General features: G+C 47.2%; 60 protein-coding genes, 5 tRNA genes, 2 other RNA genes and 2 pseudogenes. 24 read left to right on the top strand and 45 right to left on the bottom strand.

Annotated features, from left to right (window positions below; translation table 11 throughout):
- Positions 1-120: 120 nt before the first annotated feature.
- From HYX70_03460 to HYX70_03450, 3 genes are all read right to left on the bottom strand, one after another.
- On the bottom strand, positions 121-501 hold the full coding sequence (locus HYX70_03460) for a hypothetical protein (GenBank protein MBI2798324.1): 381 nt from the start codon (positions 499-501) through the stop codon (positions 121-123).
- 271 nt (positions 502-772) lie between these two features.
- The gene (locus HYX70_03455; GenBank protein ID MBI2798323.1) at positions 773-1,099 is read right to left on the bottom strand and encodes a hypothetical protein; all 327 of its coding nucleotides are present in this window, start codon (positions 1,097-1,099) and stop codon (positions 773-775) included.
- Positions 1,100-1,110: 11 nt separating this feature from the next.
- Complete coding sequence (locus HYX70_03450; GenBank protein ID MBI2798322.1) at positions 1,111-1,347, bottom strand: hypothetical protein; 237 nt, start codon at positions 1,345-1,347, stop codon at positions 1,111-1,113.
- Positions 1,348-1,695: 348 nt separating this feature from the next.
- On the opposite strand from HYX70_03450, the gene HYX70_03445 reads away from it, so the two are divergent.
- The 3 genes from HYX70_03445 (at position 1,696) to HYX70_03435 (ending at position 4,559) form a co-directional block, all read left to right on the top strand.
- Positions 1,696-2,784: a Fic family protein gene (locus HYX70_03445; protein ID MBI2798321.1), complete on the top strand. Its 1,089-nt coding sequence runs from the start codon at positions 1,696-1,698 to the stop codon at positions 2,782-2,784.
- A 301-nt stretch (positions 2,785-3,085) separates the two neighbouring features.
- On the top strand, positions 3,086-3,541 hold the full coding sequence (locus HYX70_03440; protein MBI2798320.1) for a hypothetical protein: 456 nt from the start codon (positions 3,086-3,088) through the stop codon (positions 3,539-3,541).
- A gap of 118 nt (positions 3,542-3,659) precedes the next feature.
- Positions 3,660-4,559, top strand: a complete 900-nt coding sequence (locus tag HYX70_03435) for a hypothetical protein (GenBank protein ID MBI2798319.1) — start codon at positions 3,660-3,662, stop codon at positions 4,557-4,559.
- A 233-nt stretch (positions 4,560-4,792) separates the two neighbouring features.
- Here the strand turns inward: HYX70_03435 and HYX70_03430 are convergent, their stop codons facing one another.
- From HYX70_03430 to HYX70_03420, 3 genes are all read right to left on the bottom strand, one after another.
- The gene (locus HYX70_03430) at positions 4,793-6,673 is read right to left on the bottom strand and encodes a cation-translocating P-type ATPase (protein ID MBI2798318.1); all 1,881 of its coding nucleotides are present in this window, start codon (positions 6,671-6,673) and stop codon (positions 4,793-4,795) included.
- 19 nt (positions 6,674-6,692) lie between these two features.
- Positions 6,693-7,334, bottom strand: a complete 642-nt coding sequence (locus HYX70_03425; protein ID MBI2798317.1) for a hypothetical protein — start codon at positions 7,332-7,334, stop codon at positions 6,693-6,695.
- A gap of 152 nt (positions 7,335-7,486) precedes the next feature.
- Positions 7,487-7,690 (bottom strand): helix-turn-helix transcriptional regulator, encoded by a 204-nt coding sequence (locus HYX70_03420; GenBank protein MBI2798316.1) that lies wholly within the window; start codon positions 7,688-7,690, stop codon positions 7,487-7,489.
- Between the two features lie 455 nt (positions 7,691-8,145).
- Here HYX70_03420 and HYX70_03415 point away from each other — a divergent pair.
- Together HYX70_03415 and HYX70_03410 are read left to right on the top strand one after the other, a co-directional pair.
- Positions 8,146-8,610: pseudogene (locus HYX70_03415) on the top strand (recombinase family protein).
- A gap of 204 nt (positions 8,611-8,814) precedes the next feature.
- Positions 8,815-9,147 (top strand): annotated as a pseudogene (locus tag HYX70_03410) (recombinase zinc beta ribbon domain-containing protein).
- A 528-nt stretch (positions 9,148-9,675) separates the two neighbouring features.
- Here the strand turns inward: HYX70_03410 and ssrA are convergent.
- Positions 9,676-10,068, bottom strand: a transfer-messenger RNA (tmRNA) gene (ssrA, locus tag HYX70_03405).
- 110 nt (positions 10,069-10,178) lie between these two features.
- Between ssrA and HYX70_03400 the strand changes: the two genes are divergently transcribed.
- The 5 genes from HYX70_03400 to HYX70_03380 all read left to right on the top strand — a co-directional run bounded on the left by HYX70_03400 (position 10,179) and on the right by HYX70_03380 (position 16,615).
- Positions 10,179-11,345 carry a glycosyltransferase gene (locus HYX70_03400; protein MBI2798315.1) on the top strand — a complete coding sequence of 389 codons (1,167 nt, stop codon included), beginning with the start codon at positions 10,179-10,181 and terminating at the stop codon, positions 11,343-11,345.
- Entirely contained in the window at positions 11,342-12,577 is a 1,236-nt protein-coding gene (locus tag HYX70_03395) for a glycosyltransferase (GenBank protein MBI2798314.1), read from the top strand. Before HYX70_03400 ends, HYX70_03395 begins: the two co-directional genes overlap by 4 nt.
- A 51-nt stretch (positions 12,578-12,628) precedes the next feature.
- A complete protein-coding gene (gene galT / locus HYX70_03390) occupies positions 12,629-13,690 on the top strand; it encodes a galactose-1-phosphate uridylyltransferase (GenBank protein MBI2798313.1) in 1,062 nt (353 codons plus the stop codon).
- Positions 13,691-13,795: 105 nt separating this feature from the next.
- A complete protein-coding gene (locus HYX70_03385; GenBank protein ID MBI2798312.1) occupies positions 13,796-14,842 on the top strand; it encodes a 3-deoxy-7-phosphoheptulonate synthase in 1,047 nt (348 codons plus the stop codon).
- Positions 14,843-15,118: 276 nt separating this feature from the next.
- Positions 15,119-16,615: a YifB family Mg chelatase-like AAA ATPase gene (locus HYX70_03380; protein MBI2798311.1), complete on the top strand. Its 1,497-nt coding sequence runs from the start codon at positions 15,119-15,121 to the stop codon at positions 16,613-16,615.
- Here HYX70_03380 and HYX70_03375 read toward each other — a convergent pair whose 3' ends face one another.
- Positions 16,616-16,960, bottom strand: a complete 345-nt coding sequence (locus HYX70_03375) for a hypothetical protein (GenBank protein ID MBI2798310.1) — start codon at positions 16,958-16,960, stop codon at positions 16,616-16,618.
- Positions 16,961-17,053: 93 nt separating this feature from the next.
- On the opposite strand from HYX70_03375, the gene HYX70_03370 reads away from it, so the two are divergent.
- From HYX70_03370 to rplT, 6 genes are all read left to right on the top strand, one after another.
- Positions 17,054-17,509 (top strand): DUF4446 family protein, encoded by a 456-nt coding sequence (locus HYX70_03370; protein MBI2798309.1) that lies wholly within the window; start codon positions 17,054-17,056, stop codon positions 17,507-17,509.
- Positions 17,510-17,520: 11 nt separating this feature from the next.
- Entirely contained in the window at positions 17,521-17,877 is a 357-nt protein-coding gene (locus HYX70_03365; protein MBI2798308.1) for a polymer-forming cytoskeletal protein, read from the top strand.
- Positions 17,877-18,680 carry a hypothetical protein gene (locus HYX70_03360; GenBank protein ID MBI2798307.1) on the top strand — a complete coding sequence of 268 codons (804 nt, stop codon included), beginning with the start codon at positions 17,877-17,879 and terminating at the stop codon, positions 18,678-18,680. The genes HYX70_03365 and HYX70_03360 overlap by 1 nt, the downstream gene beginning before the upstream one ends.
- 76 nt (positions 18,681-18,756) lie before the next feature.
- Positions 18,757-19,332 carry a translation initiation factor IF-3 gene (locus HYX70_03355; GenBank protein MBI2798306.1) on the top strand — a complete coding sequence of 192 codons (576 nt, stop codon included), beginning with the start codon at positions 18,757-18,759 and terminating at the stop codon, positions 19,330-19,332.
- Entirely contained in the window at positions 19,298-19,492 is a 195-nt protein-coding gene (gene rpmI, locus HYX70_03350; protein MBI2798305.1) for a 50S ribosomal protein L35, read from the top strand. Before HYX70_03355 ends, rpmI begins: the two co-directional genes overlap by 35 nt.
- 2 nt (positions 19,493-19,494) lie before the next feature.
- Positions 19,495-19,836 (top strand): 50S ribosomal protein L20, encoded by a 342-nt coding sequence (gene rplT / locus HYX70_03345; protein MBI2798304.1) that lies wholly within the window; start codon positions 19,495-19,497, stop codon positions 19,834-19,836.
- A gap of 44 nt (positions 19,837-19,880) precedes the next feature.
- On the opposite strand, the gene HYX70_03340 is transcribed toward rplT, so the two are convergent.
- The 11 genes from HYX70_03340 to HYX70_03290 all read right to left on the bottom strand — a co-directional run bounded on the left by HYX70_03340 (position 19,881) and on the right by HYX70_03290 (position 28,933).
- The gene (locus HYX70_03340) at positions 19,881-20,564 is read right to left on the bottom strand and encodes a DUF4440 domain-containing protein (GenBank protein ID MBI2798303.1); all 684 of its coding nucleotides are present in this window, start codon (positions 20,562-20,564) and stop codon (positions 19,881-19,883) included.
- 2 nt (positions 20,565-20,566) lie between these two features.
- On the bottom strand, positions 20,567-21,811 hold the full coding sequence (locus HYX70_03335; GenBank protein ID MBI2798302.1) for an ABC transporter permease: 1,245 nt from the start codon (positions 21,809-21,811) through the stop codon (positions 20,567-20,569).
- Positions 21,808-22,506 (bottom strand): ABC transporter ATP-binding protein, encoded by a 699-nt coding sequence (locus tag HYX70_03330; protein MBI2798301.1) that lies wholly within the window; start codon positions 22,504-22,506, stop codon positions 21,808-21,810. The genes HYX70_03335 and HYX70_03330 overlap by 4 nt, the downstream gene beginning before the upstream one ends.
- Positions 22,493-23,929, bottom strand: a complete 1,437-nt coding sequence (locus HYX70_03325; protein ID MBI2798300.1) for a DUF4012 domain-containing protein — start codon at positions 23,927-23,929, stop codon at positions 22,493-22,495. Before HYX70_03325 ends, HYX70_03330 begins: the two co-directional genes overlap by 14 nt.
- The gene (locus HYX70_03320) at positions 23,904-25,037 is read right to left on the bottom strand and encodes a glycosyltransferase (protein MBI2798299.1); all 1,134 of its coding nucleotides are present in this window, start codon (positions 25,035-25,037) and stop codon (positions 23,904-23,906) included. Before HYX70_03320 ends, HYX70_03325 begins: the two co-directional genes overlap by 26 nt.
- Entirely contained in the window at positions 25,027-26,442 is a 1,416-nt protein-coding gene (locus HYX70_03315) for a sugar transferase (protein MBI2798298.1), read from the bottom strand. The genes HYX70_03320 and HYX70_03315 overlap by 11 nt, the downstream gene beginning before the upstream one ends.
- A gap of 58 nt (positions 26,443-26,500) precedes the next feature.
- Positions 26,501-26,969: RNase P RNA component class A (gene rnpB / locus HYX70_03310), an RNA gene on the bottom strand.
- Positions 26,970-27,114: 145 nt separating this feature from the next.
- Positions 27,115-27,546 (bottom strand): ribonuclease HI family protein, encoded by a 432-nt coding sequence (locus tag HYX70_03305; GenBank protein MBI2798297.1) that lies wholly within the window; start codon positions 27,544-27,546, stop codon positions 27,115-27,117.
- Positions 27,543-28,334 carry an undecaprenyl-diphosphate phosphatase gene (locus HYX70_03300; protein ID MBI2798296.1) on the bottom strand — a complete coding sequence of 264 codons (792 nt, stop codon included), beginning with the start codon at positions 28,332-28,334 and terminating at the stop codon, positions 27,543-27,545. Before HYX70_03300 ends, HYX70_03305 begins: the two co-directional genes overlap by 4 nt.
- Entirely contained in the window at positions 28,331-28,747 is a 417-nt protein-coding gene (locus HYX70_03295; protein MBI2798295.1) for an HIT family protein, read from the bottom strand. The genes HYX70_03300 and HYX70_03295 overlap by 4 nt, the downstream gene beginning before the upstream one ends.
- A 30-nt stretch (positions 28,748-28,777) precedes the next feature.
- Entirely contained in the window at positions 28,778-28,933 is a 156-nt protein-coding gene (locus HYX70_03290) for a hypothetical protein (GenBank protein MBI2798294.1), read from the bottom strand.
- Between the two features lie 194 nt (positions 28,934-29,127).
- Here HYX70_03290 and HYX70_03285 point away from each other — a divergent pair.
- Positions 29,128-29,203, top strand: a tRNA-Pro gene (locus HYX70_03285).
- A gap of 131 nt (positions 29,204-29,334) precedes the next feature.
- Here HYX70_03285 and HYX70_03280 read toward each other — a convergent pair.
- Positions 29,335-30,066: a hypothetical protein gene (locus HYX70_03280; protein ID MBI2798293.1), complete on the bottom strand. Its 732-nt coding sequence runs from the start codon at positions 30,064-30,066 to the stop codon at positions 29,335-29,337.
- A gap of 136 nt (positions 30,067-30,202) precedes the next feature.
- On the opposite strand from HYX70_03280, the gene HYX70_03275 reads away from it, so the two are divergent.
- Positions 30,203-30,742 (top strand): hypothetical protein, encoded by a 540-nt coding sequence (locus HYX70_03275; GenBank protein ID MBI2798292.1) that lies wholly within the window; start codon positions 30,203-30,205, stop codon positions 30,740-30,742.
- A 206-nt stretch (positions 30,743-30,948) separates the two neighbouring features.
- On the opposite strand, the gene HYX70_03270 is transcribed toward HYX70_03275, so the two are convergent.
- The 3 genes from HYX70_03270 to HYX70_03260 all read right to left on the bottom strand — a co-directional run bounded on the left by HYX70_03270 (position 30,949) and on the right by HYX70_03260 (position 33,670).
- Positions 30,949-31,827: an asparaginase gene (locus HYX70_03270; GenBank protein ID MBI2798291.1), complete on the bottom strand. Its 879-nt coding sequence runs from the start codon at positions 31,825-31,827 to the stop codon at positions 30,949-30,951.
- Positions 31,828-32,069: 242 nt separating this feature from the next.
- Complete coding sequence (locus HYX70_03265; protein ID MBI2798290.1) at positions 32,070-32,705, bottom strand: site-2 protease family protein; 636 nt, start codon at positions 32,703-32,705, stop codon at positions 32,070-32,072.
- A gap of 32 nt (positions 32,706-32,737) precedes the next feature.
- The gene (locus HYX70_03260; protein ID MBI2798289.1) at positions 32,738-33,670 is read right to left on the bottom strand and encodes a hypothetical protein; all 933 of its coding nucleotides are present in this window, start codon (positions 33,668-33,670) and stop codon (positions 32,738-32,740) included.
- Between the two features lie 110 nt (positions 33,671-33,780).
- Between HYX70_03260 and HYX70_03255 the strand changes: the two genes are divergently transcribed.
- On the top strand, positions 33,781-34,026 hold the full coding sequence (locus tag HYX70_03255) for a 50S ribosomal protein L28 (protein MBI2798288.1): 246 nt from the start codon (positions 33,781-33,783) through the stop codon (positions 34,024-34,026).
- Between the two features lie 447 nt (positions 34,027-34,473).
- Here HYX70_03255 and HYX70_03250 read toward each other — a convergent pair whose 3' ends face one another.
- From HYX70_03250 to thrS, 7 genes are all read right to left on the bottom strand, one after another.
- Positions 34,474-35,010: an MBL fold metallo-hydrolase gene (locus tag HYX70_03250; GenBank protein ID MBI2798287.1), complete on the bottom strand. Its 537-nt coding sequence runs from the start codon at positions 35,008-35,010 to the stop codon at positions 34,474-34,476.
- A 140-nt stretch (positions 35,011-35,150) separates the two neighbouring features.
- Positions 35,151-36,200 carry an AI-2E family transporter gene (locus HYX70_03245; GenBank protein ID MBI2798286.1) on the bottom strand — a complete coding sequence of 350 codons (1,050 nt, stop codon included), beginning with the start codon at positions 36,198-36,200 and terminating at the stop codon, positions 35,151-35,153.
- Positions 36,197-36,922, bottom strand: a complete 726-nt coding sequence (locus tag HYX70_03240; protein MBI2798285.1) for a winged helix-turn-helix transcriptional regulator — start codon at positions 36,920-36,922, stop codon at positions 36,197-36,199. Before HYX70_03240 ends, HYX70_03245 begins: the two co-directional genes overlap by 4 nt.
- Positions 36,923-37,034: 112 nt before the next feature.
- The gene (locus tag HYX70_03235; protein ID MBI2798284.1) at positions 37,035-37,712 is read right to left on the bottom strand and encodes a glutamine amidotransferase; all 678 of its coding nucleotides are present in this window, start codon (positions 37,710-37,712) and stop codon (positions 37,035-37,037) included.
- A gap of 38 nt (positions 37,713-37,750) precedes the next feature.
- Positions 37,751-39,127 (bottom strand): DUF1727 domain-containing protein, encoded by a 1,377-nt coding sequence (locus HYX70_03230; protein ID MBI2798283.1) that lies wholly within the window; start codon positions 39,125-39,127, stop codon positions 37,751-37,753.
- Positions 39,128-39,144: 17 nt separating this feature from the next.
- A complete protein-coding gene (gene miaA, locus HYX70_03225; GenBank protein ID MBI2798282.1) occupies positions 39,145-39,999 on the bottom strand; it encodes a tRNA (adenosine(37)-N6)-dimethylallyltransferase MiaA in 855 nt (284 codons plus the stop codon).
- A 4-nt stretch (positions 40,000-40,003) separates the two neighbouring features.
- Positions 40,004-41,815, bottom strand: a complete 1,812-nt coding sequence (gene thrS / locus HYX70_03220) for a threonine--tRNA ligase (protein ID MBI2798281.1) — start codon at positions 41,813-41,815, stop codon at positions 40,004-40,006.
- Positions 41,816-42,105: 290 nt separating this feature from the next.
- On the opposite strand from thrS, the gene HYX70_03215 reads away from it, so the two are divergent.
- Positions 42,106-42,531 (top strand): glycine-rich domain-containing protein-like, encoded by a 426-nt coding sequence (locus HYX70_03215; GenBank protein ID MBI2798280.1) that lies wholly within the window; start codon positions 42,106-42,108, stop codon positions 42,529-42,531.
- Between the two features lie 399 nt (positions 42,532-42,930).
- Here the strand turns inward: HYX70_03215 and HYX70_03210 are convergent, their stop codons facing one another.
- A complete protein-coding gene (locus HYX70_03210) occupies positions 42,931-43,707 on the bottom strand; it encodes a laccase domain-containing protein (GenBank protein MBI2798279.1) in 777 nt (258 codons plus the stop codon).
- A 45-nt stretch (positions 43,708-43,752) separates the two neighbouring features.
- On the opposite strand from HYX70_03210, the gene HYX70_03205 reads away from it, so the two are divergent.
- A tRNA-Val gene (locus tag HYX70_03205) sits at positions 43,753-43,829 on the top strand.
- Positions 43,830-43,843: 14 nt separating this feature from the next.
- Here HYX70_03205 and HYX70_03200 read toward each other — a convergent pair.
- Positions 43,844-45,109 (bottom strand): hypothetical protein, encoded by a 1,266-nt coding sequence (locus tag HYX70_03200; GenBank protein ID MBI2798278.1) that lies wholly within the window; start codon positions 45,107-45,109, stop codon positions 43,844-43,846.
- A 423-nt stretch (positions 45,110-45,532) separates the two neighbouring features.
- Between HYX70_03200 and HYX70_03195 the strand changes: the two genes are divergently transcribed.
- Positions 45,533-45,952 carry a hypothetical protein gene (locus HYX70_03195; protein MBI2798277.1) on the top strand — a complete coding sequence of 140 codons (420 nt, stop codon included), beginning with the start codon at positions 45,533-45,535 and terminating at the stop codon, positions 45,950-45,952.
- Positions 45,953-45,956: 4 nt separating this feature from the next.
- Here the strand turns inward: HYX70_03195 and HYX70_03190 are convergent, their stop codons facing one another.
- The 11 genes from HYX70_03190 to HYX70_03140 form a co-directional block, all read right to left on the bottom strand.
- A complete protein-coding gene (locus HYX70_03190; protein MBI2798276.1) occupies positions 45,957-46,493 on the bottom strand; it encodes a GNAT family N-acetyltransferase in 537 nt (178 codons plus the stop codon).
- Positions 46,494-46,570: 77 nt separating this feature from the next.
- Complete coding sequence (locus HYX70_03185; protein ID MBI2798275.1) at positions 46,571-47,308, bottom strand: 50S ribosomal protein L25; 738 nt, start codon at positions 47,306-47,308, stop codon at positions 46,571-46,573.
- Between the two features lie 9 nt (positions 47,309-47,317).
- Positions 47,318-47,713 (bottom strand): hypothetical protein, encoded by a 396-nt coding sequence (locus HYX70_03180; GenBank protein ID MBI2798274.1) that lies wholly within the window; start codon positions 47,711-47,713, stop codon positions 47,318-47,320.
- Between the two features lie 49 nt (positions 47,714-47,762).
- Positions 47,763-48,008, bottom strand: coding sequence for a hypothetical protein (locus tag HYX70_03175; protein ID MBI2798273.1), 246 nt, complete (start codon positions 48,006-48,008; stop codon positions 47,763-47,765).
- The gene (locus HYX70_03170) at positions 47,963-48,235 is read right to left on the bottom strand and encodes a hypothetical protein (GenBank protein ID MBI2798272.1); all 273 of its coding nucleotides are present in this window, start codon (positions 48,233-48,235) and stop codon (positions 47,963-47,965) included. Before HYX70_03170 ends, HYX70_03175 begins: the two co-directional genes overlap by 46 nt.
- A 2-nt stretch (positions 48,236-48,237) precedes the next feature.
- Positions 48,238-49,293, bottom strand: coding sequence for an undecaprenyl/decaprenyl-phosphate alpha-N-acetylglucosaminyl 1-phosphate transferase (locus HYX70_03165; protein ID MBI2798271.1), 1,056 nt, complete (start codon positions 49,291-49,293; stop codon positions 48,238-48,240).
- Positions 49,290-50,984: a glycosyltransferase family 2 protein gene (locus tag HYX70_03160; protein ID MBI2798270.1), complete on the bottom strand. Its 1,695-nt coding sequence runs from the start codon at positions 50,982-50,984 to the stop codon at positions 49,290-49,292. The genes HYX70_03165 and HYX70_03160 overlap by 4 nt, the downstream gene beginning before the upstream one ends.
- Entirely contained in the window at positions 50,971-51,357 is a 387-nt protein-coding gene (locus tag HYX70_03155) for a hypothetical protein (GenBank protein MBI2798269.1), read from the bottom strand. The genes HYX70_03160 and HYX70_03155 overlap by 14 nt, the downstream gene beginning before the upstream one ends.
- Positions 51,358-51,584: 227 nt before the next feature.
- Positions 51,585-51,661 (bottom strand) — tRNA-Thr (locus HYX70_03150).
- A gap of 126 nt (positions 51,662-51,787) precedes the next feature.
- A tRNA-Gly gene (locus HYX70_03145) sits at positions 51,788-51,861 on the bottom strand.
- 60 nt (positions 51,862-51,921) lie between these two features.
- Positions 51,922-52,146 (bottom strand): hypothetical protein, encoded by a 225-nt coding sequence (locus tag HYX70_03140; GenBank protein MBI2798268.1) that lies wholly within the window; start codon positions 52,144-52,146, stop codon positions 51,922-51,924.
- Positions 52,147-52,420: 274 nt separating this feature from the next.
- Between HYX70_03140 and HYX70_03135 the strand changes: the two genes are divergently transcribed.
- The gene (locus HYX70_03135; protein MBI2798267.1) at positions 52,421-52,705 is read left to right on the top strand and encodes a hypothetical protein; all 285 of its coding nucleotides are present in this window, start codon (positions 52,421-52,423) and stop codon (positions 52,703-52,705) included.
- Between the two features lie 317 nt (positions 52,706-53,022).
- Here the strand turns inward: HYX70_03135 and HYX70_03130 are convergent.
- Positions 53,023-53,098 (bottom strand) — tRNA-Asp (locus HYX70_03130).
- A gap of 142 nt (positions 53,099-53,240) precedes the next feature.
- Between HYX70_03130 and HYX70_03125 the strand changes: the two genes are divergently transcribed.
- Positions 53,241-53,870: a hypothetical protein gene (locus HYX70_03125; GenBank protein ID MBI2798266.1), complete on the top strand. Its 630-nt coding sequence runs from the start codon at positions 53,241-53,243 to the stop codon at positions 53,868-53,870.
- A gap of 898 nt (positions 53,871-54,768) precedes the next feature.
- On the opposite strand, the gene HYX70_03120 is transcribed toward HYX70_03125, so the two are convergent.
- On the bottom strand, positions 54,769-55,647 hold the full coding sequence (locus HYX70_03120) for a peptidylprolyl isomerase (GenBank protein ID MBI2798265.1): 879 nt from the start codon (positions 55,645-55,647) through the stop codon (positions 54,769-54,771).
- Positions 55,648-56,040 lie beyond the last annotated feature (393 nt).

Here is a 56,040-nt window from a genome sequence, read left to right as displayed (position 1 = left end):
TCAGCCATTATTATAACAAATGTAACGACAAAGCCCCCGGCGGGAGCGAGGGCTCTGTCGGGGGCGTAGAGGGATGCCCCATTCGCGCGGCGAAGCGCTAGATGATCGAGATGTTGCCGATCAGACGACGACGTCGTCGGCGATGATGATGCAGTTCTTGCTGCCGACGTGCACCAGTGCGACTTGCTTGTCACGGCTGGCGTAGGCGTTGGCCTTGGCGTGCAGAGTGCCGGCCTGGGGCGCTCGTTGCCCGGGCGGCATGATCTGGTTGAGCAAAGGATGCACAGCGTTGAACTCGGCCCAGGTGTCGATCTGCACCCGGCTCTGGCCGGCTCGCAGCTTCGCGCCGATCCGGTCGATGATCGTGACGGTGAGGTTCGCGTCGTCGAGGCTGCATCCCAGTTCGTCGACGATGTCGCCGATCATGCTCTCCCTGGTTGGCACGCCGTGGCGCGAAGGCTTTGCCTTCTGCACCCGACTTTCGGTTGCTATCTTGGACATGGTCGCTAACCACCTTCCTGGAGCTACAAGTCCGCCTTTCGGACAAGTTGCTATTATTGTTGTCCTTTGTAGTTAAAAAGTCAATCTGTACAAAAAAAATGACTACTAGCTTATAGCAAGGCCTTAGTCGGTCTATTCTTTTAAAAGCAAGGCTGTGCAGATATAGAGAGGTCAGTACCACAACGGCTTGTTCTATAAACGAAAAGACCCACGGACTGGTGGACCGCGTGGTCTTTTCCGTGGGTATTCCCTCCTTGTAGTTGTGTTTGGCTCAGGTTGCTGCGAACCAGCGGCCCGAAAGTTGCACCGGACCCATGTCGTGGAAGCAGCTGTTGATGGGTCGGCCTTGCAGATCGGTCAAGATTAGCCACTGGGGGTGACCGAGCAACCGACCGAGTCCCTTGGGGCAGCTCGAACTATGCGGGTAGCCAGGTGGGCTGCCACAGTTGCAAGGTGACTGACCGCAAGAACGCACCTCAACCACCCTGAACGGCCCTGCGCTGTATGCGCGCTGGAGCTCTGCAAGCTGTTTGTTGCCATCGAGTGTCGGGTTCCAGATTACTTGCTGGCCGGCCTTGAACAATAGCGTGGTTGCCATGAGCTCCTCCTCTAGCGCCGGCGACGAAAGGTATCGATTTTGCGCGCCCGGCCTGCGATGGCGTCGAACCACTCAGCGTCTTCTGTCGGTGGCTTTTCCGCCCAACTAAGGCCAATGGCCTCTAGAAGAGCGGACATGCTCACACCAGCTTCATCGCTCGCCTCCTGCCAAGCATCGTGAGCTTTTTTGCTCAGGTAGGCGTGGAGGGGTTTCTTGGTTGGGTCGTCGGCTGCATTTCGTGCACCCATTGTAGACCTGCTTTCTTCTGAATCTGTGGTGAATGGTTCACCAGACGACAGATTCAAGAACGCCACTATTTTATAAGATTAAAGTATATTTGTCAATCAAAAAAGAGACCAGGTTTAATCTGATCTTTCTTTGGTGGAGAGGATAGCAAAAAGTTGGCAAGCTTTATCTGAAAACATAACCTACTGGAGAGAACTGCTGTACTCGGATTATGAGAGGTATAAGCTCGACAGATCTGCTCTACTCCGTTGAGGGAATGACACCCACATAGTACCTTCTCCAAGAAAAGATATATAGTGTATATACAAACATAATGTATGATGTATAATATTCATAGAAAGTTATATATCATGAATGTAAAATACGGTCAACCATCATACTTACCCTTAAAAAATCTTGATCCCAGCAAGTACTACCGGCAGTTAGCGGAAGCTTCGTATGCATTAGGTATGCTCCAAACTGCACACAGTAAAATATCTAATGCAGAACACTTGATAAAGCCCCTACTAACAAGAGAGGCTTCTCTAAGCTCCAAGATAGAAGGTACAATCACCGATTCTAAGGATGTTTTCATTCTTGACGCAACAGGCAAAGCGCCCCAACAAGATACCATCGTAGTTGCAAATTATCGTGATGCGATGCGTCTTGCTATGAAGATAAAAGATCAAAAGGGCGGCATTTCAAAATACCAGATACGTCAACTTCACTATGTTCTCTTACATAGAACCCCTCATAACGGAGCTCTTGGTAAATTTAGGTCAAAAGATGTTTGGATAGGTAAAAACAAGAGCACTTCCATACAAAAAGCTACCTATGTTCCACCTTTCTACACCGCTGTGGAAGGATATATGGATAATCTGGTTGACTATTTTAACTCCACAGATGAGACGCCCTTGATAAAAACTGCAATCTTCCACTATCAGTTTGAGGCTATCCACCCATTTGAGGATGGGAATGGAAGAATTGGTAGAATGTTAATCCCTGCCCTTCTTCAATACCAGGGTGCACTTTCTGCCCCCGTCCTTTACACCAGTGAATACTTCGAGAAAAAAGCAAAGGAATACCGTCAGATGCTTCACTATGTTGACACAACTGGCGACATCACCCCTTGGATAATATTCTTCCTGGAATCCTTAAAGGAACAGTGTGGCATATCGATCAGTCTTGTAGAAAAGATAACCAAGCTAAATGAGATATTGCTTGATAGGTACGAAGGTTCACAATCCCCCAATATGAACAGAATGGTTAACATGATATTTGAAACACCAGTATTCCAAATCTCCCATGTAATAAAGACACTGAAAATCTCTAGAATTACTGCCAGTTCCTTGGTTAACAGATTATTAGAAGATAGGGTGATCGATTCCATAAGATCTGTTAGAGGCACAAAGGGTGCCACTGTCTACTATTTTCCAAAACTACTAACTCTAATAAGCTAGAAGGTTGGGTTAGTTATCACCTACCGCCCCTACTTACAAGATAAAGGAGTCTCTTTGGATGTCTTCAAATTTGCCCGTAGTACGCTATACAGGAGTATACCGTAGGTACTATGACTAGCCCCAGTGTTATGACTAAATCGGTCTTAGATAAGCTGGATGAAGCCTTCTCCTTGGGCTGTACGGATCTAGAGACCACCCTTGATACAGTTTGGCGTCAGAGACAACAAACTAAGCTTGAGTATCTTAAACGGCTCGAGACGCGGTCTATTGAGCTTCAGGAACAGAAAGTAGGCTAATAACCTTGTTGGCAAATAGTCCCGAACTCGCTGACTATACTAAACAAGCAATCGAAAAGGTAAAACAGAGCCTTGTTGAAAACAAAAAAGAGATTAATGGGGTCAAGAACGTAGAAAAGGATCTATCGGAGTTTGTACACTTCTCCATCGGCTTTATCAACAACATGACTAAAAAGTACTGGCAGTTGAACCACACGATGATAGGCTTGAGGTGTAAACAATTGGTATTTCCACAGGATTTTGTAGTTAAAAAAGATGGAAAAGTTTACACCCAGCAAATTAGTCCACTTATCAGGTTAGCAAGTACCAAAAAAGACCCAGAAAATGACTCTGAGTCTCCCATGGTGGAGCGAATACGCAATAATTTACACCTAATACTCGAAAACGCTGCCTACTGGAGAGAAATACTAACTCCCGAATACAACAGATGGAAGCTCAACGGATCACCAGTACTCCGATAAGGGATTAACACCAGGGTATTGACAAACTAAATTACTTATGGTAACATTGTCAGCATCTCTAGTAAGTCTAGGGCCGTGAAAGCGGTCGCACCCCACACCTACAGGAAGGAGTGAAGCCATGAGCTTCCTCACCGTCAATACCACGGAATACCTGAGCGGCATCCCACTCGAAGGGATCGAGGCCGTTCGCAACGCACTCCGACTCTTCGCCTCTGGCCAGACGGCCGGGTCGAATGCCACCGAGAAGAAGCTGATCCAGGATGGTGGCGTCGGGATCGCGTTGTTGAAGCCGCTCGTCGAGGAGATGTATGGTGGAGACGATCGGTTCCTGACCGACCTCTTCACCAAGATCGACGCCGGCATCGAAGCGGTGGGCTCGTACAGCTACCACTACGACTACGACGGCGTTGGTCGGTTCTTCAAGACCACCGTCGAGGTCCAGAAGCTGGACGACACCTGGTTCTTGCTGCATCTCAGTGCCGCCTACGTCGGTGACCAGGTCGAGGTGGGGCTCGCCGAGTCCCTCCAGATCGACCGCGCAGTTCAGCACATCGACGTCACCGCACAGGTCGAGCCCGACAGCGAGCTTGTCACCTTCGACTTCGAGGTCATCAGCATCAACCTGACGACGATCGGAGCCGAGTGCACGAGTGAGCAGATCGTCGAGCAGATCATGACGGAAGAGCGCGGAGGCCCCCTGCGTCACTTCGGTCGCCCCCGATTCCAGGTCGGCGACTACGAAGTGGCGTTGAGCCTCGGCGGCATCGTCCAGCCATGGCAGCTCGAGGACGAGATGCCGGCCTGGCAGACCCACGCCTCGATGATGACCGGACTCCGGGAGAACAAGAACCGTCACGAACCTGAAAAGCCAGTCGAGTACGAGGTACCGAAGATCAACTTCAACATCGGTCTGGCAACCGAGAGCAGCTACTCGCGGTCGATCCCGATCATCACCGACGACGGCAAGCAGGCCATCCGCAACCTCGCCTCCAACCTGGCCACGGCCCTCCAATCGTGACCACCGCCCCCCTTTTGGGCTTTGCAAGCAATATCTGCGAAGCTCCGGAGGGGTATATTCTAAACTTTGCGCGAAACTATTTTGAAGGGAACTAGCCCGCCTCCGCTTCGCTCCGGCGGAACGCTCGGGCGCGGCGGAATTCCCCCCACACCCCCCTTCCGCCGCGCCCTCGCTTTGAAAGCCGCCGCCATTCAGGCCAGCGAAGCTGGCACGCCGCAAATTCATTTTGGTATTTACTTCGCATTAAACAATCGTAGGCCATTCAATATAACCACTATGGCTGCGCCCGCATCAACTGCCACAGCCACATCAAGCCGCACCAGACCAAATAAGCCGAGCAGAAGGATCACACCCTTTACTGCAAGCGAGCCATATACATTCTGCTTCACTGCGCTGAAGGTTTGGCGTCCTAATCTAAGCAGGTAAGGAATAGTGCCTAGGGCATCGTTCATCAAAGTGACATCAGCTGTCTCGATTGCAACATCCGACCCGCCTCCGCCCATCGCTATGCCTACATCAGCCCGCGCCAAAGATGGCGCATCATTTACGCCGTCTCCCACCATGGCGACTTTTCCATACCTTTGCTGCAATACTCTCACCAGTTCGGCTTTTTGATCAGGAAGCAAGGCCGCATGAACTTCGTTAATTCCTATTTGCTCCGCTATATGACGGGCGGCCCGTTCATTATCGCCCGTAAGCATAACCGGTGTGACTCCAAGCGAATTAAGCGAGGTGATAACGTTTTTAGATTCTTGGCGCAGGCGGTCAGTGATGCCTATGATCCCTATCACTTTGGGGCCTTCGCTGACAATGACCGTTGTCATGCCAAGCGATTCCATTCTCTCAACTTCCTTCAAAACATCCTTGCATACCTTGATACTTGCGCCGATATGTTGCAAATTACCAATGGCATGATCTTTTGTTGGACAAACCATGCAATTAGCCAAGCCTCCACGTCCGGGAATGTTTTTGAAATCTTCCATATCATGAACGGAGACGCCCTTGTCGGCAGCATATTTTTGAATGGTAGCCGCCAATGGATGAGATGAGAATTTTTCTAGTCCTGCGGCATCAGACAAAACTTCTTCCTCACTTGCTCCATGCATAGTTATGACTTCGGCCACTTTCAAACTCCCTTCAGTAAGCGTCTTGGTCTTATCAAATGCAAACGCTTTAACCTTGCTTAAAGACTCTAGAAATTTGCCGCCCTTTATTAATACTCCTCTGCGCGAAGCTCCGCCCATGGCGGCAGCCACTGCCACAGGAGCCGACACCACCAGCGCATCCGGGCAGGCTAAAACCAGTAAAATCAGGGCCGTGGTAAGCCAGGGACTAAACGGCTGTCCGAAAAACACGGTCGGCACAATAACCACAAGCGCCGCGAGAGCTAGAGCGGCTGGAATATAGAAGCTGGCAAACCTGTCCAGAAATTCCTGCATTTCAGGCTTGGACTTTTGCGCCTGCTGGATAAGCACAATTATTTTAGAAAGTGTGGTATTGGAAGCGGTTTTCGTAACTCTGACTTCCAGATAGCCGTTTTCGTTCATAGTGCCGGCAAATACCGTTTGTCCCGCATACTTTTCCTTCGGGACGCTTTCACCGGTAATAGCCGCTTCATCGACTGCGGAGTCGCCTCCGCTGACTATCCCGTCCAGAGGGATAAGGTCGCCGGGCAGAATTTTTATGGTTTCGCCGACGCCAACCTTTTCGACCGCGACTTCTCGGCCATCCTGCAGGCGGGCGAGTTTCGGCGATCTCTCCAGCAGTGCGGCTATAGCTTTTTGCGAACGCGCTTTGCCAAATTTTTCAAATGATTCCGCCAAAGCAAAGAAAAACATCACTGCCGCCGCCTCGGCGATTTGTCCAAGATACAGCGCTCCGATAGCTGCGATGGTTACCAGTACATTAATTGATATTTTCCGCCGGAGGAGAGTTCGTGTCGCCGCTCTTGCCACTGGCAACCCACCAGCTAGCAAGGATATATAATAAAACCAGTCTGCCAGAGGCAATTTGATTACACTGAAAAAAATTCCCGCGACGAAGGTGCCGGCGGCAATCGCCGTCAGTATCCATTCCAGGTGATTACTTTTCTTTTGGTCGTTTGCAATTTTCATAAAACGCACAACTCGCAAATCATGCCGTATGTCCTGACAATTCCTTCTCAAACTTTTTCAAGAGAAATAGGCTCACGTCGTCGAGCGTATTATCGCCCTGCCTGAACGGCTTCTCAAGAACGCGAATGAGTTGCCGGACGTAGAGGAACAGATACGATATGAATCCGAATAGCACGATAGACTCCGGCGATCCTTCCGTTTTGACAAAGAGGAGCAGGAACACCATTCCGAGCGCGAGGGATTCTGCAAGTATGTGTGCCGAAGGCAGGAATTGCGTGCGTTGGATATGATAGACACGCAGCACCTGGCGGCGTACCGAGGCCTGCTCGCCCTCGAGCCGGACGATATAGTTGGGTGGCATGCCAAGCTTTTCCATTTGTCCAAACGACTCCGAAAGCTCGTTGACTGACGCAACGCACGGATCGAGCCGGTAGTGGTCGCCCTCGTGCCCGAGGCCTTTAAAGAAATTCCGGACTATTGAGAGTAAGGTGTCATTAAGTTTTGAGAGATTGAACTCTCTTTTATCACGGCTGAAGAACTTTCCCTCCTCCCAAATATTCTCAAGAGACGAACGAAGCTCCACCGGAATTTTTTCCGCCTCCTTATAATCGGCCATAATTCCAGCAAGCAGGAAACCCATGATGAAGATCGCTCCCGCGATCGCGCTCGTAAAGAGGGCGTTAAGCGAGAAGTATTCGAGCCCCCAGGCGTGAATCAGAAATTTTGCCGCAACTAAAAGCGCCACAACAATAAACGTCCATATTCCGATCTTCAGTTTCTTCAGTTTCGTTTTCATATGCCGAGGGTAAAGCTTTATATTAAATCTTTTGCGTTCACTTTTAGCGCTTTAGCCACTTTTTGAACCGTTAAAAGAGATGGGTTGCGAATACCGCGCTCTAGGCCACTGATATAGCTCCTATGAACGCCCAAAATTCTTGCGATGTCGCCTTGCGACATTCGCTTTTTCAAGCGTATTTCTTTGACCTTTTTACCGAATTTTGTAATTTCGTTCGCCATAAAGGAAATTATCGCTCTTGCAAGAATTTTAGCAGATGTTATACAATTAGTCTATGGCGACCAATTATGCTACAGTAGTTTCGGGGAGCAAAATTGATGTCGTGTGCGCATGGGTGGGCGGGGCAAACACGACACCACTTTTCTTTTCTGAATTTTCTGCGCGGCGGCTTTCAAAGCGAGGGCGCGGCGGAAGGGGGGTGTGGGGGGAATTCCGCCGCGCCCGAGCGTTCCGCCGGAGCGAAGCGGAGGCGGGCTAGTTCCCTTCAAAATAGTTTCGCGCAAAGTTTAGAATATCCCACCAACAGGAACTTTCAGAATTTTTTGAGCCAGACGAAAGGACTGCCTCGCGGCTTCGCCGCTCGGCTAAGCCGCTTTGCGCAAGGCGCAAAGCGGCAAAATCCCACGGCTCGCCAAACGAAACGGAAACCTTTATTCGCGTCTAAAATAATTCAAATATGAATATGCTCAAACCAAAATATTTTCTCTACGCTCGGAAATCAACGGAGGATGACGACCACCAAATTATGAGTATTGAAGCTCAACTCTTTGAGCTACGAGAATATGCGCGCAGAGAAAATGTGGAAATTCTCCAAGAATTTACAGAGGCGAAAAGCGCAAAGAAACCGGGGCGAGAAATGTTTGCCGCCATGATAAGCGAGATTGAAAAAATGGACGGCGTGGGAATACTCGCATGGCACCCCGACAGGTTGGCGCGTAATTCTGTGGACGGCGGCAAAGTGATTTATCTCGTGGACACGCAAAAAATCGTTTCTTTGCGCTTTCCGACATTTTGGTTTGAGCCCACGCCGCAAGGATTGTTCATGTTGCAAGTGGCGTTCGGTCAATCCAAATATTACAGCGATAATCTCGTGGAGAATATCAATCGCGGTATCCGCCAAAAACTCCGCCGCGGAGAGTGGCTGACCAAAGCGCCCTTTGGTTATGTGAATAATCCGAAAACGCGCACCATTGAACCGCACCCGACATTATCCAAAGTAATTGTCCGTGCGTTTGAGGAATACGCCAAAGGAACGCATACATTGGAAACTATGGCGGAGTTTTTGGCTGAACTTGGTTTGGAAACTCGGCACCGAACGCCACTTGCCAAAGCGTCCATATCGCGAATGCTCACCAATCAAGCATATTTAGGTTTGGTGAAGCATAAGGGCGAATATCACGAGGGACGCTTTGAGCCAATTCTTTCCGCAACGCTTTTTGAAGCCGTGCAGAATGTCTTATTGCGCCGTGCCAAACCCCGCAAATCAAAACAACGCCACGATTTTCCATTTACCGGACTGCTTACTTGCGGAGAGTGCGGCTCGGCGATCACGGCGCAATTTTCGCGCGGCAAGTGCGGCGGAATATATCGCTACTATCGTTGCACTAAAAAGAAAGGCGTGTGTTCACAAAAATATGTGCAAGAAAGCAATCTTGCCGCGCAACTGAAGGCACAGCTCAAAAGCGTTGCTATTTGCGATGAGTGGACAGAGAAAATGCTAAAGCAAGTAGACGAATGGCAAAGAGAAGATATCCACTCATCGCAATCTTTCGTCCAAAATCTCAAATCCAAACTTTCTGATACGCAAGAGAAACTAGACAAGCTCGTTTCCGCCTACATTGACGGCGACATTCCCAAAGAAAACTATCTCGCCAAAAAAGAAGAACTTTTGAAGCAAAAAGTTTCTCTTGCGAACGATTTGGAGGATTTTGGACGAACGGGAAAGAATTGGCTCCAACCCTTGCGAGCGTGGATTTTAGACGCGAATAAAGCCGAAAAACTCTCGCAGAGCGAGAGTTTCGGGGAAATCAAGGTATTTGTCCAAAAGATCGGAACGAACCCCATGCTTTTGGACAAATCCGTTTCCGTTTCGTTTGGCGAGCCGTGGGATTCTGCCGCTTTGCGCCTTGCGCAAAGCGGCTTAGCCGAGCGGCGAAGCCGCGAGGCAGTCCTTTCGTCTGGCTCAAAAAATTCTGAAAGTTCCTGTTGGTGGAGCTGGAGGGAATCGCACCCTCGTCCATCGAGCTTTCAATATACCGTCTACAAGCGTAGTTAGCTTTGATGTGTTTTAGAAGGCTGTGCTATCTAAGAAAACCAACAAAACAAGCACATGCTTCCCCTATCTTTGGCTTGATTCCAGATATGAAGGGGCTATCCGGAAAGCAATCAGATGGTTGACGCGTCAGGTTCTATCTGATGTCGAACAATCAGCGGCTTACACGGGTTAAGCGTAAGCTGGTGCAAAGCTGTCAACGCGCAAAGCGTTTACCAGTTTGCTCATAAGTGTTTTGCCACTTAAGGTTTGGCGGAACGGCTAACGTGCATTCCAACCCGGCCTGCAGGTATATTTCAAGATTCAATGTCGAAGCTAGTCAGCCCCTAGATGTAAGACTATACTACAAAACCCTCGAAAACACAAGCTTTTTGTGGTGTATTTACAGATTGGGGCTGGCCAAACCGGCCAAAAATCGGGATAATAGAAGCCAAAGCATGAAGATTTTACTGGTAAGTGAAAGTTATTGGCCCAATGCCGATGGCGGGGCCTTGTTTGAGCGCCGATTGGTTCAGGGCCTAATCGGTCGAGGCCACCAGGTTCAGGTGTGGGCTCCTGGTAGAAAGTTTCGCAGCTACGAGCAGCACGATGGCAAGTCGCTAATCCACCGAGAGCGAGCTGTAACCTTCTTTTTTAACCCCAAGTACAAGGCTAGTTTTGTGCCCGCCACCCATACTCGCCAGGTATTTAACAGTGCTAAAGCCGATATCGTGCACATTCACAACCCCTTTATGCTGGGGCGTACTAGCATGCGCTATGCTCGGCGTCATGATGTTCCCGTAGTAGCCACCAATCACCTAATGCCTGAGAACTTTTTGCTAAACCTAAAAGGCATAAAGTTTTTATACGGCCGGCTCCACACCTTTTATTGGCATTGGCTGGTGCGATTTCACAATAAGGCCACATTTGTAACTACTCCAACCCCAACGGCTTTAAGTTTTCTAAAAAAATATGGTCTCAAAACGCCAGCCGAAGCCGTGACCAATGGTGTTGACACCGACATCTTTAAACCCCGAACCAAATCTGTAAAAACCCTGCAAAAGTACAAAATTCCTAGCGACAAACCGATTGTGCTATACGTCGGCCGGGTGGACGGCGAAAAACGACTCGACATTTTGCTAAAATCTATGCCGCATGTGTTAAAAAACACAACAGCCCACTTGGTTATATGTGGTTCTGGCATAGCTATGGACCGGCTCAAAAATTTAGCTCAAAAGCTGAACATCCAGAGCTCGGTTACATTTACAGGTTACATAGACGAGGCCGACAAGCCGCTTATCTATAACAGTGCCAATCTGTTTGCCATTAGCTCGCCAGCCGAGCTACAAAGCATAGTTACGCTCGAGGCTATGGCTAGTGGGCTACCAGTGGTGTCGGTCGATGTTGCCGCTCTGCACGAACTTGTCCATAATAATGCCAACGGCTACCTATTTACCGAGAACAACTCGGGCATGATGGCCGAAAAAATCACCGAGATCTTAAAAAGCCCCGACAGGGCCGACAAGTTTGGCAAAGCCAGTCGCGAAATTGTGGTTAAAAACCATTCCAACACCGCCATGCTCAACAAATACGAAAACATCTTTCAGAAAGTAGTAGCCAAGTGAGAATCGGCTTTTTTACTGATCGCTACTACCCGCAAGTCGATGGCGTGGCCGTGTCGGTTGAGCTGTTTGCCCGGGAGCTAAGGCGACTTGGTCATGAGGTGTTTATATTTTGCCCTGGTGCGCCCGGTAAAAACCGGCGTGAAACCAGGAATATTGTGCGCTTTCGCTCGTTCCCGAGCATTTGGTACGAGGACTATCGTGACACCATGCCGTTTACCCCGGCAATTGTGCGACGCGTGCGGTCTTACAACCTAGACCTGGTTCACATTCACACCCCGGCCCAAATGGGCATCCTGGGACTGCGTATAGCTCGAGAGGATCATTTGCCAACGGTTATCACCCACCATACCGACATCGAAAGTTACATCAAAATTTACAAACGGGCGTTGGCTGGAATAATCATTGCCGCACTCTGGGCACCGGTGTTTATAAAAAGCCGTGGCCTCTACTCGGATACCCTGAGTGCGCTTAAGCCTGGTCGCCCAATCCGCCACTGGAATCGCAAAGTGGTGCGCGAAGGGTTGACCAGTTTTTATGATATGTGCGATCAGATAATTGCACCGTCGGTCAAGATGGCCGAACAGCTCAAGAGCTATCATGTGAATTCGCCCATAGACATCTTGCCTACGGGTATTGATCCCGAAGAGGCGCGCCTGCATACCAGCTTCGAGCCGCGCCAGCAATATGGCATAGATACAGATGCGCCGGTGGTATTGTTTGTTGGCCGCTTGGGTGAAGAAAAGAACATTCAGCTGCTGTTGCGAGCTTTTGCCCACAATGTAAAGGCCATGCCGCAATCCAGATTGTTGATTGTGGGCGATGGCCCCTACTACGGCCAGCTCGAAAGCTTAAGCGAAGACTTGGGCATCGACCAGCTAACCACTTTCACCGGCTCACTCGGTCGAGCCGAGACCTTTGCCTGCTTTAGAGCTGCCAATGTATTCGCCTTTCCTTCTCTTACCGACACTCAGGGACTGGTTATAAACGAAGCGGCCTACAGCAAAAAACCGATAGTATTTTGTGATCCAGAAATATCACCATTAACTATCGATGGCAAAACTGGTTTGCTGGCCAAAGCTACGGTGCATGATTTGGCAAATAAAATCGGCAAGCTCATACACAACCCCGAGCTGGCTATTAAGTTTGGTGAACAGGCCCACACCGAAGCCAAAAAGATCACCATGAGCCAACAAGCCAAGAAGCTCGAACATATCTATGCTCAGCTGATCTAAGCAGAGCTAGCTAGCTTTCAAAGTGACTAGAAAATTGTTACCATAAGAACTATGAATAATAAGTCAGCTGTTGGGGCCAAGCATGCTCGACAAGTGCACCACCGGAGCGCTGTTTCTGTTAATTCTGATAGGCCGAATGACGGGAATTCCAACCCTCAAAAACTCAATCCGCAGCACAGCGGCATTAAGCTCGATACTGCCGGCATAGCTACCGAGATTCGTCGCGACTACTTGCACGAATACTATGTTATTATTGCCCCCAATCGTGGCAAACGGCCCTTCGACACTAGGATAGAAGAACATAAGCTAATCGAGACCGCTAATAGTCCTAAGCTCCACCTAGAAAAGAAGGTGTTCGATCTCAACGACGAGCACGGGAGCTGGCAAGTGCGGGTAGTCGAAAATAAGTTTCCGGCTCTAACCCCCATGAACCCCCAAGCCTACGGCATGCAAGAGATAGTAATCGACACACCATTGGGTAATAGGCCGCTATCGAGTTTAAGCGTTAATCAGATTACCAAGGTTATGCAGGTGTTCCAGGAGCGGATTGGGGTGCTCAAGAACCAAAAAGCCATTGAGTATGTGAGTGTTTTTCATAACGACGGGTATAGCGCCGGCGCCTCGCTGGCCCACGCCCACAGCCAGATTTTTGCTATTCCGGTTATGCCACCCAAGCTCACGATTGAAAGTCAAACCATCGAACAGTATTTTACCCAAAAGAACTCCGACCCTTTCAATGACATAATCGCTTACGAGCAAAATGCTGCCGAGCGCATAATCTGGGAGAACGACAAATTTATAGCCTTCTGCCCTTACGCCAGTCAGTGGCCGTTCGAGGCCTGGATTATGCCAAAAACGCCCGTTACCAGCTTTACTCAGTTTAGCCAAGACGACCTGCGCACCACTGCTGAGATTCTCAAAAAACTCATGGGCCGACTCTGCCCACACCTAATTAGCTTTAACTTCTATCTGGAAGAGGGCATTAGTGAGCATCACCGGTTTGTGCTCAAAGTAACCGGCCGTAGCATTATTTGGGGCGGCTTTGAAGTAGCCACGGGGATGATAATCAATACGGTGCCGCCCGAGAGCGCTGCCAAGTGGTATAAAGCCTAGTCCAATTGTCATTTTAACCCCTCCATATGCTTGCATTTTTTAGCCAAAAGTAGCATAATTGCCAAGATCTTTCCACCGCACCCACAAATCGACAGGGAGAGCAATATGCTTTACGATCTACGTATCAAAGAAACCACCCCACTCATTAGCGCCAATCAGATGGCAATCGAACTTCCGATGACCGACGCAGCGGCCGAAACCGTCGAAGCAGCTCGCCAGGCATTCCGGCGGATCATGTACCGTCAGGATCATCGGCTAGTGCTTATAGTAGGTCCGTGCTCCATCCACGACATCGAGGCGGCCATGGACTACGCCAAACGTCTGGCGCCATTAATAAAACGTTTCGGTGACCGGCTGGTGATCATCATGCGGGTCTACTTCGAGAAGCCCCGAACTCGCAAGGGTTGGCGTGGGCTGATCGTTGATCCGCACATGGACGGCTCGAACGATGGCCAAGAGGGCTTGCGACAAGCACGCAGTCTGTTGCTGGAAATCAACTCGCTGGGTGTGCCCACCTGCTCTGAGCTGATTGATCCCGTTACCCCGCAATACATTGGTGATCTGCTGTCAGTAGCGGCCATTGGCGCTAGAAGCACCGAGAGTCCTCTAGCTAGAGCACTGGCCAGCGGACTATCAATGCCACCGGGCTTCAAGAACGGCACCTCGGGCAACATCGAGATGGCCGTCGATGCCATGATCGCCACTCAAGATTCCAACAGCCTCTTCGGCCCGGATCGCGATGGTCGTAGCGCGGTTCATCACACCTCCGGCAATCCCGACACCTTCATGATCCTCAGAGGTGGCAAAAACGGCCCGAACTACAGCCCCAAGAGTGTTCGCAGCGCCTCGTCACTCCTTCGCAAGGAAAATTTGATCGATCTGGTAATGATCGACTGCAGCCACGCCCAAAGCGGCGGTGATCCTGTGAGGCAAGAGGCTGTTTGGCGGGAAGTCGTGGACTCTCTACCGGGGACTCGTGAGTATGTGATGGGTCTGATGGTCGAAAGCTTCATTGAGGCTGGAAAACAGCCTATCCAGCTACCCGTTGACCGAACTAAGCTCAAGTACGGACTCTCGGTTACCGACGCCTGCATGGACTGGAGCACAACCGAGCAAATGATCGAATACACTTACGAGCAACTCAGCAGCTAAAGCAAGGGTGGCTGCCTAGCAACCCTACTGGGTCGAAAAAACCCCTGGTGGGGTTTTTTCGTTCATAACCAAAAAAGTAAGTCGCCCATGCTTGACGTTCGTATTTTGTTTGTATATCCTCGGTTTAAGACTAACAAAACTTGGACGTTAAAATTGGAATGAAGTGCAAAGCGCTAGCGAGCAACGGACTGAGTTGTAGTAAACCTACAGCGAAGCCGTAGCACAGCTAGGCAACACAGCAGTTCGTCCAAGGTTAACGTCCTATAAGGGGTTCAAATGCTAACAAAAGTTAATACAATCGCCCACTTTGGGCTTACAAGCTACCACATTGAGGTCGAAACCGACATTTATAACGGCTTGCCAGCCTTCATAGTCGTGGGTCTAGCCAACAAAGCCGTCGACGAGGCCAAAGAAAGAGTCAGGAGCGCACTCAAGAACGCCAATCTCCACCTGCCTCCTCGGCGAATCACAGTTAATCTAGCGCCAGCCGATCTACCCAAGAACGGAAGCGGTTTTGACTTGGCTATTGCCGTTAGCCTGCTAGCTAGTAGTGGTCAAATTAAGCACATTAGCCCAGCCTCGGCTTTTTATGGCGAACTGGCTCTCGATGGTTCTACCAGAACTGTAAACGGGGCCCTAGCCACCGCCCAAGCCGCCAAAATGAGTGGCCTTAGCGAGCTATACATAGCAGCCGAGATTGCCGAGCAAGCTGCACTGGTTAAAGATATCACCATCTACCCTGTAAAAGACATTGGCCAACTCTACCAACACCTGATTGGTGAGAAAGCAATTATCCCCTTACGACACAAAGGCATATCTGGCAAAATCCACGAAAGCGAAGTCGATATGAGCAATATCTATGGCCAGGCTCAGGCTAAACGAGCGGTCGAAATAGCCGCCAGCGGTAATCACAACATTTTGCTTAGTGGCCCACCTGGGAGCGGCAAGACCTTACTAGCCAAGGCCCTGGCTGGCATATTGCCAGCACCTAGCTACGAGGAAATGCTCGAGATCACCAGCATTCACAGCTTAGCTGGGGTTCAAACCGACAACATTATTACCGCTCGCCCATTTCGTAGCCCGCACCACACCGCCAGCAACATTGCTCTAATAGGTGGCGGTCAGTCACCCAAACCTGGCGAAATCAGCTTGGCCCACCGTGGCCTGCTGTTTCTAGACGAGCTGCCAGAATTTCCACGTCATGTGCTTGAGGTGCTGCGTCAACCGCTCGAAGAAGGCCAGGTAACAGTTGCCAGAGCCAGTGCTAGCTATAAGTTTCCGGCTCGCTTTCTAATGGTAGCGGCTCAAAACCCTTGCCCTTGTGGTTTTAGCGGTGACAGCTCAACTGCCTGCACCTGTAGCCTAGCCCAAATCAATCGCTACCAGACTAAGGTCTCGGGCCCATTGCTCGATAGAATCGATCTGGTAGTGCCGGTTCAAAAACTCAAAAACGATGAACTTCTGGCAGGAGTGGCTGGAGAACCATCCAGATCGGTTAGAGGTCGAGTCGAGAAAGCTCGACAGATACAGATTAGTCGCTTCCAAGATGAGCCTTTTAGTAGCAACAACGAGATGACCAACAAGCACATTAAGCAATATTGTAGCCTAGACTCAGATGTAGAGTTGCTCGCCCGCCAAGCCTTAAATAACATGAACTTAACCGCCCGGGCCTATATACGTGTTCTAAAAGTTAGTCGCACGATTGCCGATATGAATGATTCGGAGCAAATCAAGTCCGAGCACTTTAGCGAGGCCCTACAGTACAGGGTGTAATTACAGCTTTATAATTTGATATATGAATTTACCAAAGCTAGAATATTGTAAGATTAACCACAATACTGTATAGGCTGCTACTATAACCCCTATAAGAGATAGGCTGAGCCTAACGTCGGCTTTAACATCTTGGTTTAGCCCGATGGTTTCTACTGTTGGTTTAGTCTGGGCTACAGATGATTTGGATCTGCTACTTGGCCTTGAGCTGTTGCTAAGCTCAGATGCGCCGCTTTTCTTGGCAGATTGCTTTGATTTTGCCCCATCTACTAATTGGGCGGTATTTTTTTGCTGCAGTTTGGCCGCTTTGCCTTTTGACTTTTTACGATGCTTCTTTTTCTTAGCCATAGTTTCTCCTTTGGGGCTATCATACTATTGTTGGATCTTGTTGCCAAGCAAGCTTAGTAGTAAGTATAATACGGATATAAATTAGGGGGTGCCATGGAGTGGTTCGTAACGATATTGATTATCTTGTTGATAGGCGGATTGGGCTTTACTTACTGGCAATTGTGGCAGTTGCAACAAAAATACGGGCAGTTTTTAAAGGGAGCCGAGGCAAAGCAGATTGAAGAAATGGTAAAAAATTACTCAAAAGCCGTGACAGACGCCCACCAAAAGCTCGAAGAGCTCGCGGTTTTTTGCGCCAAGTTGCACAAAAACCAAAAGTTTGCCATTTCTAACTTTGGCTTAATTCGATTCAACCCTTTTGGCGATACTGGTGGCGATCAAAGTTTTGCCTTAGCATTGCTAGATCGTAATCATGACGGTGTGGTTCTAACCGGTGTACACTCTCGCAACACAACTCGTGTATATGCTAAGCAAATCCACCAGGGTACCAGCAAAAGTAACCTGTCAGGCGAAGAAAAGCAAGCTCTAACTACGGCGCTACAAAAATAGCGGTTATAAAAATGTTGTTCCGCAAAAAGCGCTCCCTCACCCCCCTTCAGTCCGAAAACGACGTGCTGATTGCAGCTGGAGTTAGGAGCCATGGTGCCATTGATACCAACTCCGATGTACATATTGACGGCAGTTTTAGTGGCAGTATAAATTCATCTGGCCTGTTAGAAATTGGCAAGAACGGTCGGGCCAAAGCCGAAATTAACGCTAGAGCCATCATTATCGATGGGTTCTTACAGGGCAAGGCTTACGCCAAAGAAGAGATTGCCGTACATAATAGTGCCGAGGTGCAGGCTGAACTACAAAGCTCTACCCTGGTGGTCGACAAAAACGCCCTAGTTAGCGGCATGGTTCGGGTGGTGCGTTAGTGTACTGCTATATTGCCCAGGAACCCAAGGGCGACGCCCAACACGAATTACTCGCTCAAATCATAGCCAAGCTTAGCTCTGGTGGCATTGAGGGCAAACAGCTGTCTGTTTCGTCGACCAAGCAAATAACTAATCCTAAATTCCGTGGCAATATAACGGCTGAATGTAAAACTCTAATAGCCATCGGTGACGATACAACATTCGAAAGTTTATTAAGCATTAGTGGCTTTCTGCCGCCGGAGACAGCTTACGGCTATATACCAATCGAGCCGGCCAATAGTCGTTTAGCGGTGGCGCTGAAAATCAAAACTTGGCAAGAGGCTGTAACATCGACTAGATCAAGGCGGATTGAGCCTCGCCAGCTATTAAAATTCAACGGTGGCGTAGTATTGTTTGAAAAGATATTCACCATAAAAAGTAGTAATCGAGCCGACGTAAGCTGCCAATTAGATAAGCTCGAGCTTAATGGTCCAGTTCAGAGATTAAGGTTGCGCAACTTGTCGGGCGATGAATTTCAACAATCCACACCTATCGGGATTACGGCGTTTGGGCCATCCGGGCACTCCAAAGAACCCAGCGATGCCCTTTTGTTTGGACACAAATTCAAAAATAACAGCGAGGAGCCAACCCAAAACTTACTATTTAGAATACATGCCGCCAAGCTCGAGCTCAGTTCGCCTGGCGCAAAGATAACAGATCAAGACGGTATGGAATTTACTTCGCCCCTGCATGTAGAGCCAGCCAAAAAACCAATCCGTTTGATAGTCAAAAAGCTTAGTTTGCGTGAACGTAATCAATTCTAGCCCACTCCTTATAAAGGCCTTGATTTATAAGACTTGGCATGCTATCATTGGGTCTGAGCTTAAGGAGAAACCACTCATAAAAAACCGTATTCGCTTAAATCACGAGATCAAAGCCCCCACCGTAAGATTACTAGGGGTCGATTCTAAGCAGATCGGTGTTATGAGCCTCAAACAAGCACTAGAGCAGGCTGAAAGCCAAGGCTACGACCTGGCCGAAGTCTCGCCCGCCGCCGAGCCGCCCGTAGCCAAGCTAATTGACTGGGGCAAATATCAATACGAACAAGCTAAGCACGAGGCCAAAAGCCGCAAGAAGCAAAAGACCATCGAGGTTAAGCAAGTTCGTATGGGGCTCAAGATTGGCGATCACGACATTGAGGTTAAGCGGCGCGCCGCTCGCAAGTTTTTAGAGGCCGGCAACAAGGTCAAGATCACCGCCCGCTTTAAGGGTCGGGAGATGACCCACCAAGACCTTGGCAAACAGGTATTAATAAAGTTTTTTGAAGGTTTAAGCGATATCGCCAGCATTGAGCAAGAAGCCAGCATGACTGGCCGTGATATGTCAATCGTGGTCGGTCAAAGCAAAGCCTACAAGTCAAAGAAAATTAACGAGAAAAGTAATGCCCAAACTCAAGACCAACAAGACGATGAGTAAGCGCGTAAAGGTTACCGGCACCGGCAAAGTCCTACGCCGCAAAGCCACTCGCGCTCACAAACTCACCATTAAGTCGGCCGCTCGTAAGCGAGCCTATACCCGTGAGCATGCTGCTGCCGATGCCGATGTGCGCAACATTAAAACTATGTTGGGAGTTTAGCTATGCGTGTTAAAAGAGGCGTTACTGCCCGAGCGCGACACAAGAAGGTCCTAAAACTAACTAAGGGCTATTCTAAGAATCGTCGCACCAGCTATCGCAAGGCCAACGAGGCTGTACTAAAGGCCTTGAGCTATCAGTATCGCGACCGCCGCAACATTAAGCGCGATATGCGTTCACTTTGGATAACTCGCATTTCAGCCGGCGCTGTGGCCAACAACACCAACTACTCTGCCCTAATGAATGGCCTCAAGAAAGCTAACATTGCCCTTAACCGCAAAATGTTAGCAGAACTAGCGGCCACTCAACCCAAAGCTTTCGAAGCTGTTGTAAAAGCTACAAAATAACCTATTTCAAACCAAAAAAGACCCTAATTTGGAGTCTTTTTTGGTTAGCTTTTTATTAAGTGTTCCTTGGTAATCCGCCAGTTGCCATTAATTCGTTTGAGTTCACTTCTACCACGACCTTTGTAAGCACGGTGTTTGCCGTTCACTATACCGTCAGAAACGAACAGATACTCGCAAATTGCATTTCTATACCCATTCTTTAGCCAAATAACGCTAGATACCGAATACTTTTCGTTCTTTATCTTATCCCAGGTGTCCTCAAAAGCTTTTTGGATTGCGGGTTTTCCTTCAAAAGTACCATTAGTGAAAATGAAGACCGCATTGTCTGCGATCATTGGAGAAACTTTACTAAAATTACGGCTGTTTGCTGCTTTTTCATAAGCCTGCATAAAAGTTTCTAATTCGTATTTAACCTCTTCGGTGGCATTGATAGTTATCATCTCGCCCTTTTTTATATCCCGAACGGCGTAATCGCACTGTTTTTCAAAGTCTGACACTGCGGTAGGATTAGCAGAATGGTTGGTGTAGCGTGATGGTACTGGGAATAGATACATCTTTCCCCAAAAGGAATGCACAAACATATGTTCACTCTTTTGTAGTGCATCAAATTCGGCTTGTGTTAAAGCTTTTAGGTTCCAGTATTTGATGAGCTCGCCTTTCTTAAAGTCGCGTGCTGCATACACCCCCTTGCCCGCCAGTTTTCCTTTGCCAATTCTCACATCGCTCATAGCTACAGTGCCTTTAGGGCCTGTATGGGCCGCTTGCGGGCGGCTTTGACGGCCGGAGCTACTCCGAACACCACGCCGACCGCCAAACTCACACCGAGTGCCAGCAGCAGCGCTTTAAAGCTAAAGACTGGTGTAATGTTGGCCACCTTTTGCACAACTCTGCCGGCTAAGTAACTCAGGCCTAGGCCCAACAGACCGCCCAATATCGAGATTATTACTGCCTCTATTAAGAATTGACTTAGTATATTACCGCTGGTGGCACCAATGGCTTTGCGAATGCCAATCTCACGGGTTCGCTCGGTCACAGACACTAGCATAATATTCATAATTCCGATACCACCGACTAGCAAGCTGATCGAAGCTATAGCCACCACAAAGGTGGTTAGTATATCTAATATGGAGTTGAATGTCGAAAGCAGATCCTTCTGGGTAAGCACGCTAAAGTCTTGTTGGCCACCGTGGTTGCTCTTAAGCTCCTGAGTAATTGCAGCCTGAGTAGAATCAATATTCTTAGGGTCGTTTACCTCAACCAAGATTCTACTTATTTGGTTAGAATCGGTAATTTGATTGGCTGTATTGATCGGAATATCAACCACATCATCTAGATTTGGGCCAAGCGAACTACCAGCATCGCTCTTTTGCAGCACCCCAGTTACTATAAATTGCTGGCCTCGAACACCAATTGTTTTGCCCATAGCATCGGCCTCACCAAACAGATTTTGCTTGGTGTCGGCACCAATAACAGCGACTTTGGCAGCTGAACTATTATCTTGATCACTAAAAAATCCGCCGGCAGAATACTTAAGACTACGAATAGAGCCATAGTTTGCACTTGTCCCGCTAATAATTGGCGTTGAGCTTGATAGCTCCCCCTGGGTAACTATCGAAGACACGATAGAGACTGGTGCAACATTTACAACATTTGTAGTATTTTGGATGGTCCGAACGTCTTTTTCAGTCAAGGTTGAGCTACCTAGGCTGCTCGAGAAACCAAGGCCACCGCCTTTTTGCTGCTGGCCATTCTTGGCCGTTGAGGCGTTTTGGCCAATCTGGCCTGAAGTAACAGTAAGTAGGTTGGTACCCAAACTTGTAACCTGGCCGGTCACCTGAGCTTTAACGCCATCGCCAATTCCGATCATGGTAAGAACTGCAAAGACACCAATAATCACTCCAAGCATGGTTAGAAATGATCGGAGCTTGGCCGATTTAATACTTACCAAGGCCATCTTGATGTTCTGCCAAATCATAGTGACTTCCTTTTTTCGGCGACCTGACCGTCGCGCACGAGTACCGTTCGGCTAGCAAACTGGCTTACCTCAGGGTTGTGGGTCACAATAACAATTGTTACCCCTTGCTGATTGAGCTTAACAAGTAATTTCAGGATTTCTTCGCCGGTTTTAGTATCCAGATTGCCGGTTGGCTCGTCGGCCAAAATTAGACTTGGTTTATTTACTAGAGCCCTGGCTATAGCCACACGTTGCACCTGACCGCCGCTTAAGCGATTAGACTTGTTCTTGGCCTTATCGCCCAGCCCAACCTTGTTCAGCGCCTCAATTACCCGCTTACTGCGCTCTCTTGTCCTTATTTTTTGGTAGATCATGGGTAGCTCAACGTTTTGAGCTACATTCAGCCTTGGTAGCAAGTTAAAGTTCTGGAATATAAAACCCACTCGGTCTCGTCTGAGCATTGCCAAGTTTTTATCACTTAAGGTGGCCGTATCAACATCGTCTAGCAAAAATACCCCCGAAGTTGGCCGATCTAGAAGGCCGAGAATATTCATGAGCGTGGATTTGCCTGAACCCGAGGGCCCCATAATAGCCAAAAAATCGCCACTATTAATCTGTAGGTCAACACCTTTTAGAGCATCTAATACTCCGGCGTCATCATCGTAGCGCTTGCCTAGCCCTTTTATATAAACAACTTGCTGATTAGTTTTTGGCATATTTAAGTGAGATTATTTTATCAGTATCGATGGCAGTAGCATAGTCAACAACCAGGTTGTTGCCATCGCTTTTATAGCTTAGCTTGTTAACACTGGCAGCCGCCAGGCGGTATGGTGGTGGCGCTATAATCTGAAGTTCAAAATCGTAGGCTGCCCGACCAATTTGTTTTTGAACCTGGCTCACCACATCTAGGTTGTCGCCCATCTGATATTTGAACGGCAGTTGATAACTAAAGGTGTAGGTTTCACGAGTAAGAGGTAGTAGATCAGATACGAACTGATAAAACTGAAGGTCCGCTTCACTATCAGATTGAATACGTAAATTATTGGACAAGCCAAAAAGCTTTACCTGTTGAGGCAAGACCATTTTTATGACAGACTTATTTTCGCCAATCAAAAACATATTGAACTTACCCCAGGGATTGTAAAAATTACCAGCATAGTCCGATGTATGCTGTCGGGTTATTGTGACATCTACAACAGCCTTGCCGTCTTCGCCTATCTTTATCTTTTTAACCACTTTTTGCTGTATATATGGCGTGCTTTTATTGGCCACACTATTTTGTTCGGCAATAAACAGATAATCATAGTCAGCCGGTTTGACTTCGCCGCCAACTTGACTCTGCAGAACTTGTTGCTGTAAATTCTGATCGCGCGACCACAAAACAATCGACTTCTGACTAGCCAATTTTTGAATCGTCGGATACAGGCTGGTGAGTTGGATTAGGTTTTTTGACCAAAGCTTACTTATCACCGCCGTAGCAGCCTCACCTAAAATGCTTTTGGGCTCGCTGTTTTGTTGCTTATCTATGCCCGACTCGACCTCTAACTCTACCTGCTCCAAGAAGTTGGCGGCGCTTAGGGTTTTACCATACTGGCTTAGAGTGATGGGCCCAGTATAGCTCAGCAAGCTCTTGAGTACGTCTGGGGTTAGCGCAATCACCGAGTCTATACGTTTGCCGGTAGCATACTCATAACGATCAGCCATTATCTTGGCATTTGTGCTCCACTCGATGTTTTGATTGCTGTCGCGCAAGAACGGCTGTTCAACTGGCGGTTTTCGACCAGCTGCAGCATCGGCATTAAACCGAGCCACTCCCATATCATCGAAATAATAAACACTTTGAACTGGCTCAACACTAAATTTGCCACGATCTTTGGTAAGGGTTGTTACTGAGCCAGAAAAACCACCCCCGATTCTAGCTTCAGAGCTATTTAGCAGCAATACCAAAACCCGAGTATCGGTCTTTTGCACCAGCATTTGATCAATAAGCTGGACAACCGGGGGTTGTTTGGCCTGATTAGACCAAGTATCTATAGCTCTCCAAATAGCCAGTGCTGCTAGGTAGATGCCGAAAATCACCAGCGCTATGGCTACAGACCGTCGAAAATATGATCTATGTTGCAGTCTGGCCTTTTTCACGCAATTTACCCTCCACAAAGTCACGCAGTTGCCCAACAAACCGCTGGTTACCGCCAAACTTATGAGCTTGAGCCACGCAGTCTCTTGGATCGATTTTTAGCTTCTCAAAACTCTTGATGGCAGCAATCAGTGAGTTGGCATTTTGACTCAAGAAACCAACTCCAGTTTTGCCATCAATTACTGTTTCAGAGGCTCCGCCGCGGTTAAAGAATATAACTGGCTTGCCGCAGGCCATTGCTTCAAGCGGTGTGATCCCAAAGTCTTCTTCGGCCGCAAAAACAAAGGCCTTGCAACCACAAAGCAATTGTTCAGTTTGTTCATCACTCAAAAACCCCCTAAATTCAATGGTTGATCCAGCTATCTTACGAAGCCTTTTAAGCTCTGGCCCATCTCCCACTACAACCAGTCGTCGCCTTAACCGCATACAGGCTTCAACTGCTAGCTCAACCTTTTTGTATGGCACCAGCCGCGAAACAACCAGATAATAACCGTCTTCTTGTGACCGAATGTTTTCAAACCTTTCTAGATTGACCGGCGGATACAAGACTCCACTTTTACGCTTATAATACTCCTCGATTCTAACCTGAACAGTCTTGGAGTTAGCCAGCAGAATATCTGGTCGTTGAGCAGCAGCATAGTCCCAGCGTCTCATCTTGCGAACCAAGTGCTTTAAGCCAACCCGGGCTACCGGATTAAGCAGGCCGTAGCCTGGTTCAGCTAAATATTGCTCGTATCCACTCCAATAATAGCGGGTGGGTGTGTGAATGTAGCTAATGTGAAGAGTCTCGGTTGGTGTAACCACGCCCTTGGCTTCGGCGCTGCTGCTGGAAATCACAACCTCGTATTCAGAAAGGTCAAACGACTCAAAAGCCTGAGCCCGCAAAGCCGGATACAGCTGATGTTTGTGCTTTGCCAGCGGCCAGTGTTGCAAATAAGAGGTCTTTACTTTGGCGTCAGATAGTATCTTTAATTTTTCAGGATTATACACGCTGGTATATATGGGTGCTTCTGGAAAAGCTTGGTGCATAGCCTCTACCACTCGTTCGGCACCACCCAGATTAGTTAGCCAGTCATGTACGATCGCTACCTTTGGAGCACTAATAGCCACCTCGTCCTCGCAAAACCACACTAACAGTCTTGATTAGAATTATAAGATCCAACCATAGACTCCAGTTCTCAATATAATAGATATCTAGCTTTACCCTTTCCTCATAATCAATATCGCTCCGCCCTGAAACTTGCCACAAGCCTGTTAAACCCGGCTTAATCTTAAGAAATAGATTCGAAACCTTGCCATAACGCTTTAGCTCATCTTCAACTATGGGCCGGGGGCCAACCATGCTAAGTTCACCCTTGATGATATTAAATAGCTGGGGCAACTCATCGAGACTAGTTTTACGCATAAATTTACCAATCTTGCTTACTCGTGGGTCATTTCTTAATTTTTGATCTTTCTTCCATTCCTCAATAAGCCGGGGGTTGTTAAAACTGGCCAACACCTCCAGGTCGGTCTTACCGTCGAACTGGCCGCCAGTGCAGTAAGCTTGCTTCATGCTTCTGAATTTATAAACCCAGAGAGGCTTGCCAGCTCTAGTTAAGCGTTGATGCTTATAGATTATTGGGCCAGAGTCAGTCAACTTCATTATAATTACCAAAACCAACATAATGGGTGAAAGCACGATAACCGCCAAGAGGGAAAACAACAGATCAAATAGCCGCTTTACAATCCTGCCCCAACCCTCCAGGGGTGTTGGTACTACCTCCAAAAGTGTAAGATCGCGGTACTGAATACTTTGCAACCTTGAAGTATAAAGCCCGGCTATACTCGGAACAAATTTGTAGATAATGTGGTTATTTTCACAATAGTTTATAATATCTACCAGGTTTTTATCTGGTATTTGCGGATCAACCACAATTATTTCATCTAATCCTTTTGCATATAGATCTTCTAGGTGGCCATTTAGGTTAGATTTGGGGTCTATATCGTTGTTGATTATTTTATAGCCTCGGTCGGATCTTGTTAAATACTGGCTAAGTTGGCGGGCAGTTGAGCCGCCACCAAGTATTGCCACCTTGTACACGCCTACGCCATACCGAAACAAGAATCTCTGTATTAACCTTATAATCACCCTACCGGCTAGAACAAGAAGGGTACCAAAAATAAATGCATAGACTGGTATGCTCTTAGATGGGAAAACTGGATTGGGCCAAAAGAAATCAATAATGATCAAAATCATGGTACCTGCCAGAGTTGCAGCAATAATGCGACCCAGCTCGTGCCAGCGGCTTCTAACCGAGGTGAGAGCATATAAGCCCACAATAGCAAAAATCAATATCCAAATAGGAATAAGCCACAACATGTTATTTAAGTAGCTGTGACCAGATACTAAGTAAGCAAACGGCTTGTTCTGAGCCTCGCGCCAAAAAAATGCCAATACAAAGCCCACAACCAACATTAAGTAGTCTATAGGTACTAATATAAAACTAAAGAATAATTCGCTGCGCTTTTTCATGCTCTGCTATCTTATTTTACCACACAAAAAACGACCCTACTTGAAGGATCGTCTTTGGTCTCATAAGTAAGCTATAAGCCGAATTCTGTATCCCAGCTCCTATTTGTAGATATCTAGTACAAAATCAGATATGCACTCAATACTCACAAATAGGAGCTGGGCGGTAGCCATCTATCTTTCGTTGAAAAAATCCAACAAACCTTCGTAAATGAATGGTGCGACAAACCCGTAAGTTGAAGCGAGCAGCTTCTCCTGGATGAACCAGGAAGGGCCCATAGCCTTGCAGCCGGTGGGGTTTACCCTTGCCGCTAGTCACCTAGTGGCACTGTGCGCTCTTACCGCACTCTTTTCACCCTTACCTAGCTCCTATATTATTTAATAGCTTCAAATAAATAGGGCTGGGCGGTATAGTCTCTGTGGCACTTTCCCTAGAGTCGCCTCCGGTTGCCGTTAGCAACCACCGCGCTCTGCGCTGTTCGGACTTTCCTCTCTGAGCCTAAGCCCAGAGCGGCTACCCACTTACTTATGAGACTCTAATTATACTATAAAAGCACCATAAAGTCTACGCACGTTGCGTTGTGAGAGAGCTTGCAAGGATTACCCTTGCACAAGGGTAATCCTTGCAGAACTTACAACTTATTCAAAGACTGTTGACATTACTTACAGGCGTGTTTATTTGTTCCCTGCGCCCCAACCCAAATCCTGTTCGTCTAGACAAATGTTAACCTGCTCATCGGCTAATTTATTCTTGGCTCTGAGCACGTGAGTAAAACTAGCATTAACATCTTTGAGCTCAATCTGTACCCGTTCAAACAGTTCTTTCATATCAGCATGTTTTACTCTGTATTGACCGTTTAGCTGCTTGGTAACGAGTTCACTGTCGAGGTAGAAATCATACTTTTTAGCTGGGTTTTCACCTAGTTTGTCGAGAGCTAGCAAGACCGCCGAATATTCAGCAAAATTATTAGTTTTTTCACCCAAGAACAGATTATAGCTAGCTATTACTTCACCTTTTGGTGTAGTAAATACAACGCCTGCTGCAGCGGGACCGGGATTACCCCTAGAGCCGCCATCGCAGTAAACATTCAATAAATCGTACTTCATCGTCGCACCAACCAGATGACTACCACTCCCAAGCCAATAATTACCCGATAAACTACAAATACTAGCATAGAGTGTTTGCGTAGGTAATCAAGCAGCCACTTAATCACAGCTAAACCAACCATAAATGAGACTACAATACCGACTACGGTTAGGGTTATTGATTCACTCCTAGTAGCGGCTGGATCTTTGATAATACTTAGTAACGAATATGCCCCAGCTCCGAGAGAAATTGGAGTTGCTAGTAAGAAACTAAATCTGGCGGCTTCTTCACGCGAATAGCCCAACAGCAACCCAGCTGATATGGTTACGCCAGAGCGAGAGGTGCCGGGTATAAGCGCCAGAGCCTGGGCAAAGCCAATTATCAAGCTATCTGAGAGTTTCATTTTTTCTAAATTCTTTTCGAGTTTTGCGGTTTTGTCTATGACATACAGCACTAGACCAAAAAACATCAAACCAATACCCACAATCAAGGGCGCGGCCGCGCTTTTATGAAGATATTTATCAATCAGATCGCTACCAATAAAACCCAGGATTGCTGCTGGCACTGAGGCAATCAGTATGTACCACAGTAACGGCTGCTTTTCTTTGTATAGCCGCCAAAAATCTTTGTAAAAGAAGACTATCAGTGCTAGAGCTGTACCAATATGGGTGGCGGCATCAAAGGCCAGGCCCGGATCGGGCCAATTAAGCAGCCAGGGCAAGAGCAACAAGTGGGCCGAGCTGCTGATTGGCAAAAACTCCGTTACGCCCTGGGTCACCGAGAGCACAATTACAATAAGCAGATTCACAGCTTAAGACCGCCTTGTTTTGCAATTACTGCTCTTAGCTTATCGGCCTCGACAGCCATCTCTTGTGGACTGGTGTCTTTAGCAGCCGAGTGGTCGGCCTCGCCAGGTTTATAGACCGGGAAGATGTGAATATGTGCATGATCGACATCTAACCCGGCAATAGTTAGCACAACCCGTACCGGTTTATAGACTCTTGCCTGAACCTTGGCTATGGCTTGAGCCACATCGACGCAATGATTAAGCGTAGGTTTATCCAAGAGTATCCACTGTTCAACTTCTTCGGTTGGAATTACAAGCGTATGCCCCGGATTATTGGGCTGGATCGACAAAATTGCAAAACAAATCTCATCTTGATAGATAATCTCGCCTGGCAACTCGCCTTTTCTAACCTTGGTGTATACCGACTCGGCCATATTCAACTAGTATAGCATTTTGGCTTTCAACTATTTAACTGTCTGAGCGGCAATTTTGTCTATGTTGCCATATACGTTTCGCAGCTGCAATAGTTGGTTGCTAACGATCGTGTTCATAGTGCCCAAATACCAAACGTAGCCACCCAAAATAATTGCTAATATCCCAAACTTCGCCTTATTACTCATTGCTACCAACTTAGAGTCTACGTCGCCCAATGTAAAGCATGAGGGAATTGCCATGACGACAGTCGCTCTATTTGATATAATCACCAACATTACGGCCAAAAGTGGGAATGGTTTTGGCCGAAGAGGAAAACAGCTTACGGATGTTACAATGTATTTGCCTACAATACATGTCAACAGTAGTAATTGCTTGACGCCGGGGTGTGGCGCAGTTGGTAGCGCGTACGGCTGGGGGCCGTGAGGTCGCAGGTTCAAGTCCTGTCACCCCGACCAGTCGAGAGAGTCCATTGGGCTTTCTCGACTGGTTAGAGATAGTTTTAAACCTGCGAAAGAGCTGACGTAGTCAGCGGGCAGGTTAGCCCGAATGCAGTTCGAGCGCTGTCCTGTCACCAACTAGACAAAGCCTATTCAGTTCTATTTTTTTGTTTATCAAGAAAGGCTTGTTTTGCATCTCTTGCGTTTTTTAGATCCCCTTCTCGCTTGGCTTCAATTCGGTTATCATAGTCGTCTCTAACCTTCTCTAAAGTTTTTCTTGGAGGTTCGTCTAATGGTAGATCTTCCAGCTGGTCTCTAGGATCTTTGCCAATCCCCGCTACCCTGTTAAAATTCCTGAACGATAAACTACCTCTATCTAGTGCCTCTTGGCACTCTGCCTTTTTTGCCTCCAGTTTCTCAATCTCCAGCTCTATCTCTAAAATCCTCTGTTCCAACGATCTAAGCCGTCTAAGGCTCTTCATAAATTCAGCTGTTTTCATGACGGCAAATAGCTCCGGGTTGGAATCGTATAGTTCTTCGGGCAACTTAGACTGTTCATCAGCAACCTCTTGAACCCACTCTTTGGCTCCAGCTTTGATGCCGCGTCTATCAACCATTTTAGAAACTCTAAGATAAGTGTTGCTACGTTCTGGTGGACGCGGTGAATGTGGCCTCTTGTCTTCTACAGACAAAACTCCGGCAATAGTTTCGGCCTTACCAGGACTCCAAAGACCCTCTTCACCTTTTATTTGTGGCGGGGCTGTCGAAATACCATCTTTCACTTCAGATGATTGAGTAGCCGTTTCGGGTCTATCAAGCGGGCTGCCGATTTCGGCGGGTTTGGCATCGCTTGGTTTATTTACTTCGTATGGATCAGGCACTGTTTCCTCACAAAATTACTGTTATGTTTATCTTATTTTACTCGGAGGAATTCGTCAAATTTAAATGATTCTGCAAAAAAGTTAGCATAAGCTATTTACTTAATGTTGGTGCTATGACACAATAGTTAAGTAATTTATGTGTGCAAGGCAACTCAATAAAACCCGTGAGGTACTAAGGTTTATCTCGACCCGAAAGGTCGCAGTACAATCTGAAATTACTAGCTCCAAAGCATTGCTGGAGCTATTTTCAGTTGGCAGCACCAATGCTCGTCGCCGGCTGATTGACACCTGCGCCCTGCTGGCCAAACAGGGCTATGTAAGTGTTGGTGTTCTCGATGGCGAGCACGTATATAAGATCAACGCCAAGGGTCAGAAGCGACTTGAAAGCTATGTGATAACCCAAGATTCAATTAACCGTCGCTGGGATGGCCGCTGGTACTTAGTAACCTTCGATATACCCGAAAACGAAAAAGCTACTCGTAATCAGCTTATACTCACCTTAAAGCGGGTTGGCTTTGTTAACTACACCAAGGGGCTGTGGCTGCTACCCTACAATCCAACTAAGCTAATAAATGGTCTGCGCAAACAGTTTTGTCTCGAAAAAGATCAGTTGCGCCTGATAGTAGCAACTCAGCTCGATGAGTCAGCAGCTTATAAAAAGCTGTTTAAGCTGTAAGTTTAAATTAACTCGCTACCAACACTAATCTCGCCGTGCAGGTCTTCAACCATTTTCGACTTAACAGCTTCGTAATCTAGTCCTTGACCCAAGAGCCAAGCTAGCTTGGTGGTCATAGCCTCTATGCTCATGTCGTGTGCTGGAATTGCTAGGTCGTGTTCCTTAATGTATTGGCCGGTCTCATTAACCTGGAAGTTAGATAGTCCTCATGGCGCCTGTGTGGTAACTACTATAGGGATTTGCTTTTCTTTTAGATACTCAAAGCCTTCAAATAAATGCTCGTTTGGATCGCCTGCGCCGAATGAGCGGAGCACGAAGCCTTTAGCTCCTGAGTCGGCGAGGGATTTTATAAATTCAGGCGACATGCCAGGAAACTCAGTTAGCGAAATTAGATCTTTGCAATCAAAGTCCTTCTTGATATCTAAATCCTTGGCAGTTTCTGCCAGAGGTTTGTACCTAGACAGATAGGAGTTGTGTTTTTGCAGAGAAGACTCATCGATCTTCATAAAGCGACCAATCTGACCTAGGGTTCCTGATTGGAACGAGCTAAATGGATCGTAATCAAAGTCAGTACCCTTCTTTACTCTGGTGCCCGTGATAATCTTACTCCCAAATACTGCCATAACGCCTTTAACATCGTGGTGGGCCCAGACTGCCATGCGCAATGAATTAACAATATTAGTGGTGGCATCACTGCCCAAATAACCCAGTGGAACCTGTGCGCCAGTAAATATTACCGGTTTATCGATGTTGCCAAGTGCGAACGACAGCGCTGCTGCGGTGTAGCCCATTGTGTTTGTGCCGTGCAGAATTATAAAGGCGTCTGCGTGGTCATACTTTTCAACTACTGCATCAACAAGTCGAGCCCAATCACTTGGATTAATATTAGAACTGTCCTTATTAAAAAGCTCTGTAATTGAACGCTCTATCTCGACATGCCAGGTTTTGCTAACAATTTCAGACGCACTGTCTAAAATTGCCAAGAAGCTATTCGGATCCGACTTGGTGTTGAGCGAGTTCTCCCTTTTGGCAACATTGCCAGCAATCGTGCCGCCGGTAAGAATAATCTCTACACGTTTTTTCATAGTTTTATTATAACAAAATCCCGGACAAAGTCCGGGATTATCGAATAACAGTATATGATCTCACTCCACAAACGCCGGTAGCCATTTTACGCAACTCTTCCCGCAAAAAATTAGGTGGGTATTCTCAGTACCAAGGCATTCTGCCAAAGACAATCTTGAATTCCCATTGCGAAAATATAACCAGAAAAAGTTGCGTGGCACACCGAGCGCCATAGAGCTCACCTACTATTATAGGCTTAAGCTTAAGTTAGGACAACTGGCTGGCCCAGCAAAAAGCTAGCCATGCCAGATACAGCAGTGGCCATTACCGGCGCCAAGAATCTGTAAAATATCAACAAAAAGACAAACACCCCAATCAAACCATACTGCTCGATCTTGTCCATGACATCGGTAGCCCCCGGTGGCAAAACTGCGTACAGCACCCTACTGCCATCGAGCGGTGGGAACGGGATCATATTGAATATAAAGAAGGCTATGTTAATCAGCACAAACTGCAGCAAAAACTGACCAGGAATACCCTGAATCGGTAGAATTCTAAGATACAGGGCTACAAATGCAGCCATGGCTAGGTTGCTCATAGGCCCAGCCAAAGCTACCAGTGCCGCCCCCCATTTGCCATGTCGCACAGCGTAAGGGTTAAAGGGCACTGGTTTGGCAGCCCCAAATACCACCGGGCTGCCCAGTAGAATCAGGGCGACTGGTAGAATCAAAGTCATAAATGGATCGATGTGAGCCATTGGGTTAAGGGTAAGCCGTCCGTGGGCCTTGGCCGTAACATCGCCTAGCATATGCCCGGCCCAAGCGTGGCAAAACTCGTGCACGGTGATCACCACCACCAAGATAATTACATAGCCAATAATGGTATAAGCCAAATCCATAGCTCTATGATATCGTAATTTTCTAGCGAGTACTAATCTGCTTCGTGCTCAAGACGTGCGTCGTCCGAGCTACCTTTAGCTCGATATTTATCTAATAGTGCCTCTAACTTGGCCTCTTGCTCTTGGGCGGTCTTTTCTAACTTTGACAACTGGCCGTCTATGATGCTCATATAGCTTTCATTGATTTCTTTGGGTGTCTTCTCGTAATACGGCTCGTTTGCATCTACTGCCGCTTGTCTAAGTGAGACTCGTTCCTCACGTGTAAGTGCCATATCCGCTATTCTGGTTTGAAGTTCATGAAAGCCTGGTAACTGTTTCTCTTCAATGCAAGAATCTCGTAGCCAATCTTTCGTAGCCTTCCCCTCATGATATACTCCTTCAATTTCGCGTATCTCTCGCCTTTGATCATCTACCCGCTCGATTACTTTGACAAATTCCCTGGTGCCAATGCTGGCAAAATAATCTGGATTGATATCATAAATGGTTTCGGCCGATTCTTCCCGCTCTGCTATCATGTCCTCACTACGCTCAATCCGCTGACGAGATTTGTCGACTTCCTTTTGGGCTTCAGTGATTTCTAACTGTTTTAGCCTCTCCTCCTCCTGTTCATAACGATCGGTGCCTTTATGTTCAGGATTTACGTAACCGTGCCGAACTTTTCCAGAAGCGAAATCTGCTACACGTTCTTCATCATATTTTAGATAGCCCTGATTTTTGGAAATACTTTTTAGGCTCTCCTGGAGTGGATTACCAACTCCCCTCCCCCCCCATATTGGCCTTTGCTCTTTGTGTAGTGCCCAGGCTATGTCTTCTGCCTTATTGTGATCCCAACGCTTATCATGGACAGAATCAAAAGCGTCATGATTGGGAGTAGGATCGGATGTCGATACGCCCTCAGTGTTGGTTTTGGGTTCTTCCGCCGCGCTGTCGGTACCTAGCTTTGGTGCTTCAAATGGATCTGGCATACTTAAATAACCTGATTTATTTATTGTTATGTTTAGTTTATATTATTTTTTAGTTGGGTACAACAATAGGGCTTGAAAGTTTTAACTGAATCTGTTAAACTGGGTAAATTATGGCTCAAAAATGCGACATTACAGGTAAGGGCAAGATGTATGGCCACAACGTTAGTCACTCCATGCGGGCTACTAACCGCGCCTGGAAGCCCAACTTGCAAACTAAAACCTTGGTCATCGATGGCCAAAAGGTTCGTCTTAAGTTAGCTGCTAGCACGATCCGCACGCTCAAAAAGTATGAGCGTCAGCTCGAAACCGAGTCCGCTGGCCAGCGAAGCGCCAAAGTAGCAAAAAAAGAGGCTTAAAAGGCCTCTTTTTTTGATTCCGAATATGAGCTTTCTCTCCGTCATTAAAGCAATCAGCAAGTGAAGATAGATTTGATGCTTGGAGCTCGAGGACTGTTTGAGTCCGGATGGTATCATCGAGACGAGTTCCGCAGAACCCGGAGTTAAGTCTGTCTGAAGACTGCTTGATTGCGTCCATGCCGAGCGGTTTTTCTACCTTTTGCCAAGACAAAAGGTAGTCGCCCGAAGGGTGGAACCCTTATAAATCTATGGCCTATGCGGCCGGCACTTCTTTGCACAATCAAAGAAGCAAAATTGCTGGCCTATACTTAGATCTAGAAACACAAAAGCTAGTCTCGTTTTCTGTTCTGCGACAGAGACGGCATTCGTGCTCGAACATAAACACTCGACCAGCTTTTGCTTTCTGATCTTTCGACGGCCAGAAAAGTCGCTTGAAATAGTAAAACACTATTTTATAGCTACTAACACCTGCTTTTCGACGTCTAGATCCTTGGCGTTAACCTTGAAGCGCTCGGTTTTCTGAACTTCGCCGCCAAATTCGGCACCTAGCAGTTCAAACTGCTTCGAATCGTAGTCGTAAGGAATGATAACTCTCGGTTCAAATTGGCCAATAATCTTGTTGGTGGCCTCGGCCTTCTCGCCGACTACCGGCAGTATCAGTATGTCTAGCGAGTCGTAAACTTCAATCTGCTTGTCGTTGAGCGACTCCACACCCGCCGGGATGTAGCCGGTTCTTAAGCCATCAACCTCTAGAGCGTAGCCGGTTTTGCCGTCTCCTAGATCTATGCCATCAATCATGCAGCCCTGCACCTCGTACTCGCCTGGACTATCAAAGACTGTCCCCTCCGGCTTAGCTTGATCCAACCCAGTACTCAACAAAACCAGATCTTTTAGTTTGCTTGGGTTTTCGGTTGGATCCAAAACGCCCGAAAAATGCTTAGTCGCCACCTTAAACCCGTCTTTTTTGCTGTAGGTTATATCCATATGTTTAATTATACAGGAATTATGTGGGTGATTGCAGTACCAGGCACTAAAGAGCAGCAAACCAAGGGGTGCTTAATGGCACATCGAGGGAGTAGCTTAAGCGAACAACACCGTAATGTACCAACCACACAAGCCCATAATTACTTACCCTTAGTGCTGGCCACAGCTCGTTCAATCACGGCTTCTTTGTTGATAGAGCCCAAGATAACCGATACGGCTGCCGTAACTGGCACAGCCACCAGTACACCCACAAAGCCAAACAGGCTACCGCCTATTAGAGCCGCCAACAAGACTACTAGCGGGTGGATACCCAGAGCCTTGCGCATTACTAACGGCACAAAAACGTTACCCTCTACTTGCTGCATAATGATAAAGGCAACCAGAATAATTAGTGCTCGCCATGGCGATATAGTAAAAGCCACCACTATTGGCAATATTGCGCCCAAGTAAGCACCAATCATAGGCACAGCCTCGAAGAGCCCTGCAAGAATTGCCAAACTCAAGGCATAGGGTATGCCAAATATGGTTAGAACTACAAACGACATAACTGCAATTATTAAACAAAGCACCGCCTGACCGCGCAGCCAGTAGCCTAATCTATACGAAACATCGTGGGCAATAGTTAAAAACCGCTTCTTGTGTTGTGAATTTGGCAACAAGTCAGCTACATAGTTGGCAAAATGCTTGCCACTAACCAGCATATAAATTAGAAACACAAAGAATGTAAGCGCCCCCAGGAAGCTGCCAACCACGCCAGTTAGGTAGCCACTAATTTGGCTAGAAATTTGATCTGAGCGACTCAGTTTCTGAGTAAATTGATTAAAAGCATTCAAAAGCATTGGCTGGCTCTTTAGAGCAGTTTGCATTTGATCGCGGTATTCTTTCCAGTGAGCCGAGATAGATTGAACCTGGCCAATAATAGCTGGCACCACAATATAGACTACAAGCCCAAGGGCTAATACAAAGCCTAGCATAATCACAACTACTGCTATGCCACGGCGAATTTTTAGATTCCTTTCTAGGTAGTTCACTAGAGGGTTTAGAGCCGTAGCAAAAACCGCAGCTGCAAATAATGAAACCATGATTCCCAGTGTGTTCCAAACTGCCCAGGCCAAGACCCCCGCAATGATTAAATACAAAAACGACAGTGGTGATATTACAACGATTCGTCGTTCGCTACGTTGGCTCACTTAGCTTCTCTGCTTAATTTACCAGCCTCGGCCACGGTAATGTCTGGGTTGCCAGACGACACATCGATCTTAACTAGCTCCTTGTCGACAGCGGCTTCAACTGCTTGCTCGGTTGAATTGTCGTTTTCGTCGACCTTGAAGATGTTTAGTTGATCCATGAGAACTACTTTTTTGGCATCCAGAATGTCGGTTAAAAAACGGTCGTTTAGGCTGCGACGGTAGTCAAAGTCTTCGAGACGCATAGTAGTGTAATTAAGCTCTCGACTCAATTCCTTCTCCATTTCCGAAATTATCTGTGCCAAACGAGCCTTATTAACATCACCAACAATAAATATATCTATCACCTGGTCGCTACCGCGCACAAAAGCACCGGTCAGAAACAGCACCTTAACGTTACCAGTTTTTTGAATGCGCTTTAATATTTGATCGTCTTCTTTGGTTTGCTTAATCTCTTTGGACTTAGCTGGAATACGACTAAAGATCGATTGGAATTCATGAAAAAACTTATATTTGGGGTTAACCTCGTAGTACAAACGGTTACCTTGATTGACCGATCGCACCACGCCAATATTCAGTAAGTTCTGAAGTTCGCGACGAACCGAGTTAATCTGCTCATCAATTTTACGAGTGATTTCACGAACGTAAAAGGGTCGTTCGGGATTATTGTAAAATAAGCTCAAAAGCTTAACCCGAGTTTTTGATCCAAACAGTTGTTCAATCATTTTATGTCTCCCCCCGCTATCTGGTTTTGTGCACAAAAACCAGATATTTGTTCATTTTCTATCTGATTATATCACACTAGGCTCAAGAAGCCATAGGTTTTGTGTAGCAGTTTTACTGAGGTCTTTTTTGAGCAATAAGAGCAGCTTTTTTCGCTAGGCTGTCATCTAGCGGACTAAGCTCGAGATCATTTGAGCGGCGAGTAGCTGCTATTTGCAATAAGTGATCAGCAACCTGAGGGTTCTTGGGTAGGAACGAGCCGTGTAAATAAGTACCAATGCCATTGTTATAAATTACGCCTTCAAATTTCTTTGTGGGATCATTGCCATAACCCTTATTAACTTTGCCAAGCGGCCTAGCATTGTCATAGAGCTCGGTGGCACCAGAATGGTTTTCAAACCCCACCAAGGTTCCGAAAGCCTGACTCTGTAGCACGACATTGCCGATCATTCTGGTCTGAGTAGCCTTAGTAACCACCGGGAAAACACCTATACCTGGAAGCTGACCATAATCAGAGCTCAAGAAGTAATCACCAAACAACTGATAGCCGCCACAAATAGCCAGCGCCGGTAGCCCGTCTTCAACGGCCTCAACCAGTTGATGTTTTTTGTGCTGCAGATCTTCGGCCACTCTAATTTGCCCCCTATCTTGACCGCCGCCAATAAAAATCATGTCAAAATTTTTCGGCAACGCCTCACCAGCCTCAACTTCCGCCACCTCACAATCTAAACCTCGCCATTGTAAGCGCTTGCGCAGGCAGATTATATTGCCGTAGTCACCATAAATGTTCATACGCTTAGGATAAAGGTGCACAATTGTAAACTTGGTCTTCACTGCCAAAACTCTTTGCCCTTAGTGTCCTTTACTAGCTTTTCTCGCAACGCCAGCATAGCTGTATAGGTTGGTAATACATGCACCGTTTCACCCACCTGAACCTTATTAATAACCGCCCTAAGCCCATCTTCTAGCTCAGGCTCAATCGAAACATTCTTATCAATGCCAGCATATTTCAACCGTAGCGCCATGTCATATGCTCGGGTGCCGCTCACCACAATCGCACCAGCATAGTCCTTAATATCCTCCAAAGCGCTGTCCCACAGCCACGACACGTCTCGGCCATCGGCAAGCTTGTCATTAATGATTAACCAAAGAGGTTTCTGCAAATCTGATTTAAGATAAGTCTGAATTATCTGGTTAAAACCGGTCGGATTTTTGATTAGCAACAACAATAATTTGCGCTCATCGTACTCAATTGTCTCCATGCGCCCAAATGCAGCCGAAGATTCCGCCAATGCCAATTCTACAGCTTTGGGTTCTAACCCCATAGTAATAGCCAGTGCGACAGCGGCCAGGGCATTGTATATATTGTAGGTTCCGCCCAGGGGTAGTTGTAGGTTTAGCTTAGTTTTTTCATTCTCAACCTCAAACTTGCTACCCTCTTGATCGTTTTTTAACATACTAACCAGATCTACAGATGGTTTGGGTCGTTTAAAGCTAGAGTTGGGGGCGCTATAAATACCCAAATGACCAAAATATCGTTGTGAATACTTCAACATGTCGCCGGTGTTTGGATCGAACACACTGTCTAGCGCATAGTCATGTTCGGTTTTATTGCCCTTGTAATCAGATATGCCGAAGTAGACCACCCGCTTATCATCTTTCAAGTTCAAGCCCAAGCTCGCTACCAGTGGGTCGTCGGCATTTAAGATGGCTTTGGTGTTTAATTTGAGCAAGGCGTCACCGAGTCTGGTGGCTGTTTTGTCGAGCTCACCATATCTGTCGAGCTGGTCTCTGAATAGATTAGTAATTACGATGTAGCGTGGTTGCAACTGGGAACTTACCGAGGGTACATAGGCCTCGTCGACCTCAAACAGACCCATTCTAGCCTTACACCTACCCTTGGAGTCAGCGTGCTCAAGTATGGTGGCAATTATGCCGCGCTCTAGGTTCGAGCCAGCTCGATTGTGAATGTGGCTAATGCCAGCCTTAGTTAGTATATCCGAGATCATCTTGGAAGTGGTGGTCTTGCCGTTGGTGCCGGTTACTACAATCACGCCATCTGGAAAGTTAATTTCTGCCAAGGCTTTGAGGATGTCAGGATAAAGCTTCTTGGCCACCAAGCCCGGCATGGCGGTGCCGCCACTGCCGGTTAGACGATTAAGCCGGAGTATTGTCTTTGCTATCAATATTGCAGCCGAATGCTTCATGTGCTTATTGTACCAAACTAACTCTGCAAATACTCCTGCACAAAGCCCCTCGCCTGGTCGTAATCGTTTAACCAAACAATATCGGGGTTGCGCTTAAACCAAGTTAACTGCTTCTTTGCTAGCTTCATGGTGTCGGCAACTATCTTTTCTTTTAGTTCTTCTTTTTTGAGCTTGCCACTCAAATATTCAACGACTGCGGCATAGCCAGTGCTTTGCAAGCCAGGAGCATCGGCACCATATTTATTAACTAGATCCTCAACTTCCTGTACAAATCCGTTGTTCAAAAACTGCTCTGCTCTATTAGTTATATTCTGCTTTAGCATAAGCTTTTCTATATAAATACCCAAGACCAACGAGTCTACTTTTTGCATTCGCCTATCAGCATCTTGAGCTGGTCCACGGGCTATTAACTGCTTCACGCGGCGGAGATTTTTGCTTTCCAACTTAGTATTTGGGTGCAAAGCGGTGGCTAGGCTTACCAATTCTTCATCGCTTAAGCCAGATAGTTCTTGTTTGGGCTTAGGCTGATCTCGAAATTTGTAATCAAACAGCACCGAGTCGATATACAAACCACTGCCACCTGCCATTATTGACAAATGCTTAGACTCACTAACCTCTTTAATTGCTTCTAAGGCCGTCTCTTTGAACTCAGCCACACTAAATACTTCATCTGGATCAACGATATCTAGTAAGTAATGCTTAACTTTAGACTGATCAACTTTACTTGGCTTGGCCGTACCAATGTCCATACCTCTGTAAACGGTTCTGGAGTCAGCGCAGATTATCTGACCATTGAATCCCTCGGCCAACTTCATGGCCATAGCCGACTTACCGGATCCAGTGGGTCCTACGATTGTAATCATTTTAGACATTTGCTTAGTCTAAGCTGCGTTCAGATGTGTTTTTCAATAATGTTGTAACAAACTCATCAACGGACTGGCTGCCCAGATCACCCTGGCCGTATTTGCGCACCGCCACAGTCTTAGATTCTTGCTCTTTCTCGCCCACCACCACTACATATGGCACCTTCATGAGCTCAGCGTTGCGGATGCGCTTGCCTAGCGACTCGCTGGAGTCGTCAACCTGGTGTCGAACGCCGTTTTCTTTGAGCTTAGAGGAAATACTTTGAGCATAATCAACAAATTTCTCTGAGATCGGCAGCACTCGCACCTGTTCTGGTGCCAGCCATAATGGAAACACTCCAGCTGTTTGCTCGATCATAAAAGCCATAAAGCGTTCGTAAGAACCAAGTATAGCCCGGTGAATAATTAGAGGCGCTTTTTCTTCACCTTCTTCATCGACATATTTCAAGCCCATACGATGTGGCACCAGAATATCCACCTGACAGGTTGCGATCGTATCTTCTTTGCCAAGCACATTCTTTACTTGAATGTCGGCTTTAGGCCCATAAAATGCGGCCTCTCCTTCGGCTTCTACAAAATCAACATTTTTGTCTTTCAAAACCTTGCGAATTATATTGCTTGCATTCTCCCATGTACTCTTTTTGCCTACGAATTTATCTTTCTTAAAGTCAGGTAGTGATAATCTGAACCAGTAATCTTTTATACCTACCTCCTTGTAAACCTCCTTAAATAAATCTATAAATTTACCGAATTCTTCTTCACATTGCTGCTCAGTAACATAAATATGCGCATCGTTTTGGGTAATAGGGCCTCGAACTCGAATTAGTCCCGTCAGTGTCCCGGATAGCTCATGTCTATAAAGACCGTCATCTTCGGCGAGCTTAAGTGGCAAGTCACGATAACTAGTTACAAGTTTTTTGTAAATCTGGTGATGATGAGGGCAATTCATTGGTTTTATATAAAATCTCTGCCCTTCACTATCAGTCAAACTAAACATATCATCGGTATAATAATCAGCATGGCCTGATTGCTTATAAAGTTCTTCGTGGGCCAAAACCGGCGTAGAAACATACTTGTAACCCAGTGATTCTTCTTTTTGGCGCATGTAGTCTTTAAGAATTGCTTTGATCTTTTCTCCCCGAGGTAACATAAGGGGCAAACCGGCACCCACAACCGGTGAAAGCATATAAATTCCTAGTTGTTCGCTTAGTTTGCGATGGTCGCGCTTTTCGGCTTCTTCGAGCATTTGCAGGTTTTTTTGAAGCTGGTCTTTATCTTCGAATGCCACACCATAAATTCGTTGGAGCTGAGGGTTATCTTCATTACCTCGCCAGTAGGCACCGCTAATTTTGGTAAGTTTAAAGCCGTTGGCATCGATGTCGCCAGTATTTTTTACGTGGGGCCCGCGACATAAATCTACAAAATTTCCAGTCTTGTACACACTCACTGTTGTAACTTTGGCAGCAACATCTACCAAATCACTATCGCCAGCGTCGGCTACAGCCGTAGAACCCTTGGTTTTGAGGTCGTTGAGCAGTTCTACCTTAAAAGGTTGCTTGTGATCAGCAAAATACTCAATTGCTTTGTCGATATCCCAGTCTTCCCGCTCAAAATCGACCTTAGAACCAATAATTGCCCTCATCTCCTTCTCAACGGCCTTAAGATCTTCGGGTTTTAAGGTCGAATTGAGCTTCATGTCGTAGTAAAAACCGTTCTCTACCACCGGGCCAACGCCGAACTGAGCCTCGGGGTGCAGTTTTTGTACCGCCGCGGCCATAATGTGCGCTAGGCTATGTCGAATTACCTCTAACTTTTGTTCTGCCATAAATTCTCCTTTTGAAATAAATAAAAAACCACCCCTTATTTACCAAGTCCCAATTAATTTGGGAGGTTCCACTCGGTTTATCGCTCTGGGGCGATCACTCTGGCTCGACGATAACGCCCGTCGAAAGCGAGGAATGCACGGTTGGTGAGGCCGGCTTAACTCCTTCTTTACTTGGTTAAATAATAACCAAATTTTTAAAAAATTTCAACTAGTCATTGACATGTTTATCATATAAGAGTATCTTACTGTCAATCCAGGAATTGAACCTGGTCTATAAAAAGGAGAGATCCTTGAGTACCCACACAATCGAGCTGCCCGAGCTCAGCGTGGACCTCGTCGAGAAGGCCAAGCGTTCCACCGGTCCGCTTGCCGACATGGACGAGGAGAGCCTGAAGGTCATCGAGCGTCGCTACCGCCAGTTCCTGGCGTTGGCACGCGACCACCGTGACGTCAACCTCGTCCCCACTCGCGAGATCGACGAGATGTGGCACGTCCACATGCTGTGTCCTGTCGCCTACTTCGACGACTGCACCCAGATCGCCGGCCAGATCATGGACCATGATGGCGGGTTCGGTCGCGCCGATGGCGAGGTCGAGGAGTGGCGCCGCCAGTGGAACGAGACCTCGGCCATCTGGGAGCGCGAGTTCCAGGAGAGCTACGGACCCGACATGATGACCTGCGACAACGGCTGGGGCCGCATGCTTCCGCGCTCCTGAGCTTCCGCTCGTCGGCGCCATGTCGCGCTTCTGAAGTGACGCTGAGAGTCCCCACGGGCCCCAGGCGACACCAACGAAGCGTTCTTGCTGGACTAACCAGAGAACCCTTCGGGGAAGTATGGAGGACCCAGCGCCGCAACGGTGTCGGCTGACTGTGAGTGGCAACGCTCACCGACAGGCTTTGTGCCAGTCAGTCGGCACCGCCGGTTCTCTCGGAAGGCTGCGATTCCGTCGCATTCGTCGCTACGCCCCGCGGCCTTCCACCTCCCCGGCCAACGAAAACCTCCCGTCTTCGTTGGTGGGGTTAAAGCTGGCGGGTCACGCCCCCACCAGCGCCGCTGGTTCCGCCCTCTCCCAAACCGGGAGGGCGGAACCCCGCGGTTCTTTTTATTTACAGGGTTATTTTAGGCACACAACAGCTATAATTCGACCTTCAGAGTCACCCTGGTGATAAGATCGATAGTTAGAGTAATAGTTTAGGTCCGAATATGTATCGATATCCGAAACCTCAATATTCTCATCTCTTAACCCAATTTGTAGTGCTTGAGACAACACAAAGTTTTTAGGGTTCAAGTGATAGCCATCGGCCCTCTTACTGATGTAACTACCCCATACCTTGGTGTCGAGCGTATCAACATTTTCGAACACATATGAGTTGGCAGAAATGCCCGGACCCATAAACATAACTAGTTTATTAACATCTGTTGTATATTTGTCTACTAAAGCTTGTGCTACCTTCTGTAAAAGCTTCTTTTCGGCTCCATTTCTGCCCACATGAACCATAGCAACCACCTTGTGCTCAGGGTCGTACAGTATTATTGGCCGGCAATCAGCAATCGTTAAGGTTAGAGTCAGGTTCTTATCGGTGGTTATCAGGGCATCTAGCTCAAGTCCTGATTGGGGATCATAGAAGCTGCCTGCATCCTCGCTTGTAGCTATCTCATAGTCGTCTGATTGCTGACACTTGATAGCGACTGTTTTTTCTGGGTCTAGATCTAGCTTACGAAATAACCTCTGGCGGTTTTCTATCACCTTCTGCTTGTCTTCGAACCGGAAAGCAAAGTTGCCATCCGATTTGTCGGTAACCGCCTGCACAAGCTCTGGAAACTGGCTTAAAAGCTTAGATTGGATCATAACCTCATTATACTCCTCTTGCGTGGCTTTTACAGATTGCAAATGCCTGGCTTATAAGCTACAATTACCTCCAACACTCGTGTTTTAGGGTCCTTAGCTCAGTTGGCTAGAGCGTTTCCTTGACGTGGAAGAGGTCACAGGTTCGAGTCCTGTAGGACCCACCATCTAATGAGTGTTTTTAGTACACATTCGGCTCATACGACTCTCTAATTTGATCACCCGCGAACCCTACCCGGCTTAGATCAACCGAATCGGCCAACATTGCCCTGGCTATCTGCACACTACCCTTGCCAAAGCGGTTATTTATAATATCAAAGGCGTATGAGAGCCTGCTAAATCGGCTACTCTCCGGGTTAAGCGGCAGTTCTATTTGGTAGCGCTCGGTCAAATCAAAAAGCGTGATAGTTATCTTTCTTACAGGGCAAATCACCTTAAGTTTTTTTAACAACACATAAATATAATGGGCTATGTCGTGATCGCTATTAAAAGCTGGTAGGTTCTTAAGAGTAAATCCATCGCCCAAATGGTTGGTAAAGTATAAATGTAACAGTATTCCCCGAGCCTTTAGCTGCTTATTGCGAAGTCTGTAACCAAGAGTTGTGGCTATTTTTATACAAAACGTTGTAACCTCTGCCACAGTACTTGGTGGATTGGGCGTGGTTGTAACCTGGTGGCTCAGTGATTTCTGTGGTTTTGGTATGTCAAAATCCACTTCGTAGCCGCGCATGCGTAAATACCACTTGGAGCCCACCACCCCATAGAGTTTTTGGAGTGTTCGGTGTGAAGCTCGATAAAGATGCAATGGTGTGTCGATGCCTCTCGAGTAAAACTGGCGAGCCATACGCCAACCTACGCCGGTTAGATCTGTTAAATTGAGGTTTTTGTAGAACTTTTCGAGCTCTGTAAGCCCAATTGGCGTAAAACCATTGGGTTTTTGAGCGTTAGAGCCCATTTTACTAAGCCAAATGTTGGCCGACAGCCCTATAGAGCATAAAATGTGCTCGTTATAGCATTCTAAAAGTTGGGCTTTTATTGCTTTAGCTAAGCCAAAAGCCGCACTCTTAGTACGCATATAAGATGGCAGAATCATAAAGGCCTCATCAATGCTTTTGGCGCCAACATAGCAGCGAGTATCGTGCAAAATGGCCATAATTTGGTTGTGAATGTGTTTATAGGCGCCGTGGTGGCCGTTCATAAGCACGATTTCGGGACATTTGGCCTGCGCCTCAGCTACTTTGGTACCCGTTTTAACCCCAAACCGCTTGGCCTCGATCGATGCCGCCAGCACCGTAGCCCCACTACTTAGCCCCGCACAGACCCCCACTGGCCTACCCCGAAGTCTGGGGTCGTAAAACTGCTCAACAGATGCAAAGAACGAGTTCATGTCGATATACAAGACCTTATAAGGATCTCTGTTTTGAGTAAGAATCTTTTCGGGCCACATAGTATTAAATTAACAAACATAACCATAAAAAGCAAACACCACACGAACAGAGTCGGCATCATCCCGAACTTTATCCGGGATCTAGGCTAAATTTGTTGCGCTGTCCGCGCGGGACTTCTTTGTAGCCAAAGCCTAAAAAGTTTCACCCTTTCGGGTGACTATCTTTTGTCTTGGTAAAAGATAGCAAAACCGTTTGGCCTGTGCTGCGATCTAGCAGTACTTAGCCAGTCGCAACTTCCTGTTGCTGTGCGGTTCGCTAGCCAGCGAATTCTCGCAACAAGAGCGTTGTTTAATGGCCTCATTTGCTGATCTTGCAACGGCCTAATGGTTACAAATCGCTATTAATTACCCACCAAAAGTTAATCCACTGTTTTTTAGAGTTATACACTGGCTTTTTTATTAGTAGTATGACAATATATTGATATGAAGTGTATTTACTGTGGCTTTGGCTCTACCAGCATAGTAAATAGTCGCCGCACCCGCGGAGGCACCCAAACCTGGCGTAGGCATAAATGCGGTGATTGCGAACAGGTATTTAGTAGTTATGAGAAGCCTGAGCTCTCCACCATAACAATTATGCCTTCCAGGGGTTCAGAGAGGCCGTACAAGCGTTTTATACTCACCAGGAGTATACTTGAAGCTTTTGAGGGCAAACAAGACTACAGCACTGATCTAGACGCTCTGATAGACACGATTGAGATCAAACTTATTAGCTTGGGGCAATCTGAAATGCCCAGCAAACAGGTAGCAGTAGTAGCCTCGGAGTGCATTAAGCCAGTTAGCGCCCGCGCCTACATGCGCTATGTAGCCAACCACGCCGATAGCCTGCCAGACATGGTTTAGCTAATTATTTTTCTAGATTCTTAACCAGATAATGGCAAGGGTCGTTATGGTGAATTTCCTTACCATCACTATCCTTTTCTACCCAACTATCGATGTATTCACCATGCCCCCAGTCGTGGTAACCAAGCTTGTCATACAATGTCTTGGCGCGCGGATTATCCAAAGCAACTGCAAGTGCTACCTGTTTAAATCCTCTTTCCTTTGCGATAGCTTCAGCTTGTGCTATTAGTTGACGGCCAATACCGAGTGAGCGTTTTTCCGGTGGCCATACACCAATTGCGTTTAATTCAGGGGTGTCTGTTAAATATTGCTCCACACTTGGTTGATCGCTACCTTCCCATTTAAGGTTCAAGTGGCCCATTGGTACCCCATTTTGCCACGCAATAAGATAGCTGCTTTTACCTAACTTCTGTTGTTCAAATCGGTTCTCATGATACCCGGGAGCAGGAATAGCTTTATTAAGCAGGGCCAAATCGTTTTCGGTGCATAGCTTTATTTCAATCCGAGGCTCATCTTCTGGAGGCATAGGTTTTGATTCCATTACAACACTATAACAAAAAAGACCCATTTTCGCTGAATAGCGAAGGGTCTTTTTATCTAGCTATTAAGCTAACTAATTTACTTGTCTTCTTTTTTACCGCCCTCATCTGTTTTGGCTTCGGCCTTAGCCTCGCCACCGCCTTCGGCAGTAGCTTCACCGCCCTCTTCGCCCTCGGCAGCTTCGCCTTCAGCGCCTTCTTCTTCCGGCAACTCTTCGACAATATCTTCATCGAGAGCCTCGAGCTCTTCTTCGCTGCGAGGTGGATCAACCTTGGCAACTAGTTCCTCACCGTCTACCAGAACTTCGACGCCTTCGGGAATGTTAAGATCACTCACGTGAATGGCCTTTTCGAAGTCATCTAGACCAGATATATCGACCTCGATATTAGCCGGCAGCTTACCTGGCAGGGTCTCGATTTCAATTTCTTCGAGGTTGGTTAATAGCACGCCTTCTTGCTGATACACGGCTGGAGCCTCGCCCACAAAGTGCAACGGCACATTGGCTTTGATCTCTTGAGTCATGTTCACACGATAAAGATCGGCATGGGTTAGGTTGCCAGTTAGCGGGTCGCGCTCAACATCTTGAATTAGAATATTCAACGGCTGAGCATCGTCGAGTTTGAGAGCAATAATGGTGTTCTGACCAGCACTAGCAAACACTCGCTCGAAGGCATAGTGATCGAGTTCCACAGCTTGGTTGTCTTGGCTGTTGCCATAAACAATCGCCGGAATTTTGCCTTCCAAACGAAGCTTCTTGGTTTTTTTGCCAAAAACCTCACGGCTGCTGGCTTGCAGTGTAATCTGCTGTTGATTCATTAAATTTTCCTACTTAGCTGGTTTATGTATGAGGGCCTGATAGTCACCGCTACTCTGATTGAGGTAGCTGTAAAACTCGGCGATTTCACTTGAGCTTATGTGGTCGCGGTCGAGCAAGAGGCGCTTTTCGCGGGGTTTGAGATCGGTCCGCTGCTTAGGCTTGCTAACTGTGTTAGTTTGAGCCGCGTTGACCTGTAGATTGGTTAGAATGGTAGCCAATATTGGCAAGCTGCAGTCGTGACAGGTCAGCTGCATAAAGCAGTGCTCTTCAACCCTACCCAAGAAAATAATATCGCCGCCGCGGTAGGCCGCGCCACAAGATGGACATTTGTAAAATATGCGGAGATTTTTAATGAGTTCTTGTAGGTTTTTGCTGTTCAATGAAACGCCCTCTTCACGCACCATTGTAACACCTATACTACTTCTGGTCAATGTGTTTTAACTCATGAATAAATCACAGCTCAACTAGAGTATATTTGTGGCCGGTTTTTTTGATGATTTTTTCTAGCGCCGAAGCAGACATAAAAATAGTAGCGGTGTTTTCATTTGGGTGAACCCCAAGCTCGTCTTCGGCTAGTAAACTCTTATCGATAATAACTTCTACTTTGTCAGAACCGTCATGAAGCAAACCAAAAACCGATACAGCGCCTGGTGTTACACCAAGCGTCTCCGATAAGGTGGGCTCGTCTGCAAAGTACAATTTTTAGTATCAATCTCGGCGGCTAGCGCTTTCATATCCAGCCTTTGCTCGCCAGACATAATAACTAAGAGCTTCCTATCGCTACCTTTCTCTTTTAAAAGTAGATTCTTAACTGGGGTTTTGTCTTTGATATGCCGCATTGATTCGGCGACGGTAAACACTGCCGGGTGATCCAGCCAACGATACTTAATATTGGGGTCTAAAAACTCAGTGATCTCTTTTTTCATAGCTACTTTTGCCGGGCCTTAATGGAGGCCAAAGTGACCAGCAAAATAACCAAGATTATTACCAGCGCCAAAATGGCCAAAAGCTTCTCGGTGGTGCCGGCGAACACCGCCACCCCGCCAAATACCACACAGATGCTGTAAATAATAAACACCGCCTGGCGCTGGCTTAAGCCGACATCAAGGAGTAAATAGTGCAAATGCCCACGGTCAGCCCTAAACGGTGATTGGCCATGAATTAAGCGTCGAGTTACGGCCCACAGGGCATCGAGAATTGGCAGGCCCAGCACCAGGGCGGCTGTAGCCAACTTAGCGCCCGAAATAATCGACAGTATTCCTAGCGTCATGCCCAAAAAGTAAGCGCCTGAGTCGCCATTGAATATCTTGGCTGGGTAAAAATTATAGAACAAATAGCCCAGACAGCCGCCGGCCAAAATCAGCGCCATCAAGCCGGTATTGGGTTGGTTAACCTTGGCACTAATCGAGACCAAAAAAATCACAAAGGCCGCGATCGCCGCCACCCCACCCGACAGGCCATCTAAGCCGTCCAAAAAGTTCATGGTGTTGGTCATGGCAATCAGCCAAACCATAGCCAGCAAACTGGCAACATAGTTGATGGTGAAGGTGTGCGCCAACACCGTAACATGAACCACAAAGTTATTGAGTACAAAGGTGTTGCCAAAGGGGTTGGTAATAGCATCGATGCCAATGCCAAACATAACCGTAGCCACCAGGGCGGCCAGAGTTTGGACTGCCAGTTTAAGCCAAGGGCTAAGCCGCCAAATGTCGTCGGCCAAGCCAATCAAAAGTACCATGGTGGAGGCTATCAAGAGACCCAGAAACTGCCAGTTTACCCCTTTTAGCAGCACCAGACTCAAAACCACAAAGGCTATATAGATGGATATGCCCCCACCTCGGGCAATAGTTCGAGTATGAATTTTACGCTTTTCGCGGCTCGGTTTATCAACCGCGCCAATCTTGAAAGCAAGCTTTTTAACGTATGGTACCAGCAGCGCCGTCAAAATTAGACTGGACACAAAGCCAACAAAAAAGACTGTCATTTCTTAACCGCCTTCTCAGTAACAGTAAAGCCTAGGTAGCGACCCAGCATAAGACGGGTCTGGGCATCGATGGCTGCAAACGAGCCAAAGGCTATGCCGATTACTGGCATCAGTATCCACTGCAGCAGCATACTAACAAACTTAATGTGGTGATAGCGCGCTGGTTTGGTTGGCAATAGTAAGAAACTTATCCAAATGGTTATAAATATACCGGCCGTAGCAAAAGTCAGTAGTCGTGAAGCCACAACTGGTAGCTGGTGTGCTAGTACCTGCTGATTAAAACTAGGGTTCAAAAACAGTGGCGCCCAGGCCGCAAACGTAAGTAATACTGGCACCGTGGCCCAACTAAAATGGCCCTCAAACAAGCGACCAAACTGAACCAGCTTATTACCCCAAGGGATCTGCTTGTTTTGAATACTGTTTTTTACCATATAAGGTACGTCGCTAACACCATAGGCCCAGCGGCGCAGCTGTTTGTATTGAGCCAAGAAAGTCCGGTGGTACCTGGCAGCCAAAACAGCATCTTGATAGACCGGCACAAATAGCGGTTCGGCTACATGATCGCCATCGTAGGTAAAGTAAGTTCGCCAAAACTGGTGGCCGTCCTCAACTGGACTGGTAACACTCCAGAAGTCAGTATCGATTAGGGTTTGTAAGCTCTGGGCGTGGGTAGCAAAGTTACGTAGGCGTGGCGCTCGAATGCTTTCAATCATCGGCCAGATGGAGTTGCCCCAGGCTACGACTCGAATTGGCGCTGGTACATCCCAGATGTTGTTTAAAAACAGGGCAATTGGCTGGAACGATGTGTGCAAACGATTGGGATTTATGCAATAAGCATAGCTGAGCCGGCTCAGATACCGTTTGTGCAAACGGTTATCAGCATCGACCGTAGTTACTAGTACTTTCTCCGGATCAATAGCTTTCTTTTCAATGTAGTCCTTAACGGCTCGGCCAGCATAGGTAATATTGGGACCCTTGCCCCCACCTTTGAGCTCACCCGCAATATCGCTGGGATGGCAGACTGCCAAGTAGTCAGCAAATTGTTTGTGATATTTTTTTTGTAGCTCGCGAGCAGTCTTGGCCATAGCCTCGCCACCGCGCTGCTCATAGGCCATTACAAAAATCACCCGTGACATATCGTAGTCTGAATTTAAAATTGCATTTACCGATGGCTCAATTATCTCGGGTGGTTCGTTGTAGGCGGCCAATATAATTACTTGGTAAAGATCGTCGGGATTTAAAATTGTAGCCTCGTGGGACTCGAGCAAACGCAGCCGCTCAACCTCACCTCTAAGCCAGCGTTTTTTCTTGTTTAAATGAACTTGATTGACTCGCTGGTTGCTTTTTGGTGCCAGCTCGGCATACTCAGCCTCGGTCTTTTGGAGTGCCGCCGAAACATCTTTGAGCTGCCGCAAGTTAGCCTCCCAGTCTTGAGCAGTTATGTACTGCAATCGATTATAGCCACGAATTAGTGCCCAGCTCATACGCACCGATTTGAGTAACCACATAATATCGAAGGCAATTATAAGATAGGCCAACCCGACTGGTGCAATCAGGCTCAGGTAGATAGGACTCAAAATTACAGCCCAGCTCACAAAGCCCGGGATAATCTCCCACAGCCTATAAAACCAACGGCTGTCAGTGACTCTGTGTAGCTCAGCAGGTTTTTGACTGGTCTTAGCTTGAGCCATAGTTAACTGCTGTAAAACCAATTAATATTGCGCAAGCCAAGACCAACGCCATTAGGCTAACCAAGCTCAAGAATATGCTCATCAGTCGGTTACGTTTATGAATTAGAAAGGCAAAGAAGGTATTGATTGCAAATATTAACACACCGATAGCAGTTATCTCGTACAGCTGATACCAGTCACCTAACAGGTCAAAATTAGTAAGACTGCTAAAGCGTATGGGTACTTGGATCTCAGTGCTACGAATGTGGGTTAGCGACCAGCCAACCAAGAAAACCAAAAAAACAGCATTTAAGACTAATATGGCTAGTAACCAGCCGTCTTTAAAAACCTTGTTGCCACCAAGTTCAACTTTTAACCGTGTAATTGCTTTCATTTTGTTGTTCTAATTATATTCTTATGCGATCAAAAACGATACTTTTTTTGATGTAGTTCTCTAAACGATTTGGTAAGAGAGCGGAATTCTATTTGCCAAATCGAGAGGGAAAAACTAGGATTTTTACGATCAAAAACGCTACTGTTTTTGATCGAGAGGAATTTTTAGACATAGGCTGAAGTAAACAAACTTTGTTTGGGTGCGAAAGCCGAAATCTAAAAACGACGTGGAGCCGATGGTGGGAGTCGAACCCACGACCCCCGCTTTACGAAAGCGGTGCTCTGGCCAGCTGAGCTACATCGGCACATGTACTGTTGCTTTGCTATGCGATCAAAAACGCTACTGTTTTTGATCGACGATAGAGTTTTTAGATGAAAGTCGAAGCAACAAACTGGTGCTTGGGTACAAAGGCTGGAACCTAAAAACAACGTGGAGCGGGTAGCGAGAATCGAACTCGCGCTTCAACCTTGGGAAGGTCGCGTTCTACCACTAAACCATACCCGCTTAAGCTATAAAACGCCAGCAATCGGCGTTTTATATTTTAGCATATTTACAGATGTAGAATTAACTAATTCGTTTGCGCAAGCGTTTTTCGAGTTTGTGCCAAGCATCGTGCTCACTGGCTTCTTTTTCGTTCAAACTCAAAAAGAAGGCTCGGCCAAAGCCCCGTTTGGCTGGTTGGCGAGTATCAACTACATTGGGCGTGTTTAAAAACCGCACATGGGCGTGTGGTTTAACAACCCTAACTTTAATTTTTCTTGGTCTTGTAACCTGATAATGTGTTAGCATACGTGCGTTTGAGTACATTAATTGTTCATGTCCTCCTGTTTGTTTTTGTGGTTTGTTTTTGCCAAAGAGACAAAAAGAAAAACCACCCTTAAGTTGCCTAAGAGTGCCCTTCCGTTGTCTTTTGCTAGGTACTCCACCCTCACAAAAAAGACGCCCATTAGTATACCAAGCCTGTCAAACAATGTCAACAAGCTTATGCTAGCTAGTAAGCCATAAATATAGTATAATTTCCCAGATCCTTCGACCGAAGGCCGATTGCTCTTGAAAGGAGCGCATGATGGGTGGAGTAAAACACACCATTCCTCGGGGAGAAGAGGAAGTCCAGATCAAAGACCTGAAGGCGCGCTGCAACTTCTCGCGCTACTGGGTCAGCACCGACGATAGCTGGGTTTGCACCGAACCAGCCACCTCCCTGGTGCTGGTGCCAGATGCCCCTCGACAGGGCGGCAAGCCCAAGCTCCGTTGCGACGGCCATGAGGGCATGCTCACCACACTTGAGCAAGGCGTGGTTGTAAAGGCCCTGCCAAAGCCGTTGGCGGAGGCTTTGCTTCTGCAGTAGCCCAAGAAGTTGGCCCTCAAAGGGTCGCATCACCGCTCAAAACTGTCCCCGTGACGTCTACATCCGCAAACGCGTGTGTGGGCCCCTCCGGGGCCCATACTTTTATAGGACTAAAAAAGACCCTGCCTGGGGTCTTCGAACAATTCCTGGCGGGCCCGACCGGGAGGCGGCTAACGCCTTCTCCGCAAAGTGCTCGACAAATGCACCAACAAGCTTGCTATTTGTTCCGTGCGCCTTGCTCCACCAAACCTGCGGCTTCTCAACCAATCAAGCCAAACTATGAAAAATGAGCCACTTTGGTGGTGACTCACTATTCATGGCGGGCCCGACCGGGATCGAACCGGCGATCTCCTCCGTGACAGGGAGGCATGTTAACCACTACACCACGGGCCCTGAACCTGATAATTTTAACAGAAAACCCTAAATCGATCAATTCCCGCCTTGGCCTTAACTCTGGCGTTTCTCGTTATGCTTGATTTTTGTTCGTTTAGCTGGTATTCTAGTCGTCATCGATCCTCGACACTAAAGGAGAGCCATGAGGCAAAGAGCAGAAAGTTCAATCCGATACGCTCTTTACTTCAACGGTTTAGAGCGGACTCACACAGGCGTACCCGAGCGGGTACTCACCTGGTACTACAGGCTTTGGGGCATTGTCCTTGCGTATTTCTCGGTAGATTGGCATTCCGGCCGGTCGTTCCAAGAATTGCTAGATGAAGCCACCAACCGGGCAGAAGGCATGCTGCTTCGGCACGGGCAACTAGTGCTGATCGGTGCTAGTGCCGGCGGGAGCCTGGCAATGGGTGTTTTCGCGCAGTTGCGCAGGAAGTACCCCGAAGCAGACGTTCGAGCAGTAAGCCTTAGTGGTCGCTTACACGTTGGCAACCTAGACGATCTGGTGGCCACAGCCCTCCACCGTCCTGGCAAGAAGCCGAGCGTAGCCTTCATCGACTCAGTAAGGCACTGCAACGAAGAAGTTCTGCCGCTACTTACAGCCGCAGACAAGCAGCGCGCCATAACCTTCCGGCCGCTGTTCTTCGACGAAGCCGTCCCTCTGTGCACCATGGGAATCAGCGGTGTTGCAATGTTCATTGCGCCCATTGTCTACCATGTGCCCGGAATAGTCCTAGGTGCACTCAGGATCCCCTGGGTACTACCAAAAACGTAAGCCGTCCCCGAATCGTTTTCGTTTACCTAACGAGAGCGCCCCTTCGGGGGCGTTTCTCGTTTATAGGGCAAAATTAGCATAACAATTAATATTGACAGCAAAGCGCTAAATGCTGTATAGTTAATCTCGCTACTCTGGCGCTGGGCCAGATAACGTAGTCTTGAATTTCGAGGAGACCAAGTTGGATATTGACCATCTGCGGGACGGTTATGTCTTGTGTATGGCAGCGTTGGCTGTATTAGTCGCCATCGGTCTTCCGCTGACAATCCGAACGAGCCTGCGAGATCGCAGGAGAAGAAGGGAATTCCATGCTCAGAGAGCTCTTCGCCAACAGGCCAAGGCCACTCAGGTACATCGTCGGGAGTTTTCGCGACAAGCAGAGTGAACGACGTTGGCGACCCAGAGATCTGGTGAAAGCCCACAGGGTTTCACCGCCCCCGACGACGACAAGCCCGAGGGTCTCTTGATCTCACAGTAGCCCCAGCAGTACCCGCCCGAGTCTTAAAAGCCCGGGTGGCGCCACCAAAGATGCCTTGGAGATATCCGAGACAGACCAAGTGGCACCCCCGAATTATCAACAAAAGCCCCTCTTACTTTACCGAGGGGCTTTTGGTTTTAACTAAAACTATTACAACCAGCCGTTGCAAGATCGGCAAGCACAATACCAAAATGGGCTCGTATTGCGAGAATCTGCCGAAGCTAGGCAGACCGCACAGCAACAGCAGCCGGCACTTCTTTGTAGCGGAAAGTTGCCAAAGCTTCCGTCACAGGCTCAAATCTATAATCACAAAGCTGTCTTCACTTTCTGTTCTGCGGCAGAGACGGCACTCGTGCTCGAACAGAAGCGTTCAGCCAACTTTGTTTTCTGATTTTCGAATGCCGGAGAAAGCACTACTCGCTACGGCTGAAAGTACTGGCGTATGTTAGCCTTGTTGCGCTGATCCTGCAACCAGGAGTTAAGATCAACCCCCTTAATCAAGATATTGCTGGCTCGCACTTGATCACCATTCTTGTCGGTAACTTTGATAATGTGGTAGCCGTATTGGGTTTTCACCACCCCACTCACTTGGTCTTTTTCTAGAGAAAAGGCGGCTTTTTCAAATTCTGGGTCCATCTGACCTTTGCCAAAGAAGCCTAAGTCACCACCATTGGCGGCGCTACCATCTTGGCTGTATTTTTTGGCCAGTTCGGCAAAGTCGGCACCACCTTGAGCCTGTTTGAGTATATCTTGAGCTTGAGCCTGAGCTGGAGCGTTCAAGCTAGGGTCGTTCAGAATTTTATCGGCTAGTTTCTTTTGCAGCAAGCTATCTTTGATCTTGGCCTTAAAGTCGTCGATCGACCAGCCATACAGACTATTTAAGGTTTGCTTAACCTTATCGATGCCGCCGGCGTTTTGAACCAACTGATTGAACTGATCGGTCAACTCTTTGCTGCTAACCGAAACCTTATACTTAGCAGCAGCTTGCTGGATAATCAAATTGTCTTCGAGTTGGCCAATAATCTCGTTTTCGAGCTGTTTGAGCTTTTCTTTGCTGGCAGGATCATTTAAGTTCTGGCCCTGTGACTGATAGAATTTTTGAATCGAGGCTAATTCGAACAGATACTGGTTATAAGTAGCCGTGTTCCAAAGGATGTTGCCGTTCACACTAGCTACGGGGTATGGAATAACCTTACTAATAATCTTAACTGCACGGGCACTCGACTTGTACTTGTAAATTAAAATTCCAAAGGTCGTAAGCAGCAAAATAATTGCCAGTACCACACCCACAATAACCATGGTAATGGTTTTTTTGTTGCGGCCATGTTTTATACCAAACTTTTGCAGTTTTTGTTGAAAGTTTAGGTTGGCTTTACCGCTAGCCTTGCTGGTCTTACTAACTTTTGTGCTTTGGACTTTTTTGTTTGTAGATTTAGTGTTTTTACCTTTTATATCGGGATCCTTGGGCATTTCCTTGGTTCACTCCATACTGAATTATTATAATTATCATTGTAGCTTATCTGACCCCGGTTTGTCGACCATCTGGTTGCCGGGTTCTTTAAACTAAAACGGAACAAGCCTTACAATTAGGTTGCAAACTAACAACTTAACGAAAGGACTTGTTCCATGTATACATTACTAAATTTACCTCAGGATAACCAGGAGTGTGTTGAGCTGGTGGTACATCAACTC

It is taken from the genome of Candidatus Saccharibacteria bacterium (assembly GCA_016191105.1).
GTDB lineage: Bacteria > Patescibacteriota > Saccharimonadia > CAILAD01 > BJGX01 > JACPPH01.
This window is presented reverse-complemented; position numbering and strand designations above follow the sequence as displayed.

What these genes read in the sequence shown, in the direction of transcription:
- HYX70_03290 (MBI2798294.1), bottom strand. Translation starts at nt 28,933, where the DNA reads ATGAGTAATAAGGCGAAGTTTGGGATATTAGCAATTATTTTGGGTGGC.
- HYX70_03195 (MBI2798277.1), top strand. Translation starts at nt 45,533, where the DNA reads ATGAAGTGTATTTACTGTGGCTTTGGCTCTACCAGCATAGTAAATAGT.
- HYX70_03460 (MBI2798324.1), bottom strand. Translation starts at nt 501, where the DNA reads ATGTCCAAGATAGCAACCGAAAGTCGGGTGCAGAAGGCAAAGCCTTCG.
- HYX70_03380 (MBI2798311.1), top strand. Translation starts at nt 15,119, where the DNA reads ATGCTAACAAAAGTTAATACAATCGCCCACTTTGGGCTTACAAGCTAC.
- HYX70_03185 (MBI2798275.1), bottom strand. Translation starts at nt 47,308, where the DNA reads ATGAATCAACAGCAGATTACACTGCAAGCCAGCAGCCGTGAGGTTTTT.
- HYX70_03385 (MBI2798312.1), top strand. Translation starts at nt 13,796, where the DNA reads ATGCTTTACGATCTACGTATCAAAGAAACCACCCCACTCATTAGCGCC.
- HYX70_03160 (MBI2798270.1), bottom strand. Translation starts at nt 50,984, where the DNA reads ATGGCTCAAGCTAAGACCAGTCAAAAACCTGCTGAGCTACACAGAGTC.
- HYX70_03455 (MBI2798323.1), bottom strand. Translation starts at nt 1,099, where the DNA reads ATGGCAACCACGCTATTGTTCAAGGCCGGCCAGCAAGTAATCTGGAAC.
- HYX70_03275 (MBI2798292.1), top strand. Translation starts at nt 30,203, where the DNA reads ATGTGTGCAAGGCAACTCAATAAAACCCGTGAGGTACTAAGGTTTATC.
- thrS (MBI2798281.1), bottom strand. Translation starts at nt 41,815, where the DNA reads ATGGCAGAACAAAAGTTAGAGGTAATTCGACATAGCCTAGCGCACATT.
- HYX70_03435 (MBI2798319.1), top strand. Translation starts at nt 3,660, where the DNA reads ATGAGCTTCCTCACCGTCAATACCACGGAATACCTGAGCGGCATCCCA.
- HYX70_03295 (MBI2798295.1), bottom strand. Translation starts at nt 28,747, where the DNA reads ATGGCCGAGTCGGTATACACCAAGGTTAGAAAAGGCGAGTTGCCAGGC.
- HYX70_03450 (MBI2798322.1), bottom strand. Translation starts at nt 1,347, where the DNA reads ATGGGTGCACGAAATGCAGCCGACGACCCAACCAAGAAACCCCTCCAC.
- HYX70_03250 (MBI2798287.1), bottom strand. Translation starts at nt 35,010, where the DNA reads ATGGATATAACCTACAGCAAAAAAGACGGGTTTAAGGTGGCGACTAAG.
- HYX70_03265 (MBI2798290.1), bottom strand. Translation starts at nt 32,705, where the DNA reads ATGGATTTGGCTTATACCATTATTGGCTATGTAATTATCTTGGTGGTG.
- HYX70_03270 (MBI2798291.1), bottom strand. Translation starts at nt 31,827, where the DNA reads ATGAAAAAACGTGTAGAGATTATTCTTACCGGCGGCACGATTGCTGGC.
- rplT (MBI2798304.1), top strand. Translation starts at nt 19,495, where the DNA reads ATGCGTGTTAAAAGAGGCGTTACTGCCCGAGCGCGACACAAGAAGGTC.
- HYX70_03305 (MBI2798297.1), bottom strand. Translation starts at nt 27,546, where the DNA reads ATGAAGTACGATTTATTGAATGTTTACTGCGATGGCGGCTCTAGGGGT.
- miaA (MBI2798282.1), bottom strand. Translation starts at nt 39,999, where the DNA reads ATGTCTAAAATGATTACAATCGTAGGACCCACTGGATCCGGTAAGTCG.
- HYX70_03180 (MBI2798274.1), bottom strand. Translation starts at nt 47,713, where the DNA reads ATGGTGCGTGAAGAGGGCGTTTCATTGAACAGCAAAAACCTACAAGAA.
- HYX70_03235 (MBI2798284.1), bottom strand. Translation starts at nt 37,712, where the DNA reads ATGAACATTTATGGTGACTACGGCAATATAATCTGCCTGCGCAAGCGC.
- galT (MBI2798313.1), top strand. Translation starts at nt 12,629, where the DNA reads ATGAATAATAAGTCAGCTGTTGGGGCCAAGCATGCTCGACAAGTGCAC.
- rpmI (MBI2798305.1), top strand. Translation starts at nt 19,298, where the DNA reads ATGCCCAAACTCAAGACCAACAAGACGATGAGTAAGCGCGTAAAGGTT.
- HYX70_03260 (MBI2798289.1), bottom strand. Translation starts at nt 33,670, where the DNA reads ATGCCAGATCCATTTGAAGCACCAAAGCTAGGTACCGACAGCGCGGCG.
- HYX70_03445 (MBI2798321.1), top strand. Translation starts at nt 1,696, where the DNA reads ATGAATGTAAAATACGGTCAACCATCATACTTACCCTTAAAAAATCTT.
- HYX70_03420 (MBI2798316.1), bottom strand. Translation starts at nt 7,690, where the DNA reads ATGGCGAACGAAATTACAAAATTCGGTAAAAAGGTCAAAGAAATACGC.
- HYX70_03165 (MBI2798271.1), bottom strand. Translation starts at nt 49,293, where the DNA reads ATGACAGTCTTTTTTGTTGGCTTTGTGTCCAGTCTAATTTTGACGGCG.
- HYX70_03125 (MBI2798266.1), top strand. Translation starts at nt 53,241, where the DNA reads ATGAGGCAAAGAGCAGAAAGTTCAATCCGATACGCTCTTTACTTCAAC.
- HYX70_03375 (MBI2798310.1), bottom strand. Translation starts at nt 16,960, where the DNA reads ATGGCTAAGAAAAAGAAGCATCGTAAAAAGTCAAAAGGCAAAGCGGCC.
- HYX70_03335 (MBI2798302.1), bottom strand. Translation starts at nt 21,811, where the DNA reads ATGATTTGGCAGAACATCAAGATGGCCTTGGTAAGTATTAAATCGGCC.
- HYX70_03400 (MBI2798315.1), top strand. Translation starts at nt 10,179, where the DNA reads ATGAAGATTTTACTGGTAAGTGAAAGTTATTGGCCCAATGCCGATGGC.
- HYX70_03240 (MBI2798285.1), bottom strand. Translation starts at nt 36,922, where the DNA reads ATGATTGAACAACTGTTTGGATCAAAAACTCGGGTTAAGCTTTTGAGC.
- HYX70_03315 (MBI2798298.1), bottom strand. Translation starts at nt 26,442, where the DNA reads ATGAAAAAGCGCAGCGAATTATTCTTTAGTTTTATATTAGTACCTATA.
- HYX70_03170 (MBI2798272.1), bottom strand. Translation starts at nt 48,235, where the DNA reads ATGAAAAAAGAGATCACTGAGTTTTTAGACCCCAATATTAAGTATCGT.
- HYX70_03135 (MBI2798267.1), top strand. Translation starts at nt 52,421, where the DNA reads ATGATGGGTGGAGTAAAACACACCATTCCTCGGGGAGAAGAGGAAGTC.
- HYX70_03430 (MBI2798318.1), bottom strand. Translation starts at nt 6,673, where the DNA reads ATGAAAATTGCAAACGACCAAAAGAAAAGTAATCACCTGGAATGGATA.
- HYX70_03155 (MBI2798269.1), bottom strand. Translation starts at nt 51,357, where the DNA reads ATGAAAGCAATTACACGGTTAAAAGTTGAACTTGGTGGCAACAAGGTT.
- HYX70_03230 (MBI2798283.1), bottom strand. Translation starts at nt 39,127, where the DNA reads ATGAAGCATTCGGCTGCAATATTGATAGCAAAGACAATACTCCGGCTT.
- HYX70_03365 (MBI2798308.1), top strand. Translation starts at nt 17,521, where the DNA reads ATGTTGTTCCGCAAAAAGCGCTCCCTCACCCCCCTTCAGTCCGAAAAC.
- HYX70_03120 (MBI2798265.1), bottom strand. Translation starts at nt 55,647, where the DNA reads ATGGTTATTGTGGGTGTGGTACTGGCAATTATTTTGCTGCTTACGACC.
- HYX70_03140 (MBI2798268.1), bottom strand. Translation starts at nt 52,146, where the DNA reads ATGCTAACACATTATCAGGTTACAAGACCAAGAAAAATTAAAGTTAGG.
- HYX70_03200 (MBI2798278.1), bottom strand. Translation starts at nt 45,109, where the DNA reads ATGTGGCCCGAAAAGATTCTTACTCAAAACAGAGATCCTTATAAGGTC.
- HYX70_03370 (MBI2798309.1), top strand. Translation starts at nt 17,054, where the DNA reads ATGGAGTGGTTCGTAACGATATTGATTATCTTGTTGATAGGCGGATTG.
- HYX70_03330 (MBI2798301.1), bottom strand. Translation starts at nt 22,506, where the DNA reads ATGCCAAAAACTAATCAGCAAGTTGTTTATATAAAAGGGCTAGGCAAG.
- HYX70_03255 (MBI2798288.1), top strand. Translation starts at nt 33,781, where the DNA reads ATGGCTCAAAAATGCGACATTACAGGTAAGGGCAAGATGTATGGCCAC.
- HYX70_03190 (MBI2798276.1), bottom strand. Translation starts at nt 46,493, where the DNA reads ATGGAATCAAAACCTATGCCTCCAGAAGATGAGCCTCGGATTGAAATA.
- HYX70_03340 (MBI2798303.1), bottom strand. Translation starts at nt 20,564, where the DNA reads ATGAGCGATGTGAGAATTGGCAAAGGAAAACTGGCGGGCAAGGGGGTG.